The sequence below is a fragment of the Pseudomyxococcus flavus genome (genome assembly GCF_050038885.1).
In the GTDB taxonomy this organism is placed as follows: Bacteria; Myxococcota; Myxococcia; order Myxococcales; family Myxococcaceae; genus Myxococcus; species Myxococcus flavus.
On sequence record NZ_CP143624.1, the window covers coordinates 9,247,168 to 9,304,838 of the forward strand.

The 57,671-nt window shown below is 68.9% G+C and carries 43 protein-coding genes and 2 pseudogenes (2 of these 45 only partly in view); 38 read left to right on the plus strand and 7 right to left on the minus strand.

What is annotated here, in order from left to right; translation table 11 throughout:
• Together VZL07_RS38145 and VZL07_RS38150 are read left to right on the plus strand one after the other, a co-directional pair.
• A protein-coding gene (locus VZL07_RS38145) for a hypothetical protein (protein WP_426752896.1) crosses the window boundary here: on the plus strand, positions 1-343 show its 3' portion. Its footprint begins 38 nt before the window's first position; only the last 343 of its 381 coding nucleotides appear in the window; the start codon falls outside the window, past its left edge; it ends in the stop codon at positions 341-343.
• 8 nt (positions 344-351) lie between these two features.
• Entirely contained in the window at positions 352-639 is a 288-nt protein-coding gene (locus VZL07_RS38150) for a hypothetical protein (RefSeq protein WP_426752897.1), read from the plus strand.
• On the opposite strand, the gene VZL07_RS38155 is transcribed toward VZL07_RS38150, so the two are convergent.
• Together VZL07_RS38155 and VZL07_RS38160 are read right to left on the minus strand one after the other, a co-directional pair.
• Complete coding sequence (locus VZL07_RS38155) at positions 614-1,459, minus strand: hypothetical protein (RefSeq protein ID WP_426752899.1); 846 nt, start codon at positions 1,457-1,459, stop codon at positions 614-616. The two genes, VZL07_RS38150 and VZL07_RS38155, sit on opposite strands and share 26 nt — an antisense overlap.
• A 276-nt stretch (positions 1,460-1,735) precedes the next feature.
• Positions 1,736-3,091 carry an IS1182 family transposase gene (locus VZL07_RS38160; protein ID WP_426752680.1) on the minus strand — a complete coding sequence of 452 codons (1,356 nt, stop codon included), beginning with the start codon at positions 3,089-3,091 and terminating at the stop codon, positions 1,736-1,738.
• A gap of 81 nt (positions 3,092-3,172) precedes the next feature.
• Here VZL07_RS38160 and VZL07_RS38165 point away from each other — a divergent pair.
• The 7 genes and pseudogenes from VZL07_RS38165 to VZL07_RS38195 all read left to right on the plus strand — a co-directional run.
• A pseudogene (locus VZL07_RS38165) lies at positions 3,173-3,499 on the plus strand (protein kinase); the annotation flags it as partial.
• 511 nt (positions 3,500-4,010) lie between these two features.
• On the plus strand, positions 4,011-5,321 hold the full coding sequence (gene ltrA, locus VZL07_RS38170; protein ID WP_426752900.1) for a group II intron reverse transcriptase/maturase: 1,311 nt from the start codon (positions 4,011-4,013) through the stop codon (positions 5,319-5,321).
• Positions 5,322-5,538: 217 nt separating this feature from the next.
• Positions 5,539-6,060, plus strand: a complete 522-nt coding sequence (locus VZL07_RS38175; protein WP_426752901.1) for a transposase — start codon at positions 5,539-5,541, stop codon at positions 6,058-6,060.
• Positions 6,061-6,076: 16 nt separating this feature from the next.
• Positions 6,077-7,042 (plus strand): annotated as a pseudogene (locus VZL07_RS38180) (transposase); the annotation flags it as partial.
• A gap of 749 nt (positions 7,043-7,791) precedes the next feature.
• Positions 7,792-9,297: an IS21 family transposase gene (gene istA / locus VZL07_RS38185; protein WP_426750762.1), complete on the plus strand. Its 1,506-nt coding sequence runs from the start codon at positions 7,792-7,794 to the stop codon at positions 9,295-9,297.
• Entirely contained in the window at positions 9,294-10,055 is a 762-nt protein-coding gene (istB, locus tag VZL07_RS38190; RefSeq protein WP_426750761.1) for an IS21-like element helper ATPase IstB, read from the plus strand. Before istA ends, istB begins: the two co-directional genes overlap by 4 nt.
• A 213-nt stretch (positions 10,056-10,268) precedes the next feature.
• Positions 10,269-10,826 carry a hypothetical protein gene (locus VZL07_RS38195; protein ID WP_426752902.1) on the plus strand — a complete coding sequence of 186 codons (558 nt, stop codon included), beginning with the start codon at positions 10,269-10,271 and terminating at the stop codon, positions 10,824-10,826.
• Positions 10,827-11,030: 204 nt separating this feature from the next.
• Here the strand turns inward: VZL07_RS38195 and tnpC are convergent, their stop codons facing one another.
• Genes tnpC through VZL07_RS38210 form a run of 3 tightly spaced genes read right to left on the minus strand, consistent with a single transcriptional unit; the run spans position 11,031 to position 13,337 of the window.
• Complete coding sequence (gene tnpC / locus VZL07_RS38200) at positions 11,031-12,542, minus strand: IS66 family transposase (RefSeq protein ID WP_426749779.1); 1,512 nt, start codon at positions 12,540-12,542, stop codon at positions 11,031-11,033.
• A 16-nt stretch (positions 12,543-12,558) separates the two neighbouring features.
• Complete coding sequence (tnpB, locus tag VZL07_RS38205; protein ID WP_426749778.1) at positions 12,559-12,939, minus strand: IS66 family insertion sequence element accessory protein TnpB; 381 nt, start codon at positions 12,937-12,939, stop codon at positions 12,559-12,561.
• Complete coding sequence (locus VZL07_RS38210; RefSeq protein ID WP_426749777.1) at positions 12,933-13,337, minus strand: transposase; 405 nt, start codon at positions 13,335-13,337, stop codon at positions 12,933-12,935. The genes tnpB and VZL07_RS38210 overlap by 7 nt, the downstream gene beginning before the upstream one ends.
• Positions 13,338-13,744: 407 nt before the next feature.
• On the opposite strand from VZL07_RS38210, the gene VZL07_RS38215 reads away from it, so the two are divergent.
• The 7 genes from VZL07_RS38215 to VZL07_RS38245 all read left to right on the plus strand — a co-directional run bounded on the left by VZL07_RS38215 (position 13,745) and on the right by VZL07_RS38245 (position 19,656).
• The gene (locus VZL07_RS38215) at positions 13,745-14,923 is read left to right on the plus strand and encodes an IS256 family transposase (protein ID WP_426752904.1); all 1,179 of its coding nucleotides are present in this window, start codon (positions 13,745-13,747) and stop codon (positions 14,921-14,923) included.
• 307 nt (positions 14,924-15,230) lie between these two features.
• Complete coding sequence (locus VZL07_RS38220) at positions 15,231-16,259, plus strand: DUF2169 family type VI secretion system accessory protein (protein ID WP_426752906.1); 1,029 nt, start codon at positions 15,231-15,233, stop codon at positions 16,257-16,259.
• 52 nt (positions 16,260-16,311) lie between these two features.
• Positions 16,312-17,337, plus strand: a complete 1,026-nt coding sequence (locus tag VZL07_RS38225) for a hypothetical protein (protein WP_426752907.1) — start codon at positions 16,312-16,314, stop codon at positions 17,335-17,337.
• Positions 17,338-17,351: 14 nt separating this feature from the next.
• Complete coding sequence (locus VZL07_RS38230) at positions 17,352-17,732, plus strand: DUF4150 domain-containing protein (protein ID WP_426752908.1); 381 nt, start codon at positions 17,352-17,354, stop codon at positions 17,730-17,732.
• Positions 17,733-17,742: 10 nt separating this feature from the next.
• Positions 17,743-18,528 (plus strand): AHH domain-containing protein, encoded by a 786-nt coding sequence (locus VZL07_RS38235; protein WP_426752909.1) that lies wholly within the window; start codon positions 17,743-17,745, stop codon positions 18,526-18,528.
• 9 nt (positions 18,529-18,537) lie between these two features.
• The gene (locus VZL07_RS38240; protein WP_426752911.1) at positions 18,538-19,125 is read left to right on the plus strand and encodes an imm11 family protein; all 588 of its coding nucleotides are present in this window, start codon (positions 18,538-18,540) and stop codon (positions 19,123-19,125) included.
• Between the two features lie 75 nt (positions 19,126-19,200).
• Positions 19,201-19,656, plus strand: coding sequence for a DUF6484 domain-containing protein (locus tag VZL07_RS38245; RefSeq protein ID WP_426752912.1), 456 nt, complete (start codon positions 19,201-19,203; stop codon positions 19,654-19,656).
• A 75-nt stretch (positions 19,657-19,731) separates the two neighbouring features.
• Here VZL07_RS38245 and VZL07_RS38250 read toward each other — a convergent pair whose 3' ends face one another.
• Positions 19,732-21,087, minus strand: a complete 1,356-nt coding sequence (locus VZL07_RS38250; protein ID WP_426752680.1) for an IS1182 family transposase — start codon at positions 21,085-21,087, stop codon at positions 19,732-19,734.
• Positions 21,088-21,167: 80 nt separating this feature from the next.
• Between VZL07_RS38250 and VZL07_RS38255 the strand changes: the two genes are divergently transcribed.
• The 22 genes from VZL07_RS38255 to VZL07_RS38360 all read left to right on the plus strand — a co-directional run bounded on the left by VZL07_RS38255 (position 21,168) and on the right by VZL07_RS38360 (position 57,237).
• Positions 21,168-22,481, plus strand: coding sequence for a TIGR02270 family protein (locus VZL07_RS38255; RefSeq protein WP_426752913.1), 1,314 nt, complete (start codon positions 21,168-21,170; stop codon positions 22,479-22,481).
• Positions 22,482-22,906: 425 nt separating this feature from the next.
• Positions 22,907-27,784 (plus strand): eCIS core domain-containing protein, encoded by a 4,878-nt coding sequence (locus VZL07_RS38260; protein ID WP_426752914.1) that lies wholly within the window; start codon positions 22,907-22,909, stop codon positions 27,782-27,784.
• A gap of 3 nt (positions 27,785-27,787) precedes the next feature.
• Entirely contained in the window at positions 27,788-28,537 is a 750-nt protein-coding gene (locus VZL07_RS38265; RefSeq protein WP_426752915.1) for a hypothetical protein, read from the plus strand.
• Positions 28,534-29,571 (plus strand): pentapeptide repeat-containing protein, encoded by a 1,038-nt coding sequence (locus tag VZL07_RS38270; protein WP_426752917.1) that lies wholly within the window; start codon positions 28,534-28,536, stop codon positions 29,569-29,571. The genes VZL07_RS38265 and VZL07_RS38270 overlap by 4 nt, the downstream gene beginning before the upstream one ends.
• Before the next feature lie 152 nt (positions 29,572-29,723).
• Positions 29,724-30,317: a DUF4255 domain-containing protein gene (locus VZL07_RS38275; protein WP_426752918.1), complete on the plus strand. Its 594-nt coding sequence runs from the start codon at positions 29,724-29,726 to the stop codon at positions 30,315-30,317.
• A complete protein-coding gene (locus tag VZL07_RS38280; protein WP_426752919.1) occupies positions 30,314-31,045 on the plus strand; it encodes a hypothetical protein in 732 nt (243 codons plus the stop codon). The genes VZL07_RS38275 and VZL07_RS38280 overlap by 4 nt, the downstream gene beginning before the upstream one ends.
• A 55-nt stretch (positions 31,046-31,100) precedes the next feature.
• Positions 31,101-33,473, plus strand: coding sequence for a phage tail sheath family protein (locus tag VZL07_RS38285; RefSeq protein ID WP_426752920.1), 2,373 nt, complete (start codon positions 31,101-31,103; stop codon positions 33,471-33,473).
• A gap of 18 nt (positions 33,474-33,491) precedes the next feature.
• Positions 33,492-33,947, plus strand: a complete 456-nt coding sequence (locus VZL07_RS38290) for a phage tail protein (protein ID WP_426752921.1) — start codon at positions 33,492-33,494, stop codon at positions 33,945-33,947.
• A 28-nt stretch (positions 33,948-33,975) separates the two neighbouring features.
• A complete protein-coding gene (locus VZL07_RS38295) occupies positions 33,976-35,544 on the plus strand; it encodes a phage tail sheath protein (RefSeq protein WP_426752922.1) in 1,569 nt (522 codons plus the stop codon).
• Positions 35,541-36,020 (plus strand): phage tail protein, encoded by a 480-nt coding sequence (locus VZL07_RS38300; protein WP_426752923.1) that lies wholly within the window; start codon positions 35,541-35,543, stop codon positions 36,018-36,020. The genes VZL07_RS38295 and VZL07_RS38300 overlap by 4 nt, the downstream gene beginning before the upstream one ends.
• A gap of 6 nt (positions 36,021-36,026) precedes the next feature.
• Positions 36,027-37,481: a hypothetical protein gene (locus VZL07_RS38305; protein WP_426752924.1), complete on the plus strand. Its 1,455-nt coding sequence runs from the start codon at positions 36,027-36,029 to the stop codon at positions 37,479-37,481.
• Positions 37,482-37,676: 195 nt separating this feature from the next.
• The gene (locus tag VZL07_RS38310) at positions 37,677-38,753 is read left to right on the plus strand and encodes a phage late control D family protein (RefSeq protein ID WP_426752925.1); all 1,077 of its coding nucleotides are present in this window, start codon (positions 37,677-37,679) and stop codon (positions 38,751-38,753) included.
• Complete coding sequence (locus VZL07_RS38315; protein WP_426752926.1) at positions 38,750-39,448, plus strand: phage baseplate assembly protein V; 699 nt, start codon at positions 38,750-38,752, stop codon at positions 39,446-39,448. The genes VZL07_RS38310 and VZL07_RS38315 overlap by 4 nt, the downstream gene beginning before the upstream one ends.
• Positions 39,442-40,986: a hypothetical protein gene (locus VZL07_RS38320; protein WP_426752927.1), complete on the plus strand. Its 1,545-nt coding sequence runs from the start codon at positions 39,442-39,444 to the stop codon at positions 40,984-40,986. The genes VZL07_RS38315 and VZL07_RS38320 overlap by 7 nt, the downstream gene beginning before the upstream one ends.
• 7 nt (positions 40,987-40,993) lie before the next feature.
• Positions 40,994-41,395 carry a GPW/gp25 family protein gene (locus VZL07_RS38325; protein ID WP_426752928.1) on the plus strand — a complete coding sequence of 134 codons (402 nt, stop codon included), beginning with the start codon at positions 40,994-40,996 and terminating at the stop codon, positions 41,393-41,395.
• Positions 41,396-43,738, plus strand: coding sequence for a putative baseplate assembly protein (locus VZL07_RS38330; RefSeq protein ID WP_426752929.1), 2,343 nt, complete (start codon positions 41,396-41,398; stop codon positions 43,736-43,738).
• The gene (locus VZL07_RS38335) at positions 43,738-46,158 is read left to right on the plus strand and encodes a phage tail protein (protein WP_426752930.1); all 2,421 of its coding nucleotides are present in this window, start codon (positions 43,738-43,740) and stop codon (positions 46,156-46,158) included. The genes VZL07_RS38330 and VZL07_RS38335 overlap by 1 nt, the downstream gene beginning before the upstream one ends.
• Positions 46,159-46,163: 5 nt before the next feature.
• Positions 46,164-47,084 carry a hypothetical protein gene (locus VZL07_RS38340; protein ID WP_426752931.1) on the plus strand — a complete coding sequence of 307 codons (921 nt, stop codon included), beginning with the start codon at positions 46,164-46,166 and terminating at the stop codon, positions 47,082-47,084.
• A 27-nt stretch (positions 47,085-47,111) separates the two neighbouring features.
• The gene (locus tag VZL07_RS38345; RefSeq protein ID WP_426752932.1) at positions 47,112-48,965 is read left to right on the plus strand and encodes a hypothetical protein; all 1,854 of its coding nucleotides are present in this window, start codon (positions 47,112-47,114) and stop codon (positions 48,963-48,965) included.
• A 3-nt stretch (positions 48,966-48,968) separates the two neighbouring features.
• Positions 48,969-53,489 (plus strand): hypothetical protein, encoded by a 4,521-nt coding sequence (locus tag VZL07_RS38350; protein ID WP_426752933.1) that lies wholly within the window; start codon positions 48,969-48,971, stop codon positions 53,487-53,489.
• The gene (locus tag VZL07_RS38355; protein ID WP_426752934.1) at positions 53,486-55,267 is read left to right on the plus strand and encodes a hypothetical protein; all 1,782 of its coding nucleotides are present in this window, start codon (positions 53,486-53,488) and stop codon (positions 55,265-55,267) included. Before VZL07_RS38350 ends, VZL07_RS38355 begins: the two co-directional genes overlap by 4 nt.
• On the plus strand, positions 55,264-57,237 hold the full coding sequence (locus VZL07_RS38360; protein ID WP_426752935.1) for an ATP-binding protein: 1,974 nt from the start codon (positions 55,264-55,266) through the stop codon (positions 57,235-57,237). Before VZL07_RS38355 ends, VZL07_RS38360 begins: the two co-directional genes overlap by 4 nt.
• Positions 57,238-57,286: 49 nt before the next feature.
• Here VZL07_RS38360 and VZL07_RS38365 read toward each other — a convergent pair whose 3' ends face one another.
• Positions 57,287-57,671, minus strand: the 3' portion of a protein-coding gene (locus VZL07_RS38365) for a RibD family protein (RefSeq protein WP_426752936.1). It continues 323 nt past the right edge of the window; only the last 385 of its 708 coding nucleotides appear in the window; its start codon lies off the right edge, out of view; it ends in the stop codon at positions 57,287-57,289.

A 57,671-nucleotide genomic window follows, 5' to 3' on the forward strand; every position in this document is an offset into this window, starting at 1 on the left:
AGTGGTGGCCCTCGTCTACGTGCTGCGCCGCTTCGGCGGCGAGTGGCTGCCGGTGCTGCGCACGGCGAGGGCTGGCGCCGCGCTGGCGGTGGGGGTGTCCGTGGCGGGCGCGGTAGCAAATGCGCTGCTGGCTGGAGAGCCGCTTTCGTGGGTGCTGCTGCTGAAGGCGCTCGGCATTGGCCTCGGGGCGGCAGGTGGGCTCTCCGTGCTGAAGGCCCTTCTCTTTGGTGACGAGGCGGTGGAGCGGGCCGAGGAGGCCGGTGCCGTGGCGGCTGGGGAGATTACGGGCAAGGCCATGGCGGTGGCCGCGTTGGAGCAGTTGCGCCGGGACGGCAAGCTGTGAATCCGCTGGTGTTGGTGCTGACCCTGCTCCTCTCGGGGGCGGTGCGCGCGGAGGGCGAAGTCCTGGACGTGGCCTATGCCACCGTCACGCTTCAGGATGGGCGCACGGTGGCCGTCTCCGAGGGCTGCTGGCTGTCCACGTCGCGGTGCATGGACACAGCTCAGGAAGTGCGGCGCCTTCAGTCGGAGAACGAGGCGCTGCGCCAGCACTCGGGCGACGTGCCATTGGTGAAGGTGCTGGTGGCATTGGCTCTCGGGGTGGGGCTGGGATTCACGACCGCTCGGTTGGTGAGGTAGGCCGTTCCGTCGCCTGCAAACCCTGCGCGGCTACTTGGGTGAATTCGTCAAGAAGGTTGATTCCTAATGTCTGGCGAAGTCCTTGTTTTGTAGATCGAATCTTGGCGAGAACTTCTGCTGCGTGTGACTCCACGTCGCCGCACATCGCGGGGAGCATTGATTGTAAGTCGGGAGACTTGCTGTCCTTGGCCATGGCAATGCGAAGGGCCATGGGAATGCTAGGCCCCACGGCGAGAGTTAGCTCCGCGATTGCTTTTTGGGTGGGGAGGTCAAGCCATAAGGCAACTTCGGATACTGCCTTGTCGAATTCTTCGTAGGGCCGAAGAGGTCTGAAATTGTAAGGATCGTCTCTCTCTTGAAATTCAGATTCTCTCGGAAGGTAGAGCGTGTAATAGCGTTCTAGGACAAGGAGCGCCTTGTTGAGTTCCGCGTATGCCTTGTGGCGCGCACCGAGATTTTCGAAGACCAAGCGGTCGTGCCGTGCTTCTTTGCGGCGACGCATTGCCGAAAGCTCTGAGGCCAGGAACCCTGTTGTTGCCGAGATTCCACCTCCCAGGAGCCCTGCGACAAGCTTGGTATCGGTCCCCGTGAGAATGGATGCTGCCCAGCCTCCAGCGACTCCCACGACGAATGCGACTGCGACGAAAATGCGGTTGGTCACACGGCGAACTCTAGCAGCGCCGCAGTTCACGGCCCAGCCCTCATCGATGCCGAGCAGATGGGCGGAGGTGGCCCGTGCTGGCACTTCGGTCAAGACTTTTAAAGTCGTGAATATGTGGACTTTAAGGGTTCGATGGGCGGAAGATTCTCGGGAGCCCATTCATGCCTCCCGAGGACCGCATGCCCTCCACGACGGACAGTGACCGACGCCCCGCGCAGTCCCTCGTTCTCCCTCCACTTGCGACTCCAAAATCTCCCCAGCCGCTCTTCACAGTGGGCGGCGTCCGGTACGAGGCTGTGCGCGAGTTGATGCGGATGCCCACGGGCGAGGCGCTGCTTCTGGCACACCGTTACGCACTAGGAGTGTGTCGCGGTAATGGGGTTGGGAGCGAGGCGGGGTGAGAGACGCCGGTGGGCCGCAGGGTGCGGCAGGCCGCTACGCTGCTGCCGTCGCTCGGAAGAGCTTGAGGAGGTTGTGGGTGGCGCAGATGAGGGCCCACTCCTCCCGGGCGGCCTTCAGGCCTCGGCGCAGCAGGGCGCGGATGCCGCGTGCCTCTTTGATTTGGCCGAAGACGGGTTCCACAATCGCCTTGCGCATTCGGTACACCTCCTTGCCTCGCTTCGTCGCCAGCTTCCGGACCATCCGCTCCTTGGGGGTGAGCCCCGCGGGCGGACGGCCCCTGACTTTCGGTGGCGCTTCTCCATGCTTCTGGCGGCCGGTGGCGAGGTACGGCTCGACGCCCACCGACTCCAGCCAGCGGACATTCTTCGCCGAGAAGTAGCCCGCGTCCGCGCTCAGCTTGCCTGGCACTTCTTCGAGGTGGGCGGCCACCCGGTCCACCAGTGCCGGCAGGTGCTCGGCGTCCGGAGGCTGGTTGGTGAGGGCCTGGGCGACAATCACCTGGTGCGCCGCGTCCACCGCCGCCTGCGCGTTGTAGGCCTGCTCGAAGCTTGCGCCCTTCTTCATGATTCGGCTGTCGGCGTCGGTGAAGTTGCGCTGCGCCTTCGGCGTCGGCTTGCCCTCGGCCGTGTGGGGCACGGTGTGGCCGGGCAAGTCCTGGGCGGGCGGGGGCGCGTCGTCGTCATCATCCTTGCCCTTGTCTGCTTCGGCGGCCGCCTTGGCTTCGGCCTCCAGCGCCTGCCGGGCCTGACGAATGCGCTGCAGCCGCTCCCGCGTGCGCCGCAACTCCTCGGGAAGCTCGTCGCCTCGCTTGCCCTTGCCGTGGCGGGCGTCCTCTTCCGCGTCGACGGCCTCCGCCTGGGCCAGCAGGTGCCGCACCTGCTCGCGCAGCTTCCCTTCCTCCTGCTTCATCCGCTCGTAGCTCATCGCCTTGTGCTTGCTGGCGTTCGCCTTCAGCTTCGTGCCGTCCAGCGCCACGTGCCCCAGCTTCACCAGCCCCGCCCTCGCGCACAGCTTCAGCATCTGCACGAAGAGACTCTCGAAGTGCGCCCCGTGCCGACGTCGAAACTCCGAAATCCGCGAGTGGTCTGGGGACTGGTTCGCCGCCAGCACGCGGAAGGCCACGTCCTCCTGCGTCTTCCTCTCAATCTTCCGAGAGGACGTCACCCCGGTGCAGTACGCGTACAGCAGCAGCGCCACCATCATCTTCGGCTCGTACGGCGGGTAGCCTCGCAGCTGCTTCTCGTACGACTCGTAGATGGGCCCCAAGTCCAACTCCTCCACCACCTCCAGCACGAAACGCGCGAGGTGGTGCTCCGGCAGCCAGTCCAGCAGCGACGGCGGCAGCAGGAAGTCCTGCTGCACATTCCAGGGGCGGTACTTCTTGCTCATGCGGGGCATTGAGCCCCTTCAGACTCCGCCGGGCAAGCCCCTCGCGATTACCGCGACAGGCTCCTAGAGGAGGAGTCTCCTGGACGATGTCTTGTGCGTCGTCTGTCGAGTCCCTCGACCCACGAGGAACGAAAGCGGCTCTCCGATGAGATTCAACTGGCCTTCCGGCTCAATCACCCCAGCATCGCCCAAGTTTTCCACCTGAAGATTCACCAGAACACGCCTCACGTTGTCATGGAGCACGTGGACGGGCCCTCGCTGGACACGTTGGTGAGCGCGGGCGTAGCGCGGCGGAAGCCCGTGTCCGAGGCTTTGGCCCTCTACATCGGCGCCGAGATTGCGGATGCCCTTCACTACGCCCACACGTTGCGAGGTGAGGATGGCCCCTGTGTCAGGGAAGTTGTGTGATGCCTGGAGGAACTCATGGACCCGTAGGGTGAGAGTCCCGAAGCGGCAACAGGTCGAAGCCGCATAGCTGGGGTGGCGCCGACAGGGGAGACCCCTCCGGTGAAGCCCACCGACAAAGCCCCGTTTCAGCGGGGTGAGCGAGTGCGCGGGCCGTAACGATGCGTGAACGCCTGGTCGAGGCCCCGTCAATTGATACCTCCGGGTGCCGAGCCGTCACAACTACGGCGAAGGCAGCAGGACGTTCCTGCAGAACGACCGAGGGGACGTACCACCCGGCGGGGTAGAGGGTGACGGCACGTGCACAAGGACATGAGTGGAAACAGGGAAGGGCTCCTCGTCCCGCGGAGAAAACCCGCGGAAGCAAGGTAGCCGCGGCGAGCCGACGAGGCGAAGCCCGGCGAAGGCGAGAGCCCGGCGGATGGGGCCGTAGTAGCGCAGAAGCGGGGTAACGCCCGTGGAGCGAAGGGCCCCTACCGGAGGCATTCCGAGTGAGGAGCGAGGCGGGAGCGGGATGACAAAGCCCACCATCAGTCCGCAGGAACTCCGCGCGAGGATAGGCCATCGGGCGAAATCCGCCCCAACGCACCGCTTCTGGGGATTGTACGTCCACGTCCTCAAACCCGAGGTACTCGAAGCCGCCTATCTGGAAGCCCGGCGCAACGGCGGGGCTCCCGGACAAGACGGCATCACCTTCGAGCACATCGAGGAGCACGGACGAGCAGGGTTCCTCGGTGCAGTCGCCGAGGAGCTTCGCACTGGCACCTACCGCCCCAGACCGTACCGACGAAGAGAGATTCCGAAGGAGGGCGGCAAGGTGCGCGTCATCTCGATTCCGTCGATTCGAGACCGCGTCGTCCAGGGCGCCCTCCGGCTGGTACTGGAGCCCATCTTCGAGGCTGACTTCTCGGGCAGCTCCTTCGGGGCGAGGCCGGGACGGTCGGCGCATGAGGCCATCGACACCGTGCGGCAGGGATTGCGACGGCGCAGGCACCACGTCGTCGACGTGGACTTGAAGTCCTACTTCGACAGCATCCGGCACGCGCCGTTGCTGGAGAGGGTGGGGCGAAGAGTCCAGGACGGCGAGGTGCTGGCGCTGGTGAAGCAATTTCTCAAGAGCACGGGGGACAGGGGAATCCCGCAGGGCTCCCCCCTGTCCCCGTTGCTGGCCAACATCGCGCTGAACGACCTCGACCATGCCCTGGACCGAGGACGAGGCTTCCTCACCTATGCGCGGTACTTGGACGACATGGTGGTGCTCGCCCCCGTCTCCGAGAAGGGACGGAGGTGGGCAGCACGGGCGCTGGAGCGCATCCGTCGGGAGGCGGAGGCACTCGGCGTGTCGCTCAACGAGGAGAAGACGCGGACGGTGACAATGACCGACCGCAACGCCTCCTTCGCGTTCCTGGGCTTCGACTTCCGATGGAAGCGGAGTCCCAAGACCGGGACGTGGTACCCGAACACGAGCCCTCGACGGAAGAAAGTCACCGAAGTCCTGCGCCGCGTGCGCCACGTCCTGCGGGACAGCCGAGCACTCGCGGTGCAGTCAGCCGTGGCGGAGGTGAATGCCATCGTGCGCGGCTGGGTGAACTACTTCCGGTGGGGCAACTCGTACCAGGCGCTCGACAGGGTGAAGCACCACGTCGAGCTCAAGGTGAGGCGGTTCGCGGCGAAGAGAGCGAAGCGAGGGGGATTCGGTTGGAAGCGGTGGAGTAAGGACGTCGTGTACGGAAGCTGGGGTCTCTTCGATGACTACCGGGTGAGGTACTACGCCGTCCTGAAAGCAGGCTTCCCACCGAGCGGAACCATAACCCCGTTGAGATGACGCCTTCGCGGTGAGCCGGATGCGGGAAACCCGCCTGTCCGGTTCGACGTGGCGGGGACCGGAGACGGAGTGATGGCTTGCTCTACACGGGCACGAAGCTGGAAACGGCGGAAACAGCCAAGAGCAGTCTGCACACCACCGCGCCGGCCCCCGACCCGACCGCCTCGGCTGACCGGCCGAGCTGACCACCCCCGGGGGCGAGTACAGGCAGGTTGCTGTGTCGTACACGGATGCATTCAAGGCGGAGATGGTGAAGCGGATGGTGGGGCCAGGCGCGGTGAGTGCTGCGGCGCTCGCCCGCCAGGTGGGAGTCTCGCAGCCGACGCTGTCGCAGTGGTTGCGCGAGGCGCGTAGGGTAGCGGCGATGACGCCACCGCCCGAGGAGAAGAAGCCCGCTGGCCCGAAGAAGTGGACGCCCGAGGAGAAGCTGCGCGTGCTGGTGGTGGCCCAGGGGCTTGAGGGTGAGGAGTTGGGGGCGTTGCTGCGCCGCGAGGGGCTGCACGAGGCGCAGTTGAAGGAGTGGCGGCAGGTGGCTGCCGGGGCCCTGTCGGGCGAGTTCTCCGGGCCACTGACGGCCAGCCAGCGTCGCCGGCTGGCCTCGTCGGAGAAGCGCGTGAAGGAGCTCGAGCGGGAGCTGCGCCGCAAGGAGAAGGCGCTGGCCGAGACGGCAGCGTTGCTGGTGCTCGAAAAAAAACTACACCGGCAAATATGGCCTGCGTCCCGGGTGTTGCCCCTTTGAGAGGAGGAGGACCGCCATGGCGCGTACGACTGCCCGTCCGGTTGCCACCCGCGAGGAGAGGCTCGACAGCGAGCGGCGGCGATGTGAGGCGTGCGGCGCGAGGACGCGGGCGGACTGGCGCTCGCGACGCTGCGTGACGACGCTCACCGGCTGCGTGGGGTTGTCGGTGCAGGTGAGGGTGTGCCACCGGGACGGCTGTCTGCTGGAGGGCGTGCCGCTGAGGGCCGAAGGCGAGGGGCGCTGGGTGCTGCCCGAGCACGAGTTCGGCCTGGACGTGCTGGCCTTCATCGGAGCGCAGCGCTACCGGGCGCACCGCAGCGTGCCGGAAATCCACGCCCTGCTGCGTCAGCAGGGCGTCGCCATTTCCGAGCGCACCTGCACCAACCTGCTCGACCGGTACGACGAGCTCGTCAGCCTCAAGTTGCTCGACTCCGGGCGGCTGCAAGAGGCGCTCAAACGTCAAGGGCGGGCGGTCCTCGCCATTGATGGGCTTGCCCCGGACGTGGGGCACGAGGTGCTCTGGGTGGTGCGCGAGTGCCTCTCGGGGCAGGTGCTACTGGCGCGGCCCCTGCTGTCCGGGGGCGAGCAGGAACTGGTACCGCTCCTCGAGGAGGTGAAGCGCGCGCTGGGGCCAGTCCCCATCGTCGGCGTGGTGTCCGATGGGCAGAGGAGCCTCCGCAACGCATTGGCCCACGCACTGCCCCAGGTGCCCCACCAGCTTTGCCACTTCCATTACCTGCGTGAAGCGGCCCGCCCTCTGTACGAGGCGGACCGGCATGCGAAGAAGGAATTGAAGAAGCGAGTGCGCGAGGTGAGAAAAGTCGAACGGGCCGTGGAAGGCCGTCAGGATGCGGGCGCCCGCGCCACGCGCGCCTATGCAGCGGCCGTCAGAAGTGCCCTCACCGACGACCACCGCCCGCCTCTGAAGCCTTCCGGCCTGCTGCTGCGCCGACGCCTGGGCGCCATCGAGAAGAGCCTGGAGTGTTGATGGTCACCAGGAAGCGCAGATTTCTGGTCATGGACGACCAGGAGTTCGTGAGCTTCGCGGCCAGGGGCAGCGCAGGGCGCAGCCGAAAAGTTGAGGGGTGGGAAGCGAGCCGGTTGAGTTCAGGGCTGCGCGCGTCCTGAAAGTCAGAAGGCCCACCAGCGACACCTGGAGGGCCTTCCTGGAGGCGCGCCCTGGTGTGCGAGTGGGGCGAGCCGGTGAGGCAGGGGTAGCGCACTCCGGGGCGCGGCGCCAGAAGTCGGCGCGCGCACGGGAAGGTGTGCATGGAGTCGTTGCGTCTGGTTGTGTGCGGTCGGCCTGAGTGCCGGCGGCTGTTTCAGCTGTGCACTAGGTGCGACCGGGGCCAGCGCTACTGCGCGCGGGCCTGCGGCAGGAGGGCGCGCGCGGAGTCGGTGCGTGGGGCCGGGCAGCGCTATCAGCTCACGCGGGACGGGCGGCATGCCCACGCCGCGCGCCAGGCCGCCTACCGGGAGCGGCGGAGGAAAGTGACGCATCAGGCTCCCCCAGGGGTGGCCCAGGCGGCGACGGTGCCACTCGCGCCGGTCCAAGCCACCACGAAGGTGTCTTCGGAGCCGAGCGCAGCGAGGCCACCTCCCCATGCACTGCCGTCTTCTCCCGCCTGCACGTCCTGCGGGCGCCCCAGCCCCTTCCTGCGTCACACCACCCTGGCGCGCACACGGGTGGGCCCGCGCTGGCGGCGCTGCCCTCTCTGAGGAGGTGCGAGGATGATTGCCCCGGAGGTACGCGCCCGCATCCGCCGGCTGCACTACGCGGAGCACTGGCCGGTGGGCACCATCGCCGCGGAGTTGGGCCTGCACCACGACACCGTGGAGGCAGCCCTCGAGGACGCGCAGGTGGCCCTTGCCGACAGAAGCGCGGCGAAGCCCACCGTGCTGGGCCCGTACACGGACTTCATCGATGCCACGCTCAAGGCCCACCCGCGCCTGAGGGCCACGCGCCTGTTCCACATGGTGAAGGCCCGTGGCTACCCGGGCGGCTACGAGCAGGTGAAGCGCTACGTGCGGCGGGTGCGCCCGGGGCCCCAGGCCGAGGCCTTCCTGCGCCGTTGCACCCTGCCGGGCGAAGAGGCCCAGGTGGACTGGGGCAGCTTCGGCAAGGTGCAGGTGGGGAGGGCCACCCGGACGCTCTCCTGTTTCGTCCTGGTGCTGGGCCACTCGCGCGCCATGTACGCACGCTTCTTCCTGGGCCAAACCATGGAGTGCTTTCTCCAGGGCCACGTCCAGGCCTTTGAAGCGCTCGGGGGCGTCCCCCGCAGCCTCCTCTACGACAACCTGAAGTCCGTCGTGCTCGAGCGGGCTGGAGACGCCATCCGCTTCCACCCACGCGTGCTGGAGGCCGCAGGCCACTACCACTTCGCGCCCAAGCCCTGCGCCCCCTACCGCGGCAACGAGAAGGGCAAGGTGGAGCGCACCATCCGCTACCTGCGCGACTCCTTCTTCGCCGCACGCACCTTCCACGGGCTGGACGACCTCAACCGCCAGCTTCAGCGCTGGGTGGACGAGGTGGCCCACCAGCGCCGGGTGCCCGGCGACGCCTCGGGCCGCACGGTGGCGCAGGCCCTGGAAGAGGAGCGCCCGCGTCTGTTGCCGCTGCCCGCGCACCCGCTACCTACCGACGTCGTGCGCCCCGTCTCCTCCGGCAAGACGCCCTACGTGCGCTTCGACGGCAATGACTACTCCATTCCCGACGGCCTGGTACGCCGTCCCCTCACGCTGGTGGCCTCCTCCACCACGGTGCGTCTGCTCGACGGCGCCGAGGAGGTCGCTTCTCACGTGCGCAGCTGGGACAAGGGCGCCCTCGTCGAGGACGCGCAGCACCTGGCGGCGCTGGCGAAGAAGAAGGCCCACGCCCACGAATTGCGCGGCAGGGACTTGCTGCGCGCCCGCTGCCCGCGCGCCGACCTGCTTCTCCAGGCGCTCGCCGACCGCGGTGACAACCTCGGCAACCACACCGTGAAGCTGCTGGCGCTGGCCGACAGGTACGGCCCCGCCGAAACGGACGCCGCCATTGCCGAGACGCTTGCGCGTGGCGCACTCGGGCCCGTCGCCGTGGCCCATGTCCTCGACCAGAGAAGCCGCCAGAAGGGCGCGCCCCCGCCGCTGCCCCTCGTGCTGCCGGATGACCCGCGCGTGCGCGAGCAGCGCGTCCCCCAGCATTCCCTCAACGCCTACGACGCCCTCCTCGAGGACGAAGCGGAGCAAGCACCATGATGCCCTTGAAAGAACGCCTCACCGCCCTCGGGCTGCGTCACACCAGCGACGCGCTCGACGACCTCATTGCCATGGCCACCAAGCGCAGGTGGGGGCCGACCGAGCTGCTGGAGGCCATCGCCGAGGAGGAAACGAAGGACCGGGCCCGTCGCAGCGTGGAGCGGCGCCTGTCGCGCAGCAAGCTCGGCGCGCTCAGGACGATGGCCGACTTCGACTGGGGCTGGCCCAAGCGCATTGACAGGCCGGCCGTCGAGAGTGCCCTGGCCCTGGACTTCATGGCCCGCCCCGCCAACGTCGTCCTCGTCGCGCCCCAGGGCCTGGGCAAGACGATGATTGCTCAGAATATCGCCTACAACGCCGTGCAGGCCGGCCACTCCGTCCTCTTCACCACTGCCTCCCAACTGCTGCTCGACCTCGGAAGCCAGGACTCCGCCCGGGCCCTCGACAGGCGTCTGAAGCACTACTGCACCCAGGCGGGGCTGCTCGTCATCGACGAGATTGGCTACCTCTCCTACGACGCCAGGAACGCGGACCTCCTCTTCCAGGTGGTGTCACGCAGGTATGAGAAGAAGCCGATTGTCCTGACAACAAACCTCCCATTCTCGGAGTGGACCACCATCTTCCCCAACGCCGCGTGCGCCATCGCGCTCATCGACCGCGTCATCCACCACGCGAGTATCATCAGCATTGAGGGAGACAGCTACCGCCGGCGCGTGGCCGAGGAGTCCCGCGCCGAGCGCAAGGCCAAGAAGAGCTGAACGCCTCATTTACCCGCAGACCACCAGGCCCCGCTCTCCCGCTCCGCCTCCCGGCGGTCGGGGGGGGGCGGGGCCGTGCTGCTTCCGATGACCAGATTTCCGCGCTCCGCGATGACCGCCAACACTGGAGCGGGTGTCAAAAAGGGGGCCTGCGTACCGGAGTTGAGCCGCCTGCATGCGGTGCTGCGTAGCGCACGGCAGGCCACTGCCTCCATGTGGCCCGCTCTCGCGCGGGCGTACCGGTGGGTGGAGCGCACCGCGGCCATTCTCAAGAACGAGCCCGGCTTGGACGCCGCAGGGGTACGGCGTCGGCTGGCCGCCCTGCTGGCCGCCCTGGTGCGCTGGACGCACCGCCGTCACCGGGGCGTGCTGCGCCAGGCCCTCGCCCATTTCCTCCTCGAAACGCGCCGTTACTGGAAGGGCCTCTTCCACTGCTACGACGTGCCGGACCTGCCCCGCACCGACAATGACCTGGAGCACCTCTTCGGCACCTGCCGCTACCATGAGCGGCGTGCCTCGGGCCGGGTGCGCGGGAGTGCGGGCCTCGTCGTGCGCGGCGCGGTGCGGCTGCCGGCCATCGCCTCAGCCCACCTGCTGCCTGCACTTGACGCCACCCACCTGGCACCTGGGGACCTCGACGACTGGCGACGGCTGCGCGCTCAGCTTCAACAGCGGCGCATCCCTCGCATCATGGGCCGGCGCTTCCGCGCCGACCCGGACGCCTACCTCCGAGGCATCGAAGAGGAGCTCAGGCCATATTTGCCGGTGTAGAAAAAAACTTCAGGGGATGGGCTGGGACGAGAAATTCCCGGAAGACGAGGACGACGCAGTGGACGAGAAGCGCGAGAAATGACGCTTGCCCTTGTCGACGAGGCGCTGGAGAAAGGCGTGAGACTGGGTAACTCCTCGCCGTGCCCCGTCCCGGCACCGAGTTGACCTGCCCCGCCCCCCCCGGTCGCACGGCGGGAGAGGGGGTCAGCTCTGGGGCTTCGGCAGCGTCACGGTGCCCGGGTTCTCAATGGCAGCGAGCGCAGCGCGCCGCAGGTAGTGGCCCGGGTCCTCACCGCGCAGCCGCGCCGTCTCGATGAGGGAGTAGAAGAGCGCCGCCACCTCGGTGCCCCGCTTTGACTTGCTGCCGTAGTGGTTCTTCCTGCCTATCACCATGTCACGCAGCTGGCGCTCGACGTGGTTATTGTCCAATGGCACCTGCGGCTGGGTGAGGAAGACCGTCAGCCCCGCCCAGAGGTTGAGCATGTACTCAATCGCCTTGCGAAAGGCACTGCCAGGCAGCGCGCGCTGCGCGTGCGCCCAGTCGCGGATTCGCTGGGTGAGCGGCGCGGACTTCTGCTGACGCACGGCGAGCCGGTGCGCGAGCGCGGCCTGACGCTCCTCGCCCTCCAGGGCGTACCAGCCCGGCAGGTCCGCCTCGACGGCGTACAGCTCGCCGATGAGGTCCAGCACCTCCTTGCAGGCAGGGGCAAACTGCTGGGCTTCGAAGAACTTTCTCCTCACGTGGGCCCAGCAGAAGGCCAGGGTGGCCGGACAGGGCCCATCTGGGCCTGACTTGGTCGCCGTCTGGTACGCCGCATATCCATCCACCAGCACGACGCCCTCGTAGTCGCCCAGCACGGTGCGCGCCGTCGCCCCGGAGCGGCTGGGGTAGATGCGATGGAAGACGGTGTCAGGCGAGGCCACCGTCCACGCGTACCACTTGGTGCCCGGCCCCTTGTCCAGCAGCAGCCAATGCGTTTCATCCGCGTGGATGAGGGGCGAGGTGAAGACCTCGGCCAGCAGTGCCTCGTAGGACTTCTGCAGGTGCCGGGCGAGCGCCTCGAGCTGGTCCCACAGTGTCTGCGCTTCCACCGTCAGACCCTCGCGTGCGTAGAGCCTTTCCTGGCGAGCCAGCGGCAGGTGGAAGCCGTACTTCATGAGGGCTACGTGGACCGCGAAGTCCACCGAGTAGCGGCCACCCGGAAGCAGTCGCGGTGGGGCCGGCGCCGTCACTGGCGCGCAGCCCTGGCCGCAGCGGTACTTCTGCCGCTTCACCCGCCGCAGCAGGAAGCTTCTCTCGACGACGGTGATTTCCTCGCAGTCCTCCGTCTGGCCTTCCCACGCGTGCAGGCCGCTGCCGCACAGGCCACACACCCGGTCCGCCTCGTCCAGCGGCAGCAGCACCTCTTGCACCTTCAGCTCGAGCTGGGCCTTGGGGCCGTGGCCTTTCTGCGGCTTGGCACGCGGAGGCTTGTGCGGCCTGTCGCCTCGCTTCTCGCTGGAGGCGCCGAAGAGGCGCTGCTGCATGAGGGCCAGCTGCTCCTTGAGCTGCGTCAACTCCAACTGCAGGTGCGCCTGGGCGTCCTCGCCCTTGAGCCGGGCCACTTCCGCGACGAGCGCCTCCAGGCGCTGGTGCAGCCGGGCATTCTCCGCCTCCAGCAGCGCCGCCACCTGCTTGGCCGTCTCCAAGTCTCGCAGTTGCTCGACGCGCGTCATGACTACCTGACAGGTGCTACAAGCCACTGCCTACCGCAAGGACTTTCTCGTCCACCGCCGGAGGCGACAGCCTCCACCTTCCGGCCAGCTCGCAGCCTTCCAAGAAGAGCGACAGCTCGCTCACCGTCAGCTCCACCGCCTGCGCGCCCTCCTCGCACCAGGGCCGAGCGAAGCGTCCCCGGAAGAGTCTCTTGGTGAGGAGTACCAGGCCCGTGCCGTCGAAGTGCAGCACCTTGGCCCGGCGCCGGCTGCGGCCGACGAAGAGGAAGACGTCGCCCTTGAGCAGCTGCCGCCCCAGCTGCTGCTCGACGAGGGCACCCAGTCCATCGAAGCCCTTGCGCATGTCCACCGGGGCCGCGTACGCGAAGACGCGAACGGCGCGCGTGGGCGTCAGCACCCCAGTCTCCCCACCAGTTGGGCAGCGGTCTCCAGCGTCAGCCCCTCGACTCGCCAGCCGCCCGGAGAGACCAGCGCCACCTGCTGCACTCCCGCCACCTCCGCTCTGGCAGGACGCTCGCCCACGCGCACCGGCACCAGCGCCGCGCCCTTCTCGGCGGGCTTCGGGCGGCGGTGTCCCGCGGGGCGCCCCTTGCGCCACTCGTAGAGCGTCGGCCCGGACACGCCCAGCCTCTGCGCCGCGTCCGTCACCGTCCCTCCCGCCGCCACGGTGTGCTCGGCGTAGCGCACCGCGAAGGCGCGCAGCGCCTCGGGAAAGGGCAACGAGCCACTGCGCCGCCCGGCCTTCAACCGCTGTGCTTCCTGACGGAACTGCTCCAACTCCTTCTCCAACTCCATGGACCACCTCCTGGCGTGTGGCCAAGGGAGGTCTCACGAGAGGCCGGAGCCCGTCACGACGGGGCACAGCGAGGTCTTACGGGTCCGGGACGCCAGACGCCTCGGAGGCCAGGGCGGGAGCCGTGAGGGCGAGGGCTGCAATCAGGAGGAAAGAAGGGCGAAGCATGGGAAGGCCTTTCGCGCGGGCCGCACGGCGCCATGCCGCGCGGACAGTCCGCTCTCCTTCCTCAATGGGGACGCTTTCCGGCCGTGGTCCGCCTCCCCTATGCCTCCGCCCGGAAAGCGCACGGTCGTGTCCCTATAAGTGTGTAGATGGTGAGGAGGGACGAGCGGGAAAGAGGGAAGCTCCTCGGTGAAACCAACCGAGCCGGTCTCCTCCTGGCAGAGGAGCCGAGGAGTTCCCCGACGTGGACGTTAGCGAGTTTGAGTCCCCCGCGCACGAAGAGGTGCAGGCCGACCTGCGGGCGCTTTTCCGCGGAGCCATCCGGATGACGCTGGAGGCCCTGCTGGAGGAGGATGTACGGGAGTTGGTGGGGGCCGGCCGGTGGCAGCGGATGGTGGGCCGGGCGGACGTGCGCAACGGCAGCTACCTGCGCACGCTGGTGACGACGGCGGGGGCCGTGGACGTGGCGGTGCCACGCACGAGGCACAGTGGTAGCGCGGGGGACGTGCTGGGCCGCTACAAGCGGCGCAGCGGGGAACTCGACGAGGCGATTACCAGTGCGTACGTGCAGGGCGTCTCCACGAGGAAAATGGGCAAGGTGACACGGGCCCTCATGGGCGAGGACGTCTCGCGTTCGACGGTGAGTCGGGTGACACGGACGCTGGAGGAGAAAGTGGAGGGCTTGCGCACCCAGCCCCTCACGCAGGCCTTCCCCTACCTCTACCTGGATGCCACCTTCCTGGACGCCAGGTGGGCGCGCACGGTGCAGAACGTCTCCGCCCTGGTGGCCTACGGCGTGGGCGAGGATGGGCACCGGCACCTGCTGGCGGTGACGCTGGGAGGTAGCGAGTCGGTGGACTCCTGGCTGGACTTGCTGCGCCAGCTTCTGGAGCGAGGGCTGAAGGGCGTGCGGCTCGTCATCGCCGACGGGCACGCGGGCCTGGCTGCCGCGGCCCGGCAGGCACTGCCCGAGGCGCGGCTGCAGCGCTGCACCGTGCACCTCACCCGGAACGTCCTCGCCAAGGCCCCCTGGCGGCTGCGTGGACGGCTGGGCAAGGAGACATCGGCCGTCTTCGAGGCCACCTCTCTCCAGGACGTCAGGAAGCGGCTGGAGGCCCTCCAGGAGGGGCTGGGGCGGCAGGTACCCGAAGCCATGGAGTGCCTGCGCGAGGGCTTCGCCGCCGCCACCTGCTTCTTCGCCTTCCCCAAGGCCCACTGGAAGCGCCTTCGCAATACCAACGGCCTGGAGCGCCTCCACAGCGAGGTGAAGCGCCGCATCCGCGGCGTCGGCGCCTTCCCGGACCGCGCCAGCACTCTGCGCCTCATCACTGCCGTCGCCCTAGAAGTCACGGGTGTCTGGGATGACCGCCGCTACCTCGACATGTCCCGGCTGAAATCAACCCCTGACACTGCCGCTGCATGATGCCGATAAGGGGCCTCCCTCCCCCGAACCCCCTCCGGACCAATTACACACGATTCGGGACTTGACCGTCGACTCTCGAGCACGAGATCAGGGACAGCCCCTAGCCCGTCAACGTCCCGAAGGCTTGAGCGAGTTTCGGCTACGACACACCAAGCTTCTCCCGATCAAAGTAGGCACTTTCGACCGAGGAGTGGGCACATGCATGAGAGTGTGGGAGGTACTCATCAATCCTAAAGCATGCTTGAGAAGTCCATGAATGGTAGAATCCACGCTTCTAGCGTCGCTGAAGAGCTGTCGGGGAACCTTCATGCTGCAGGTGACCAACACCACGCCATTTGAAGCAGGGATCGACCTGTTCCCGGACGCACAAGGGGTCGACACGCTTTACGTCGTGCTCAAGGCCACCTTCGAGTTCGGTCCTCCCGGGCAGGGCCTCCGCGTGGCCGAGAAGCAGGTCCCTGTCCTGACCGCCGACGTCCATTGGGGAGAGCCGGGCGCATCAAGCCTCCGGTACGCTGGCGAGCGACATCTCTGCAAGTCCTCCACGGATGTGTTGCTCATTGGACAAGCCCATGCGCCGCGGGGCAAGCCCGTGACGGAGTTGAATGTCCAGCTCTCCGTCGCAGGCCTCACAAAGAGCATCCATGTCACGGGAGACCGTATCTGGCGGTCGGGCCTCCTGTCTGCGGGGATCTCCTCCCCCGAGCCCTTCCTGACCATGCCCCTGACGTATGAGCGGGCCTTCGGCGGCATGCATGTCCCGGAGCGGGGAGAAGCGTCCTTCGAGCCCCGCAACCCGGTCGGTCGTGGGTTCCGAGGCCGGCGCGGTGCGCAGGAGCTGAATGGATTGCCGCTGCCGAATCTGGAGGACCCGCGTCATCCAGTCGCGAGGGCCGGAGACCGCGCCGTTCCCGCCTGCTTCGGTCCCATTGCTCCGTCCTGGGCTCCTCGCAAGCTCCACGCGGGTACCTATGACTCACGGTGGCGTCAGTACCGTGCGCCGTTCCTGCCCGAGGACTTCGACGCCCGATTCTTCCACGTGGCCTCGGCGGACCTCATCGCGCCCACCCATCTGAAGGGAGGCGAGCCCGTGAGGCTCGTGCACCTCGTGCCGGAGGGAGAGTGCCGGTTTCCACTCCCCCTCTGTGTGCCTGACATCCAGGCCCATATCGCGGGCCAGGTGGAGACGCCACGTCCCCACCTGGAGACCGTCCTCATCGAGCCCGAGGAGCGCCGCGTTTGCATGCTTTGGCGCGCCACCGCGCCGTGTGACAAGAAGGTCCTACAGGTCCGCCGGGTCACAGTCGGGCTGAAGTCGCTCCAATTGAAGTCATAGGACGGGGGGAACGGAAATGGATGGGCGCGGCGCATGGATTCACGGGGTCGGCATGACCACGCCGCTCGGGCTTCGCGCCGCAGCGACCGCTGCCGCCGTTCGCGGTGGCATCAGCCGGCTCCGCGAGAGCTCGATCATCAACCGCAAGGGAGCCCCCATGATTCTCGCCGCCCTGGCGGATTCGGACCTGCACCCGCTGTCACCGCCGCTCGCGAGCCGGCATGACCTGACCTCGCGACAGGTCCGGATGCTCCGGCTCGCCACGCTGGCGCTCCAGGAAGCCGCCTCGGTGATTCTGGGAGAGCCCCTGCCCCTCCTGCTGGCCGGACCCGAGCCCCACCCGAAGAAGCCCACGCCGGCGCTCGAGAAAGGGTTCCTGGAGTTGCTGTCGCTCCAGACAGGCGTCTCGCTGGACCTGGGGCGCAGCGAGGTGTCTTCAGGAGGGCGGGCCGGGGCGCTCGCGCTGCTGGGACGCGCCATGGAGCTGCTGTCCTCCCGGAAAGCCACCTCCATCCTGGTGGGAGGGGTGGACAGTCATCTGGACACGGGGCTTCTGGGCGTGCTGGACGAGGAGGGCCGGGTTCACGCGGAGGAAGTGCTGGATGGGTTCGTCCCCGGAGAAGGCGCAGGCTTCCTGCTCCTGTCCTCGCGGAACACCCTTCCGCCCTCCACGCGGCTGGCCTTCGTGTCCACACCCGGGCTCGGGGTGGAACAGGGCCACCGCTACAGCACCGAGCCCTACCTCGGGAATGGACTGGCCGATGCGATTCGTGCCGCGGTCAGGCGCGCTTCCGCCCCCCCGATCCGGACGGTCCTCGCGAGCTTCAATGGCGAGAGCTTCGGAGCGAAGGAGTGGGGCGTGGCCTTCATCCGGAACCGGGACGCCTTCCAGGAGGAACCGCGCATGGAACATCCGGCGGATTGCTTCGGAGACCTGGGCGCCGCATGTGGTCCGGTGCTCATCGGACTCGCGGCCCTGGGACTTAAGAAGGGCTACCTGCCCGGGCCGTGTCTGGCCTGGTGTTCTTCAGAGGGAGCGGCACGCGCGGCCGCGCTCGTGAGCAGCGAACCCGTTTAAAGGAGGATGTTCCGATGCCGAGCACGGTGTTTGTCAACTTCCGCGGCGTGGTCCATCAGGGCAGCGGTGGCATGAATATGGTGTTCCCCGACGTCTGCAAGACGCCCTCCCCCGCTGGGCCGGTGCCAATTCCCTATCCCAACATCGGCAAGTCCAGCGACACCGCGAAGGGCCCCAAATCGGTCGTGGTGGAGGGGAAGATGCCCATGGTGAAAGGCTCGAAATACAGCGTCACCGCGGGTGACGAGGCGGGCTCGGCGGGCGGGGTCGTCAGTGGCTCCACGAAGGGCGAGGCCGAGTTCATGCTGTACTCGTTCGACGTGAAGTTCGAGGGAAAGAACGTCTGCCGTATGGGCGACCCCCTGTTCCACAACAAGAAGAACATCATGGGTTGAGGAGCACGCCATGCCCAACCAATTCGATGGAGCCACGGGTCCCGCGGGCGGCCAGGTGAAACAGGCCGAAGAGGCGCAGCGGAAGAAGTGCAAGTGGTCCAATTGCGAGGGACACGAGAAGGACCTCAACCCCGAGTACCGTCAGGGAAATGTCGCGCGCCAGGGGCAGAAGCTGAGGGACAATCTCCTCGCGAAGAATCTGGAGCCCTGGAATGGGGGCGGGCACGGAGAGACCAATATCCGGAAGATGTACCTGGACCAGCGCAAGGATGGAGTCATCACTCCCAAGGCGGACACCTACCCATACCGCATCGAGGCGCACCACATCCTCCCCGTCGAAACGGTGGAGAGCACATCGACACTGAAGGACAATGCCGTGCTCGCGGGCTGGGATATCAATGACCTCTCCAACGGCATGATGCTACCGAAGGACGAGATGGACGTGGCGCTCCACCGCTTGCAGCAGCACAACGGGAGTCACCCTGGCTCTTATACGAAGCCCATCAATGAGCGGCTTCAGAGCATCGAGGAGTTCTATGAGAATGCCTGCCAGGACAAGGAAGACGTGGCGATGCAGCTCGCGCTCGGGCAGGCGCTCCAGATGTTGTCCAATACCGTCAGGGACAAGATCGTGAATATCCGGCAGCATGCCAGCGGGAAGGATTACATGGGGCTGCACCTCGACGCCCTGGTCGTCTTCCGCTCAGCCGTGCAGACCCTGGAAGACCGCCGGCAGCGATACATGGAGCAGCAGCGACAGCAGATTTTCGACAACACCCAGCGCAAGACCTCGTGAGGAATCCTGATGTACTACGTCATCCGCTACGGGCCCGCTGAAGACAATTCCGCGGACCTGTACATGGACCCCATCCCGGGGAAGAAGGTGTCTTTCACCCGTGGAGAGCGGCTGGGAACGCTCCCCCTGCTGACCTTCCGCAAGCGCGCGGGAGACCGGGGCGCGTTTCTGGACTATTTGGGGTCGTCGCCCCCCTGCATGGTCGTTTCCGACCGGTTCGTGGAGGCCCTGCGGTCCGTGGGAGTCGACAACGTCGACTTCTACCCGGCCCAGCTCGTTGATGAAGCCACTGGCAAAGCGACCCCGGGCTATCAGGCCGCCAACGTGGTGGGGCTCATCGCCTGTGTTGACGCGGCGAAGTCCGTCTATACATTGATGCCAGGCCTCCCCGAGGGGGGGGCCATCCCCAAGAATGGCATCTTCGAATTCAAGTCCATGCACCTCGATTACACCAAGGTGCATGGCGCGAAGATATTCCGACTCTTCGAGACCACGTCCACCATCATCGTCCACGAGTCTGTCAGGGATGCCATCGAGAAGGCCGGACTGCGGGGCATCCGACTGATTCCTGCAGAGGGATTGGACGCATTCTACTGACAGCAGGAGGAATCCATGCGGACCAGGGCTGGAGGCGAGGAAGCAACCGACGAGCCCACGCAGGAGCAGCCTTCCATGCGACGTGGACCCCGGTTCGGATGGATTGCAGGCACGGACGCGCAGGGGGGCCTGTGTGTGGACTTCCCAGGCAATCCGTCAGGGCCGCTCGCCACCCGCTCACTCGTGTCGCTTGATGCGAGGGAGCTGGAGGAGGCCATCTCACAACGACGGGGCGCCTTCCTCCTCTTCGAGGAGGATGACCTCTCGCGGCCAGTGCTCGTGGGGCTGAGTCAGGCGGTGTCCCCGTCGCCGCTGCTGGAGGCACTCTTCGGAGGCGGCGAGCCGGGCCTGGATGCACAGGTGGATGGCAGGCGGGTCGTCCTGGAAGGCGAGGAGGAAGTGGTGCTTCGGTGTGGGGAGGCCAGCATCACCCTGCGACGCAACGGCAAGGTCCTCATCCGCGGTCTGCAGGTGGAGACCCATGCGGCGGGCACCAATCGAATCAAGGGCGCTTCGGTGAAGGTCAACTAGGAGTGTGTCGCGGTAATGGGGTTGGGAGCGAGGCGGGGTGAGAGACGCCGGTGGGCCGCAGGGTGCGGCAGGCCGCTACGCTGCTGCCGTCGCTCGGAAGAGCTTGAGGAGGTTGTGGGTGGCGCAGATGAGGGCCCACTCCTCCCGGGCGGCCTTCAGGCCTCGGCGCAGCAGGGCGCGGATGCCGCGTGCCTCTTTGATTTGGCCGAAGACGGGTTCCACAATCGCCTTGCGCATTCGGTACACCTCCTTGCCTCGCTTCGTCGCCAGCTTCCGGACCATCCGCTCCTTGGGGGTGAGCCCCGCGGGCGGACGGCCCCTGACTTTCGGTGGCGCTTCTCCATGCTTCTGGCGGCCGGTGGCGAGGTACGGCTCGACGCCCACCGACTCCAGCCAGCGGACATTCTTCGCCGAGAAGTAGCCCGCGTCCGCGCTCAGCTTGCCTGGCACTTCTTCGAGGTGGGCGGCCACCCGGTCCACCAGTGCCGGCAGGTGCTCGGCGTCCGGAGGCTGGTTGGTGAGGGCCTGGGCGACAATCACCTGGTGCGCCGCGTCCACCGCCGCCTGCGCGTTGTAGGCCTGCTCGAAGCTTGCGCCCTTCTTCATGATTCGGCTGTCGGCGTCGGTGAAGTTGCGCTGCGCCTTCGGCGTCGGCTTGCCCTCGGCCGTGTGGGGCACGGTGTGGCCGGGCAAGTCCTGGGCGGGCGGGGGCGCGTCGTCGTCATCATCCTTGCCCTTGTCTGCTTCGGCGGCCGCCTTGGCTTCGGCCTCCAGCGCCTGCCGGGCCTGACGAATGCGCTGCAGCCGCTCCCGCGTGCGCCGCAACTCCTCGGGAAGCTCGTCGCCTCGCTTGCCCTTGCCGTGGCGGGCGTCCTCTTCCGCGTCGACGGCCTCCGCCTGGGCCAGCAGGTGCCGCACCTGCTCGCGCAGCTTCCCTTCCTCCTGCTTCATCCGCTCGTAGCTCATCGCCTTGTGCTTGCTGGCGTTCGCCTTCAGCTTCGTGCCGTCCAGCGCCACGTGCCCCAGCTTCACCAGCCCCGCCCTCGCGCACAGCTTCAGCATCTGCACGAAGAGACTCTCGAAGTGCGCCCCGTGCCGACGTCGAAACTCCGAAATCCGCGAGTGGTCTGGGGACTGGTTCGCCGCCAGCACGCGGAAGGCCACGTCCTCCTGCGTCTTCCTCTCAATCTTCCGAGAGGACGTCACCCCGGTGCAGTACGCGTACAGCAGCAGCGCCACCATCATCTTCGGCTCGTACGGCGGGTAGCCTCGCAGCTGCTTCTCGTACGACTCGTAGATGGGCCCCAAGTCCAACTCCTCCACCACCTCCAGCACGAAACGCGCGAGGTGGTGCTCCGGCAGCCAGTCCAGCAGCGACGGCGGCAGCAGGAAGTCCTGCTGCACATTCCAGGGGCGGTACTTCTTGCTCATGCGGGGCATTGAGCCCCTTCAGACTCCGCCGGGCAAGCCCCTCGCGATTACCGCGACAGGCTCCTAGGGATGCGCTGGCCATGATCCTCTGGGACGTCATCGAAGAGCACCTGGACGAAGCCGCCTTCCTCTGGCTCCAGTGGGAGCGCGCGCTCGTCTCACCACGGTATGTGCTCAACGAGGTGATGAATGGCCCGGAAGAGCGGCTGCTGGCACATCTACAGGGGCTGCACGAATGTGGGGCACCCGCCGTGGAGCGCCTGCTGCTGCCCGCCCTGGAGGAGGAGCCCGGGAGGATTTGCGCCGCCGCCTTGACGCTCCTGGCAGACGGGGCGCGCGAGCAGGTGGATATGCTCCTGGGGCGCCTGGATGCGGATGGCACGGTGTATCAGGCGTGCATCCAGCGCGTGCTGGAGCTGGCAGGAAGCGAAGCACTCACATCCTGTCTGCGCGCGCTGCTGGAGGAGGGCAAGGCTCCCGCGCTCGCTCTCGCGTATGTGATGGGAGCACTGAGTGTCCGCACCCGGGACATTCCAGGGCTCGCGCTCGGGTCCTTCCTGTCCAGCGAGGAGCCGTTGCTTCGGGCCAGTGCCCTGAGGGCCGCCGGGCGCTGGGGCCGGTCCCTGCCGGCGGCGCTGCTCCGGAGCGCCCTGGATGCGCCTTCCTCTGACGTCAGGGAGGCGGCGCTCGAGGTGGGGCTGCTGCAGGGAGAGCGGGCCGCGTGGGACGTGTGCTGGCACTTCGTCTCATCGCGGCTCCCGGGATGCCGGCTCGCCTTGCGCCTGCTCGCGATGGGAGGTGCGCAGCAGGACGTGGAGAGGCTGGCTCGGCTACTCGAAATCCCGGAGCTTCGAGAAGACGTCCTCCGCGCACTGGCGGCCAGTGGACGGCCGGAAGCCGTGGAAGCGTGTCTGCCGTTGCTGCGCGAAAAGAAGGTGGCCCACCTGGCTGGTGAGGTCTTTTCCGCTACCACCGGCGTGGTGTTGGAGGGTGCGCTCGTGCGTGAACCCTCCGAGGAGGGCGAGGAGGAGGAAGCGCCCATCCTCCCCCCTGTCTCGGAGGAGTGCGCAATCCTGTGGGCCGAACGGGAGCTGCCTCAGCCGGAGCCCGACGCAGTGGAGGCGGCGTGGAAGGATGTGAGGAAGCGGTTGGCGTCGGGGAAGCGCTACCTGGGAGGTCAACCGCTGGCGGCTGAGCATTTCTTGAGCACGCTCAAGCTGGCCCCCATGCGACGCAGGGGGGACCTGGCATTGGAGGTCGCCATCCGGAGCAAGGGGCAGTGGCGCGTGGATACGCGAGGCTTCACCTTGCTCCAATGCAAGCAGTTGGAGGGCATGTCACCCACGAGCCTGTCTCACCTCATGCGTCACTTCGGTGAGCTGGCCACACGCTGAGCCGTGCATCGGGCCACGGCCGGTCTCTCACACAAGGCTCCAGTTCACGACAGTGCCACCCATTGACACTGACAGTGAACACATGAACTCCTCTGGTGTGAATCACCAGGGGGCGTGCATCCGTGAGCCGAGCGACTTCAAAGTCGGTACGTCGGAATGAGTCGACCCGGCCTTCGGATTCGTCCAGGCATCTCGAAAGCACACCGTCGGAGCGGTCCGCGCCTGGCGTACCCGCATTCCTGCGCGGGAGGCCCAGCGAGAGTGGCCCTGGCGCACGCGCCCGCCCCTCCGCCTCTGCCGCATCGGGCGTCCCGCGCTACATGCGCGGCGGACTGACGTCGTCCCTCGGACCTCCCGTCCAGGCGCAGTGCGCGGCGTGCGAGTCCGGTGGCGGTCCCTGCGCGGCTTGCGGCGACAAGAATGCCGTGCAGCCCAAGGAAGCCGGCGGCACGGTTGAGTCGCGGCCCTCGGCCATTCGACGCGAGGCCCATGCCGGTGTGAAGGATGCCAACGCTCCCCTTCCCCACTTCGCACTGCTCCAACAGGCATTCGGCCGCCATGACCTGTCGAACATCAAGGCCCGTGTGGGCGGCGAGGCTGCGCTCGCAAGCGACCGGATGGGGGCCCATGCCTTCACCATGGGCAATCGCATCGCCTTCCGCGCACCGCCAGACCTGAGGCTGGCGGCGCACGAAGCTGCCCACGCAGTCCAGCAGCAAGCGGGCGTACAGCTCCATGACGGCGTGGGTCACCCAGGGGATCCCTACGAACGCCAGGCGGATGAAGCCGCTGATGCCGTCGTCCGAGGCGAGACCGCCGAGCCCATCCTCAACCGCACCGTGGGCCCCTCCGGTCCACCCGTCGCGGAAACGTCACCGAGCGAAGCCCCCGTCCAGCGCTTCCTGGCCGTCAATGCCCACCGCCTCTTCGAGCCTCCGACTGCACCGTCTCGAATGCCCAGGGCTCGAGGCGGAGGAGGCTCCTCAGCCGGCGGCGCGCGCACGTCCGCTGAAGCCCGCTCTTCCCAGGACGAGAACTCCACCGAAAGCAGCTCGGGAGCCGCTGGAAGCGCGCTCGGCGCCGCCGCAGGTCCCGCGACCGACGCACTGAGCTCCGGCACCTCGGAGCCCACGAGCGATACGCCTGCTCCTCCCGCAGCTAGCGATACCGCACAGCAGTGCACTGGAGGCAGCGACAACGCCACCTGCTACACGGCCGACATCGAAGAGCCGGAGACGGAGCCCGAGCAGGAGCCTCCTGAGCCCGAGCCCACGGAGTCGCAAGAGGCCGCATCCAGCGTCAGCCCGGATGCGGAGGAGCAGGACATCTGCCCCATCGAGGAGGCCATCTCCCAGCAGGCCCCCTCCCCCGATGAAGCCGCGGCACCCGCGCAGTCGACGCTGGAGAGCAATGCTTCCACGCCGGAAGCCGCTGCATCCTCCTCGGAAGCGGCCTCCACGAGCGACACCAGTGCCACGCAGGCCCCGGAGGCCACTGGAGCTCACGGCGCGGCCACCGAGGAAGATGCCGCGAATGAGGCCGCTAGTGCGCCGCTGGATGAAGCCATCGCCACGACTGAGGTCCAGCGGTGGGATGCCGTGGCCACCCATGGCAACGCGTCCGCCGCGCTCGCCAGCGCCGGGGCAGGCACCATCGCGCTCCGCGGCGGCGCTCAGTTCGTACCGACGCCGGGTGCGACCGCGCAGGACGACGCTCGCCGGGTCGCCGCGAACGCACGAGCGGGCACGTTCTTCCGTCATGCGGCCGACCGCATCGAGGACGCGGTCCTCCTCACCCTGGATGATGTTCCAGCGCGCATCGGTGCGCTCGCCGAGACGTACAAGAGCGCCATCTCCTCCTCCATGGAGGAACAGAAGGCGGCCATCAGCGCCAGCGTCGAACAGGCACGCATCGCCGCCACGGCCCAGGCCGACGGTGCCCGCCAGCACGTCCTGTCCGAGCATGAGGCCACCGTCGCCACCATCCACTCGGAGACCGATAGCGCGCTCGCCTCGCTCCAGACCGCCTACGACTCCAGCCTGATGCTCGTTGACGAGCAGGAGTCCAGCACGCTGGACAGCGTCAACTCCCTCTACGCCCAGGCCCGCATTGCCCACGAAGCACTCGGCCCGACCGTGGGCGACGAGTGCATCCAGCTCGGCGAGGAGTACGCGGAGAAATACGAAGACTGCAAGATCAACAAGAAGGACAGCTTCTTCGCGGGCTACCTCACCGACCGCCGCGCCGAGGCCCAGATGAAGGCCGCGCGCGAGACGGCCAAGGGCTATCGCAAGAGCCTGGTGGACACGGCCACGAAGCAGGCCGGCGAAGTGATGAAGGGGCGCCAGCGGGACCGCTGCGGCGTCATCGCCGCGGCCCGCCGCGCCCGCGAAACGCTCGACACCCAGTACGAGCAGCTCGTGTCCGCGCTGGAGAGCAGCCGTACGCAGGCGCTGTCCCAGGCGGAGACCACCCGCGACTCGATGCTCGCCTCCGTCGACTCGGCATTCATCACCGAGCTGGACCGGCTGGACCGCCACGAGCACGACCAGCGACAGTCCGTCAACGACACGGGCTACCTGCAACAGGTCCTCATCGAGCTGGCGGCCTTCGCCTCGGCGGCGTCCATCCAGAATGCCGTGACGGGCGCCATCGACACCGTGGTGCAAGCGCTCACGAGCGTGCGCGACCTGTTCGCCACGCAATCCGCTCCAGAGGGCAAACACCTGGAGCGCATCCTCGGGCAAGCCATGGGCGGGCTCGAAGGCGGACTGGATGGCCTGGTCACCCAGGTGGAGCACGGAGCCGCCGGCGCCTTGGAGCGCGTGGACGGCGTGGGGAATCAGGGGCTGGAGGCCATGCTGCGCCTGGGCCAATCCTCCGAGGAAGCGACAGCGGCCCTGGTCGATTCCTTCACGGCCTCCATGGGCGCATTGGCGGCGGGAGCGACGACGAGCTTCGGCCAGCAGCGCGACGCGTTCACCACGCAAACCCAGCAGGTGGCCTCGGACGGAGCCACCGGCCTGGAGACCGTGGCCACCGGCTTCGAAACGACCTGCGCGACGATTCTCACCCATGTCGAGAGCGCGCTGGTGGACTCCGCCGACGCGCTGGAGCAGAGCCTCCGCGACTCCAAGGCGCAGCTCGACTGCGACATTCCCACCCAGGCCCAGGAGGCGGCCTCGAAGGAGCAGCCCGCCTGGAAGGGCGTGCTGGCGGTGGTGCTCATCATCGCCATCGTCATCGTGGTGGCGCTGGTCGTCGGCCCGGCGGTCATTGGCGCGGTGGGCGCGGCGGCGAGCGCACTGGGCGCCGGGACAGCAGCGGCCGCGACCATCGGCACCATCGTGGGCGGTGCCATTGTCGGCGCGGCGACGTCGGCCACCATCCAGGTCCTCAACAACTGGGCGTCGGGTCAGCGCCTCCTGGAGGGCGTGGACAGGGCAGCCCTGATGGGCGCGATCGGCGGCGTGTTCGGCGCGGGCGCGGGCGCCATCATCCAGCACACCGTCAAGAGCGTGGCCATCCAGTTCGTGGCCAACGTGGCCGCCGATGCGGTGCTGGAAGTCGGCACCCAGCTCGTCACGGGCGAGTTCTCCTGGCATGCGCTGGGAATGTCCGTGCTGATGTCCGTCGTCACCGGCGGCTTCGGCGAAGTCCCTCGCATCAAGCGCGTCCAGCAACGGTGGATGGCTCGCGGCGCGGGCATCGTGCCCGGATCAGGGGCCCGTACCTTCCGCGACTCCATCGCTCCCCGCCCCCCAGCGGAGAGCGAGGCCTCGACGACCGTAAGCCCCCGCCCCGAGGCCGAGGCCGACGTCGCGACGACGCCACGTCCCGAAGCTGAGGCCGACGTCACGACGCCTCGCCCCGAGGCTGAGGCCGACAGCGCGACGACGCCACGGTCCGAGGCCGAGGCCAGCACGACGCCACGTACCACGGCGGAAACAGACGTTGCCACCGTCTCCACGCCCCCACGGCCCGAGGCAGAAGTAGCGAGCACCGCGACTCCGCGCCCCGAAGCCCAGTCGGAACCCAGCACAACGCTTCCCCCAAAGACCGAGACAGAGCCCGCCCTCAGTCCCGAATCTCCTGTGGGGACGAATCCGCGCGCCAACGCAGATGCGGAGCTGGACGGCCGGGCAGCCGCGTCCAGCTCCACCGGCACGAAGCCCAAGGACGAGCCCGGCAATTTTGAAGACATTGAGATCAATCCGGACGGGCGCGCACGTCAGACGGTGGGCTGGTCTGGCGACATCAACGCTCCGTCCGCGAGCGCGCCTCACCTCGAATTCATCAAAAACGGCATCGACTTCATGGAGAGCGTCTCCAAGGGAATGCGGAGCCGACTGGACGAACTGGTCCACAAAGTCTATCCGGGCGACGCCGCCGCGTTGGCAGAGTTCAACACTCGAATGCAGGAGATCTCCAACGATCCGCTCATGCAGAGAAACCTCGGAGACCTCCGGAAGGACTACCTGGCGAACAAGGCAGAAATCGAGCGCATCGAGGCCCTACAGGCAGACCTCACTCACGAATACAACCGGTACAAAAACGCCCGAGACTGGCTGCTGACGTCAATGGAGAGTCGCTCCCTCAAGAACGAAGCGAAGGCCGCGGAGGTCATGAGCGAGTTGCGCAATGCGCTCCTGGGAGAAGCGACCCCACATGCAGCGGCGATTGCAGATGCACCAGCCATTACACAGGAGGGCTTGGACGCCATCCATGCCTACGGCCGAACAGAGGCACAGGTTCGCGCAGACATCAATGAGCACTACCGGATGACGGGCAATGCGCCGCCAGAAGGATTCTTCTTGACCAAGGGGCCGAGGCCTGAGGACAACCGTGCGGAGTACTACCATGCCGCGCGCTTCATCAACGTCGGAGACCAACCTTCATCGACGAAGATGCATCACGAGCTCTCCCACCGCATCGAGCACATCGATCCCGAGATTTCTTCGGCATCCAAGTCCTTCGTCGAAGCCCGCGCCCGGCGTTTCGTCCAACCGGGACAGCCCATTGAAACGAAATCGCTGCGGGACCTCACCGGCATCGAATCCTACGAATCCTACGAATTTGCCTACGAAGGTGGGTTCATCGACCCGTACGTTGGGAAGGTCTACAACAGCCCGGCGACCGAGGTCGTCACGATGGGTCTTGAGCGCTTCAATAGTCCAACGAAGATGGCGCAACTCTATCGTCAGGACCCAGAGCATTTCTTCTACGTGCTAGGTGTGGTCCAGCGGATGAGGGCCCGAGCCGGCCTCACGATGCCCACCACCTCAAACACGCCTGGAAATTGAGCGATGTTCCGCTACCGATTGATGACCCCGCCCTCATCGCCGTTCGCGCGCTTCAAGAAGGAAATCGTCGTCTGGCTCGAGGCCGAGTACCGAGATCAGAGTGCTCGCCTGCAGTTCGAAGGCCCAACGCCACTCGTGGCAGAGGTCCGAAGAGCGCTCGGAAAGGCTCCGGGGTACCGAGGGCGCGAAGTAGACGTCGATCACACACTCACGCCGCTCGACCTGTTCGAGGCGATGAAGAGCAATGTCATGCGACCGTTCGACCCGAAGTTGGTCGAGGGTGAAATCGTGCTCACGCGCCCAAGTCCTCCGACGATGACAACTGAGGAGCTCACGCGGAGCTTCGCAAACTGGTTCGCAATCTGGCTCGTTTCGGCCCTGCCAGGGCCCGTCAAGGTCCGGAGCTACGAATGGGAGCACCTCGTCAGGGCGCTGCAAGGCATGCTCTTCGACTGGTCGTTCTGGCGCCCCAAGCACGAGTCCCGGGAGCAGGCCGCCGGCGCCTTGGCGCCTCTCCTTGGCAAGGCCCTGGCCCATGAGACGACTCGACTGAGAGACGAATATGAGAGCCGCCCTGTCGCGCAGCGGCTCGTTCCCCCCTCGCTGACGCCGGAGGAGGCGCACGAGGTCGCCAGTGTCTTCGTCGAAGCGTTCGACACCGCGGCCCCCGGCACTGATGGCGCGGCGGCCCTCATCGTCCAGCTGCATGAGAAGCTCCATGCGCTCGGCCTCATGAGTCGGAGGCAGGCATGACCTCCAGCGCGCGCGATACCCTTCAGGCTCTTCAGCAGCGAAAAGCCCGCGCGCGAGACCTTCATCTGCACGGTGCCGACCTCGCGGGTGCCCAGCTTGATGACCTGCGCGGAGACAATCTCGAGCTGGGCCAGGCCAACCTGCGTGGCGCCAACCTCCGCGGCGCTCGGCTCAACGCCTGTTCGTTGGAACGGGCGGTGCTCGAAGAAGCCGTGTTGGAGGGCGCAACGCTGCGGCAGTGCCGACTCGACGGCGCCCACCTGACACGCGCCCGCCTCTCCGAGGCCCGTATCGAGGACAGCTTCGCGCGCGGCTCGGACCTTTCCCAAGCGGACCTGCGCAAAGCGCGGCTCTCGGAGACCTCCTTCGCGCGCGCCATCCTCCGTGAGGCCATTCTGGACGGAGCAGAAGGCGTCGGCGTGGAGCTACGTGGCACGGACCTCGCGGGCGCGTCGCTCGTGGACGCACGGCTGGACGAGGCGGACTTCCGCGGCGCCGACCTGACGGGTGCCAACCTCTCGGGCGGAAGCTTCCGCCATGCGGACTTCCACGGAGCCATACTGGAGGGCGTGCAGTGGACCGGGAGCGACCGCACCGGTGCCCGCTTCGACGCGGAAGACAGCGCCCAGCCCCCCTCCCCACCCGGCGGTACGAGCGTCCCTCCCAGTCCCCCAGAGCGCTTCGATGCCACGGCGCTCGCCACCTGGCTTGGAAGTCTGATGGAACACGCGGTGCGCACCGTTCCTGGCAGTACGACGCAAGGCACGTCCAAGCGAGGCCCTGAGACTCCCGCCGAGTTGTTTCAACTCCTGGGCTCGCTACAGCAGGACCTCTCCTCTCGCGGCGTCGAGCTTCCGGACCTGACCTCACGCCTCCAGCCACTCCTCTCTGCCCTGGAGCAGGGAGGCGATGAGCCGCCCGAGGAATGGAAGGCCTGGCTCGAAGCGCTCACCCCAGCGGGAGACGATGCGCGTGAGCCCAGTGCAGAAGAGCTTGTTCGAGCCCTGCTCACCCGGCTTCAGACGCCGCGCTGAGCAACACCCACCGTCTCAACAGGTTTCACTTAATTCACCCACCGTATGAGGTGACTTGACTAAGTGTCCGTGTTTCGACACGATATCAACACTCGAAGGCGAATTGAGTTTCACCTTCAGCATGTCCACGCGGTGCACTTGGGGGGACCAGAGTGGCCGGCTTTTCCGCCATCTATTCGGTAGGCGATTCGCTGGTCTCGTATCTGCGACACGCCTACGAGCTGTCTCACGAGCCCGAAGGCCTGCCCACGTGCCGCTTCGAGCTCGTCCCCAGCGGGAAGATGGCTGGAAGCGAGACAAACGCGCCTCCGGTCGAAGTCCCTGGCGTCACCCTCTTCCTCTACCGCGTCGCCGTCAACGAGCACCTGCGCAACGAGCCGCGTGCTGAAGCGCCTCCGCCGCTCGCGCTCGACCTGCACTACCTGCTCACCGTCTGGTCTGAAAACGTCGACGACGAGCACCGCATCATGGCCTGGGTCATGTTGCAGCTTCACACGCACAACGCGTTGAGCGCCTCGGACCTGTCCCCCGTGGGCGCGTGGGGCCCGGACGAGCTGGTGCAAATCGTCCCCGCCGAAATCCCTCAGGAAGACGTCCTCCGGATGTGGGACGCCTTGCGACGCCCATACCGCCCATCCGTCACGTACGTCGCCCGGGTGGTGTGTATCGACGTGCAGGGCAAGCCCGCCGGCAGGCCCGTGGTGGCGCGGCGCTTCGACTTCACGGACGAGGTGCCCGGGCGATGATTCTCGATCGCACGGAGAGCCGCGCCCTGGCCGCCATCCGCTTCCTGGATGCGGAGACGCAACGCCCGCTCACGGAGCCTGTCACGCTCGCCGGGCAGGGCCTCCGCTTCGCACGCAACGTCCGCGGGCTCCACGTGGTGACGGACGCACCCGGCTTCTCCAGCTATGCCGCGAGCTTCGAGCTTCCGGACCCGCTGCCCGACGCCGCCACCTTCACGCTGGTGGTGAGCGACCCGTCGCGCCGCTACCTGGACCGGAGCTTCACGCTCGAGCTGCCGCGCAACGCAACACCCCCGCCCACGGGCCAGCCTTTGCCGCCCGACTCCGTCTTCCGCCCGGTGGACGTCACGCTCTACCCGTCGCCGCTGATGCGCCCGTCCGCTCGCAGCGCGGTGGTGCGGCTCCGGGTGGTGGACGTCAACGACCTGCCAGTGCCCGGCGCGCTGGTGTCGCTCTCCCTGGCCGAACCGGAAATCACCCGATGGGGCCTGTCGAACGAGCGGGGTGACGCGCTCATCCTCGTGCCCGGCATTCCCATCGCGGACTGGGGCAACCCCGAAGCCCCCATCCACTTCACCTTCAACGTCGCCGCTGCCTGGGCGGCACTGCCGCAGCCTCCCGACCCCGACGCACTCTCCCAGGACTTCCACCCCTTGAGCAGCACCCTCGACGTCGCGGCCGGCGAAGAGGTCACCACCACCATCAAGCTCGATTGGGTCGAGCGCTGAACGCAGACCATGACGGCGCGGTTGCGCGCCACATAACGAGAGAGAGGGGGCTCGCGTGCCTGAATATCTCGCACCCGGTGTCTACGTCGAAGAGACGAGTTTCCGAGCCAGGTCCATCGAGGGCGTCAGCACCAGCACCAGTGGCTTCGCGGGCCCGGCGCGCAAGGGCCCCATCTCCGGCACGCCGTCGCTGGTGACGAGCTTCCCCGAGTTCGTCCGCCTCTTCGGTGGCCTCGCGGACCTGGACCTCGCGGGCACTCCGGAGACGACCAACTACCTGGCGCACTCGGTGCGCGCCTACTTCAACGAGGGCGGCTCCCGCCTCTACGTGGCACGCGTCTTCTCGGGAACGCCGGCCACGGCCACCGCGAGCGCGGGGGTCATCCCCAACGCCGACGCGAACCTGCGCGCGCGCTTCATCGCGCGGTTCCCGGGCCGCTCCGGCAACGGGAGCATCACCGTCCGGGAGGTGCTCGCGCCCGCCACCGTCGGGGCCATGCGGCGCGCCCCCACCGGCAGCATGGTGAGGCTGAATCAGACCGCCGCGTCGGCCGCACGCGTGGTGGGTACGCTGCCTCCGCCCTTCAACGTGCCCAATGGCACCACGCTCACGCTGACGCTCGACGGCACCAACGACGTCACCCTCACGTTCTCCGGGCGCAACGCCGAAGCGGCCGCGGCGGCGGAGCTCGACCCCACGACGACGTTCCTCGAAGCCAACAGCACGCTCACCGTCTCCATCAGTGGACAGCAGCAGACCCTCACCCTGCCCACGGATGTGCCGCTGACACCCGCGGAGGTCGTGGACGCCCTCAACCGACAGCTCCGCGGCGGGTACGCGCGGCTCAGTGGCGCCGATGACGCAGCGCCCGTTGGCCGCCTCATCCTGGGTACGGATGTCCGAGGTACCGAGGCCCTCATCCAGGTCTCCGCGAACCCGCAGCTCAAGCTCGCCGAACAGACGGTCGATAACTCGGGGGACCCACAGAGCAACGTGGGGGACCTGGGCGCAGTGACTCTGGAGGACATCCAGGCGCTCCTGGGCGCCAACGCCACGGCCTCCGTCGATGACAACAAGCTCGTCATCAGCCACCCGCAGCCCGGTTCCAGCCATTCCGTGGAGGTGGCGGCGGTCAGCTCCAGCGCCCTGGGCCTGGACGCGGCCACCACGGAGCCCGGCACGGATGGCACGGCGGGCGTGACCTGGTGGGTGAAGCAGGCAGACGCCACCTGGTCCAACGGGAGTGACACGTTGCCGCTGCCGAGCGATGACGCGTCCCAGTTCCAGCAGCTCCCGGGAGACAGCAGCTTCGTCACGTTGACCGTCATCACCCTGGACGGCGACGGCCAGGAGCGAGTGTACGAGGGGCTCGGCGTGGACCGCGCCCACCCGCGCTACCTGGGCCATGTGCTCACCCCATCGCCAACCACCCTCTCCGAGCAGATGGAGCGGCTGTATGCGTTCGAGGCGGGCAGCGGCGTATCCACCTTCGCCCTCCGCGCGGCCCTGGCCACGGGGTCCTTCGCGCTCACCGGCGGCTCCGACGGGAGCGAGCCCGGAGCGGCCGCGTACGAAGACGCGTTCAGCAGGCTGGGCAGTGTGGAGGACATCTCCATCATCGCCGCGCCGGGTTCCTCGGCCTTCTCCTCGGCGCAGGCGGTGCGGCTGGGGCTCATCAGCGCCGCGGAGCGACGCCGCGCCTACCGCATCGCGGTGCTCGATACGCCGCGCGGGATGGGGCCGCAGGACGCGCAGGCGATTCGCGCGCAGATGGACTCCACCAAGGCGGCGCTCTACTACCCATGGGTGGTCGTGGCCAATCCGCTCGCCGGGCCCGAGTCGGCGGATGTCCCACGCGAAATCGCGCTGCCGCCGTCCGCCTTCCTGTGCGGCATCTACGCCCGGAACGACATCGAACGAGGCGTGTTCAAGGCGCCCGCGAATGAGGTGGTCCGCGGGGCGCTGCGCTTCGAACAGGACATCTCCTTCGCGCAGCAAGAGACGCTCAACCCACAGGGCATCAATTGCCTGCGCTTCTTCCCTGGCCGCGGCTACCGCGTGTGGGGCGCCCGCACCATCAGCTCCGACCCGGAATGGAAGTACGTGAACGTGCGGCGCTACTTCAACTTCCTGGAGCGCTCCGTGGACGAGGGCACGCAGTGGGCCGTGTTCGAGCCCAATGGCGAGCGCCTGTGGGCCAACATCCGCGAGACCATTGGCAGCTTCCTGGAGAACCAATGGCGCACCGGCGCCTTGCTGGGCACGGACCCGAGGCAGGCGTTCTTCGTCCGGTGTGACCGGACCACCATGGACCAGAACGACCTCGATAACGGCCGGCTCGTCTGCCTCATCGGCGTGGCGGTGGTGAAGCCCGCTGAGTTCGTCATCTTCCGCATCGGCCAGAAGACGGCAGATGCCCGGACCTAACGCAAAGGACTCGCCGCCATGCCCACTCGCCCCACGCCCTATGGCGCTTTCAATTTCGAGATCAGCTTCGATGGCACGTCCTTCGGTGGATTCTCCGACGTGTCCGGACTGAGCACCGAGGTCACCGTCTCCGAGTACCGCGACGGCACCGACCCGGAGAACCACGTGCGAAAGGTGCCCGGCACCTTCAAGACGGGCGACGTCACCCTCAAGCGTGGCGTCGTCGACTCGAGGGCCATCTGGACGTGGGTGGAGGACGTGCGCCGCAACGGCCCGCTGGGCCGCAAGGCCGCCGTCACCATCCGCTTGCTCGACGAGGCGCGCAACCCCGTGCAGTCCTGGAAGCTGGTGAACGTCACGCCCCTGAAGTTCACCGGCCCCACGCTGGCCGCCAAGGGTGGCGGAGACGTGGCCATGGAAGAGCTCGTCCTGGCCGCGGAGACGGTGCGGATGGGCTTCCCGGACGTGGACTGAGCGGAGCAACAGGGGGAGCTCCCGGGCCATGCGGCGACTGACCTTCGAAGTCACAGAACGCGTGGCGCCCACCGCGCCCGAGCGGATGGACGTGGCCCTCTTCGTGGGCTTCGTCCGCCGCCGGCCGGGTGCGTCCGTGCCCGCCGCGCTGTCTCGCTACCTGTTCGAGCAGGGTTGGATGACCGCCCCCACGCTCCGCGTGGACCCCAACGACGCGCAGGACCCGCTCACCGACGTCCCCCTGCCCCTGGAGAGCTTCTCCGCCTTCGAGCGCCTCTTCGACTGGAGGGCCCGCACCGGAACCGCTCCCGACGAGGCCACGGCCCTGGGCGCAGCGGTGCAGGCCTTCTTCGTCCAGGGCGGGCGCAAGTGCTACGTGGTGCGCATGGCGGACCCGCTCGCGCCGGGAGCGGAGCGCGCCACGCGGCTCAGCCAGCTGAACCTGCTGCTGCCGGGCAGCCGGTTGCCCGCGCCTCCTGGCATGGAGGACCCCGCCTCCGCCGTGGACCGCACGACGTGGCATGGCGCGGCCCACCTGTTCGGCCTGCAGGATGTGTCCTTCCTCTGCCTTCCAGACCTGCCGGAGCTGGTGGCGGATGCGCCCGAGCCACTCCCCATCCCCCGTCTGCCACCCGCCGGTGCCCCGGGGTTCGTGGAATGTGCCGCGCCCGGTGCCTCCAGCGGGCCCGAGTGGAAGACGCCGGAGCGCGCGGCGCCTCGCTGCGGACTCACCGCCTACCTGGACTGGGCGGCCTTCCTCGCCGTGATGGCCGAGCTTCTCCGTGACAGGCGTCTGCGGGAGACGCATCTGGTCGCCGCGCTACCGCTGCCCTCGCCGAGCCTGGTCTTCGATACGCCGACGGGCAAGCGCGCGGCGACGCAGGACCTGGGTGGGTTCCTCCATGCCAGCGGAGTGCTCACCCCGTTCCAGAGCGCGTTCATCCAGCTGGCCTTTCCGTGGCTGCGGACCGCGGTCTCGGAGGGACTGCCGGAGCGGCTGGCGCCCCCCGACGGGGCGCTCGCGGGAGTGCTGGCGCGCAACGCGCTGCTTCGCGGCACCTTCCGCAGCGCACTGGGCCAGGGACTCGCCGAGGTTCGCGAGGTCTTCCCAGTCCCGACACGCCTGGACCAGGAACCGCGCGAGCCGGGCTCGCCGCTGCGCGCGCTCGGCGAGCGCGTCTCGCTTCTGGGGCCAACGCCCCGTGGGATGCAGGTGCTGTCCGACGTGACGTCCAGCCCCATGGGCAGCCACCGACAGGCGCCGGTGAGCCGGCTCATCTCCTCGGTGCTGCGCGCGGCGAGGCAGCTCGGCGTGGACCTGACGTTCTCCCCTTCCCATGAAAACACCTGGTTGGCGCTGCGATACCGGATGGAGTCCGTGCTCGGCCGCTACTTCGCGGAGGGAGCCCTGCGAGGAGCGACGCCGCGCGAGGCGTTCTCCGTGCGGTGTGACCGGACGACCATGACGCAGGACGACCTCGACAACGGGCGGCTCATCGCGCGGGTGGAGCTGGCCCCCGCGGCGGCAATCGAACGGGTGCAGGTCCTCCTGTCCGCGCTTGAGGGTGGCGTGTCACTCCAGGAGGAAGCCGCATGAGCGGAGACCTCTGGCCACTCCACACCTTCCGCTTCGAGCTCAGCTTCCAGCCCGAGCCACTGTCGGGCAGCGGCTCGGAAGAGGCTCCCGTGGACGGTGCCTTCTCCGAGTGCACGGGATTGGAGGCCACCATGGAGCCGAAGGCCATTCGCGTGGGCGGCCACAACCTGGGAGCCGTGCAGCGCGCCGGGCCGGTGAGCTTTGGCACCGTGGTGCTCAAGCGAGGCCTCTCGTCGGGCGGCCGGCTCGCCCGCTGGTTCACGCGGGTGACGGGTGGCGACTACGGATACCGGTGCACCGTGCGAATCCGCCTCAAGGCCCCGTCGGAGGACGGAGGGACCCAGACGGTGCTCACCTACAAGCTGGAGCGCGCCATGCCGGTGAAGTTCAAGGCGGCCGACTTCAACGCCCGGGCCACGGACGTCGGCATCGAAGAGCTGCACCTCGTGCACGAAGGACTCTCCCTGGAGGACTAGCGCGCCATGCCTGACACCACTCCCGAGAGCGCGAGCTTCATCAACGAGAGCAACGGCGAAGAGGTGCTGGTGCACTTCAACCCGAGCTCGCTCCAGTACACCGTCAACAACAAGCTCCAGAACGTCCAGGGCCAGGAGAACCAGCAGTTCGTGTCGGAGAGCAGCGCGAAGCTCACCATGGAGCTTGTCTTCGACACCACCGGCACGGGCGCCAACGTCTGCGACCACACGATACGGATTGCCCAGTTGATGGGCGCCAAGAGCCAGATTCCCCCGGACGTCACCTTCCGGTGGGGCGCCTTCGAGTTCACCGGCCTGGTGGACACCTATCGGGAGACCATCGACTTCTTCGCCTCCGACGGCATTCCGCTGCGCTCGACCGTCTCGGTGGGAATGACGCGACAGCAGCGCGTCTTCTCCAGGGGGGCCGAAGGCGAGAGCTCGCGGCAAATGGCCGCTGCGCGCAACCAGCCGATCTCTCGCGCTGTCGCGGAGCAGAACAGTGAAGACAATCCGCGCTTCCCCAGCCAGGACGTGATGACCGTCGACCCCTCCGTTCCGCTGGCCCCGCCCTCGGCGTTCGCCTCGGGCGGAGTCGGAGGAGCCTTGGGCGCGGGGGTCGGCTTCGGCGTTGGAGGTGGCATCAGCGCTGGGGCGGGCTTCGGCGTGGGCGGTGGAATCGGGCTGGGAGCGGGGTTCGGGGGTGGGCTCAGCGCGGGGGCCGGGTTCGGCGTCGGTGCTGGGTTCAGCGCGGGTGCCGGGTTCGGCGTCGGTGGCGGGTTCAGCGCGGGTGCTGGGTTCGGCGTCGGTGGTGGGTTCAGCGCGGGTGCTGGGTTCGGCGTTGGGGGTGGAATTGGGGCGGGAGCGGGGCTTGGTGGTGGGCTCAGCGCGGGAGCGGGGCTCGGCGTTGGCGGTGGGATTGGCGCGAGTGGCGTGTTCGCCGCGGGCGGTGGCTTCTCTGCCGGAGGCGGCTTCTCCGCGGGGGGTGGATTCCTGGCCGGCGGAGCGTTTGCGGCCGGTGCGGGCGTTTCAGCCGGTGCCTCGTTCGGAGGCAGCGCCTCGTTCAACGCGGGCGCCATGGCGGGAGCTTCCGCCTCGTTCGGCGCGAGTGCGTCCGCATCGAGCCCGATCTTCTCCGCAGGGGCCTCCTTCACCGCTGGAGCCAACTTCCCCGCGACCACAGGGGCGTCCGCCTCCGGCTGGACCGCGAATGCCTGGTATGGCGCACAGTCCTCCGCGGGCCTCTCGGCCACAGCAGGCGCGTTCGCGGGACTGCGTGCCGGCCCTCCACGCAGCTCTGTCCGCATGGAGACCGTGCGTTCCACCGGCCACGTGGACACCTACACCTACGAAACCACCGGAGAGGGCCGCTTCGAGCTCGGAGGGCGCGCCCAGGTCACCACGCCCCGCTTCAGCGCCACCGCATCCCCCCGGGGCCGCCTCCGCTTCGAGGGAGATTGAGTCATGTCCATCGTCTTCGATGAGGTCCAAGGGTCCGTCGTCTCGGGACGCCCGCCAGACGCGGGCCAGCGCCCGACGACGGAGCCCGCGCTCACGCCGCCTCCCGCGGATCCCACATCAATCGCCCGCTCCCTCCGGCTCATCACGCAACGCAAGGCCCGCCTTCTCGCCGACTGAGTCCGCTCACTGCTCCCCATGCCTGACGCCACGACACAGACAGAGCACCACCGCCCCACGGTGCGCATCTTCGGCAGGGCCGACGCGCGGGTCACCGGTCTGGTCAGCAGCATGCGGCTGGATGAGACCGAAGGCGGCCTATGCTCGCTCGAGCTGCGCTTCGAGGCCCTCGCACGCTATGCCGACGCCGAGGCCGAGCTGGTCTTCGAGGACGAGCAACTGGTCCGGCTGGGTGCCCCCATCGGCATCTACACCGGCCCCGAGAGCGCCCCTCAGGAGATCTTCCGCGGCGTCATCACCGGAATCGAGGCCGTGTTCGTGCACGACTCCGCGCCGGAGTTCGTCGTGCTCGCCGAGGACGCGCTCCAGAAAGCGAGGCTCGCGCGGCGCACGCAGGTCCACGACGCTGTCACGCTGGCCGAGCTGGCGGAGAACCTCGCGCGGGACCTGGGCCTGACTCCCGTCATCACAGGCCTTCGGGAGCCCCTGGGCCTCCAGGTCCAGTGGAACGAAAGCGACCTGGCCTTCATCCGGCGACTGCTGGCCTCTCGGGATGCGGACCTGCAGGTGACGGGTGACGAGCTCCACGTCTCGCCACGGAGCGAGGTGCGCCGGGGCACCCTGGAGCTGAACCTCTACTCCGAGCTGCGCCGGGTGCGCGTCACGGCGGACCTGGCGCATCAGGCCACCGAGGTCACCTGCGCCGGGTGGAACGCCATCCAGGGAGCCGCGGTCTCCGGCCGGAGCGCCGGCTCGCGTCCCGGGCCTGGCGCGGGCCGCACTGGCGCGGAGCTGCTCCAGCAGACGCTGGGCCCTCGGAGAGAGCACCTCGGCTCGCTCCCCGTCTCCACCAGCGAGGAAGCCACCGCCATCGCCAGGGCCGCCTTCGACGCGCGCGCCCGGCGCTTCGTCTGCATCGACGCCACCGCGGAGGGCACGCCCGCGCTGCGCGTAGGGACTCACGTGAGGCTCAGCGGCCTGAGCGCTCGCTTCGACAACACCTACTACGTGGTCCGTGCCAGCCACCGCTACGACACCCTCCACGGCTACGAGACGGACTTCGAGGCCGAGTGCGCCTTCCTGGGAGAGCCATGACCGACACCGCACACGCCCGGGAGCGAAGCCTGCTGGGTGCCCTGCACAGCACCTATCTGGCGAAGGTCGTCTCCGTGGAGGACCCCGACCACCTGGCGCGCGTTCAAGTCCGCCTGCTCACCGCGCCCGAGGGCCTGGCCGATGCGGACGTGGCCTTGTGGGCGCGAGTCGCCGTGCCGTTCTCCGGCAGTGGCTGGGGCGCGCTCTTCCTCCCGGACAAGGATGACGAGGTGGCCGTGGTCTTCGCTGGCGGTGACCCGCGCCAGCCGCTCGTCGTGGGGGGCCTGTGGAACGGGAGCGCCCGTCCGCCGGAGACGCCAGGTGGAAACCGCGTGGACCGCTACGTCATCAAGGCCCGGAACGGCAGCCGCATCGCCATCGTCGAAGCGAGCGAGGGCACCGCGCAAATCTCCCTGGAAGTCCCCGGCGGCGTGAGCGCCACGCTGAACCAGGCCAGAGAGGGCGAGCTCACGCTGGAAGCAGCGGGCAACACCGTCACGCTCAACTCGCAGGGCGTCACCGTCCGTGCCGCGACCAAGGTGAGCGTCACCGCCAGCGAGGTGGAGGTGAGCGCCGGTCAGGTCACGGTCAACGCGGCGATGTCGTCCTTCACGGGCGTCGTGAAGTGCGACGTGCTGCAAGCCAACGCGGTGAAAGGCGTGTCGTACTCGCCAGGGGCGGGCAACGTATGGTGAGCCATCCCGTCAAGCTGCGCGGCCTCGTCTTCGACGGCGCTACCGGAGCCCCGCTGGCGGCCCAGCGCGGCGCCCCCGCGTTCCTCGAACGGCAGGACCAGGAGTTCGTTCAAGCCATCTTCGGCGAGCTCAGGACCGAGGAAGGCCGCAAGGCATTGGCAGGCACCGTCATCTCCGACGGGACGCTCCCCTCCGAGGCCCTCAAGCTGCTCCAGCCCGTTCACGGCGTGTTCAACGTGGCCCTGCTGGAGGCCTGCTGCGACGTCTTCGGCGAGCCTCGGGTCGAGGCGACCCGAATCGAAAGCGCGGGGCTCGTCATCCGCCGAGTGGGCGTGGGCAACACGCGCGAGGCCTGGGTGCGGCGGGACGGCAAGGTCGCTGGCTGGGTCACGCTGGAGGGCGAGGAACTGGAGCGTGACCCCGACCCGAGCCGGCGCGAAGGGCCCTCGGGCCCCGGCCCCGCGGACGTCCGACGCGAGCTGCTGCGCCTCATGCGGGCCACCAGCCGGGACCAGGAGACCGTGACGTCGCTCTTCATCGCGCCGCCCGACGCATGCGCCGCCGCGAAGCGCACCGTACTGTACGGACTGCTCCAGGTGGCGAGCGGTGAAGCACCGGAGGGCGCGTCCACCACGGCGCCCGCTTTCGACGACGCACAGGTGCGGAGCCTGCTGTCCCCCTACTTCGCCACGGGCAAGGCGGTGGACTGGACGGGGCTCGAAGGCCTGTCGGTCACCTACCAGGACGTCGCGCAGCGCAGACTGCCGCAGGCGACGCACGACAAGCTCTCCCTGTTCATCGACTTCCTGCGCGGGCTGGTCGCGGTGTTCGACGCCTTCCAGGTGCCCGCGCTCATGACGGCGATGAACCGGGTGCAGCTCGACTATGGCAACGGCCAGAAGCAGCCCGCGGGCACGGCGCTCTCCGGACTGGCGGACGTGCTCGTCCAGGGGAAGGCGGGCACGGTGGTGCTGCCGCGGTCGTGGACGCAGCCCAATGCCTCGGATGCCGCCCAGGTCCTTCAGGCGGCGAAGGCCGCCACCGCGCCGCGGATGCGGGACCTCATTCCACCCGAGCGTCGCTTCGAGCGGCGGGGCGCGCGCTACGTGGCCAAGGCCTTCGTCCGGGTGTACCGCGAGGATGGCTGCCCGCCCGCCATCGTCTGGAGCGAGGAGAGCGCCCTCTTCACCATCGCCGCCTGGCACGAGCGCGGGAAGCTGCCGCCCGTCCTCATCCCGCTTCCGTCGCTCAAGGACCTGAGCGCCTTCAAGCCCAACGTCACCTTCCAGGTGCCGCCGGGGCTGAACGAGCTGCTGAACAAGAACTCGCCGAAGGACTTCCTCGAGGGCTCGGCCAGCTCCCCCTCGGGTCAGGGCATCGGGTGGCTGTGCGGGTTCAACATTCCCATCATCACCCTCTGCGCCTTCATCGTCCTCAACCTCTTCCTGTCGCTGCTGAACATCGTCTTCTTCTGGATTGCCCTCATCAAGATCTGCATCCCCATCCCCGCCTCGCTGCGCGAGCGGTTCGAGGACTGACCGCGCCATGAGCCCGAAGCTTCCCGACAGGCGTCCTCCCGTGGGCTTCCCGCTGCGGCTCGTCCCGGACGAGCGCGGTGAGCTGGCGTTTCCTTCGCTGGAGGCCAGCGTGCGTCAGTCCATCGAGGTCATCCTCCGCACGCGCCCCGGCGAGCAGCTCATGCGACAGGGCTTCGGCGCGGGGCTGGAGCGGATGATGGGACAGCCCAACACCGTGTCCACGCGCCGACGCATCCAGGAGCTGGTGCAGCGCGCGCTCACCGAGTGGGAGCCGCGCCTGGAGCTCATCCGCGTGGACGTGGTGGAGCTGGCGGACCTGCCCACCCAGGTCCGCGTGGAAATCGTCTACCGCCTGCGCCGCACGGGTGACGTGCAGCAGCTCGGGCTCGCCATGGACCTCGGAGGCTAGATGCCCATCATTCCTCCCCGACTCGACGACAGGAGCTTCCCGGACCTCGTCGAGGAGCTGCTATCCCGAATCCCGGGCCATACCCCGGAGTGGACCCATGCCCGCGTGGGCGACCCGGGGCGCACCCTGCTGGAGCTCTTCGCCTGGCTGGCGGACTCCATCCTCTACCGCGCCAACCTCATTCCCGAGCGCCAGCGCCTGGCCTTCCTCCGGCTGCTGGGCGCGAGCCTGCGCCCCGCCGAGGCCGCCACCGGCGTGGTGAGCGTGCACTTCGACACCGACGTGCTCCAGCCTTCCGTGACGCTGCGGGCCCTCGCCTCGCTGCGCAAGCCCGTGCCCTTCGAGACGCTGGACGAGCTGACCGTGGTGCACCTCACCGCGGAGGCGTACCGCAAGCGCCCGCTCACGGAGGCGGAGCGTCAGCAGCACGCTTCGATGCTGCCCCGGCTCGCCCAGGTCTATGGCCTGGACCCCAAGGCCCAGCACGGCTTCTACGCGACGACACCCGTCTTCCCGCTCGGCGCCGCCGACCCGCGCGGGCTGGACCTGGTGACGGAGACGGTGGACGGAAGCCTGTGGCTCGCGCTGCTCGCCCCCAAGGCGGAACACGTCACGGCCCTGCGCGAAGACCTGACGAAGGGGAACGGACAGGGGCCGCGCGTCCTCAGCGTGGGCGTCTCGCCCGTCATGGAGGTGCCCGCCCTGTCCGAGCTGCTCGGGACGCGTGGCCGGCTCCCGCACGTCTGGGAGGTGACAGGCACGCCCGCTACGGACGGGGCGCCGGTGTACCACCGGCTCACCGTCGTGGCGGACTCGACGCAGGAGCTGTCCCGCCGGGGCGTCGTACGGCTGCTGTTGCCCTCGGACCTTGGCGCGCCGGTCAACGACGTGAGGGCGGACACGCGCGCCGGCCTGGGCGACCGGCCCCCGCGACTGGACGACCCGAGGGTGGCGGCGCGGCTGGTGACCTGGCTGCGCCTGCGTCCCAGCGGAAGGCCGGAGCGCTTCGCCGTCGGCTGGGTGGACATCAACGCGGTCGAAGTGGACCAGCGCGAGACGACCGGTGGGCGCCTGATTGGCCAGAGCGACGGCAACGCGGAGCAGGAGTTTCGCCTGCCCTCCGGCTCCGTGGAGCGCGCGACCTTCCAGCTCTTCATCGAAGAGCCAGGGGTGGGCTACCGCGAGTGGCGGCTCATCGAAGACCTCGCGCTGGCCCGGCGCGACGAGCCCGTCTACGCCCTCGACACCGAGGCGGGCACCGTTCGCTGTGGGGACGGGGTGCGCGGACGCGTGCCTCCCGCGGGTGCCCAGGTGCTGGTGGCCCGGATGCGCAGCGGCGGCGGCGTCGCGGGAAATCTCCCGCCGGGCAGCCTGAAGGACATCAGCGCCTACCGGCTCGATGGAAGTCCGGCCCCCGGGCTGCGGGTGCACCAGCCGGAGCCCACGCTGGGCGGCCGGGACGCGGAGACGCTGGCGGAGGCCGAGCGCCGCATCCCCGCGCTGCTGCGCCACGTGGACCGGGCCGTGACGGAGGAGGACTACCGACGACTCGCGGCGACCACCCCCGGCGTGCAGTTGGGACGGGTGGAGGTGCTGCCCCGCTTCGAGCCACGGCGACGGCGAGACGGTGTTCCCGGTGTGGTCTCCGTCATGGTGCTGCCCACGGCCACGCGGCTGGAGGCGCCCTACCCGAGAGCGGACCGTCCACTGCTGGAAGCCGTCCACGCGTACCTGGATGCCCGCCGGCCGCTCACCACCGAGCTCTACGTGATTGGCTGTGAGTACGTTCCCCTGGGGCTCGGCGTGGGCATCACCGTGCGCGAGGGCTTTGGCAGGGAGACGGTGGTGCAGGCGGTGCGGCAGGCCGTGCGCCGCTTCATCTTCCCGCTGCCGGCGGGAGGCCCCACCGGCGAGGGCTGGCCGCTCGGCCGCGACGTCCAGGACCGGGAGCTCTACGTGGCGGTGGCGCAGGTCCCCGGCGTGGCCAGCATCGCCGGCGTGAGCCTCTTCGCCTGGGGAACGGTGACGCGCGTGCTGCGCGACCCGCGTCGCGCCGGAGCCACCGCCGACGTGGCGCGCTTCACGGTGGAGCCCCCCGCGGCGTCCGTCCGTCAGGCCGAGGGTCCGGTCAACCCGAGCTGGCTCCAGCTCAAGGGCAGCACGGCGACGACGCCGGTGGAGCTGTCCCTCGCGGACTGGCAGCTCCCGGAGCTGCTCAAGGTCGCCGTGAACGCCGACGGAGAGGTGCCGACGGTGCTTCACGGCATCGGCGATGAGGGCAGCGGAGGCATCGACTCCTCGCAGGCGGGCGTGGCGGTGCCCATGGTCCCCGAGGTCTGCTGATGGACGCCAACCGCCTCCGGTTCTACATGCTGGCGGACGCGTCGGACTGGCTCACGGAGAGCTCGGTCTCCGAGGGCGAGGTGTGCCTCTACGACGCGAAGCGCAGGACGCTCCGGCTGGGGAGCCTGGGGGAACTCCGCACCTTCGATGAGGCGCTCGACCTCGCGGTGCTCGAGCCAAGGCTCGCCCGCGTACCGGGCGCGGTGGACACCTTCGGCACGTGGGCCTGGTGGGACGACGTGGCCGGGCAGGTGCGCGCGGCAGGCGGGGGCGCTGGCACCACGCTGCGCTTCGAGCCCCCGCAGGTCGGCTTGTCCGGCGCGGTGACGGACCTGGCGCCCGGAGCCGGAGGCGTCCTCTACCTCGCGGTGGCCCAGCGCGTGGTGGCGCTCCACCTGCGCAAGGTGTGGCCCGCGGTGGTGTTCCCGGAGGAGGGTATCGCCGCGCGCCGCATCGCCGCGAACCCACGGGGTGGCGCCTACGTGCTGAGCGGCCCGCCCTCCTTCGCGCCCAACGCGCCTCCCGCCGTGCTCGGCCGCGTGGACGGGCAGCCGCTTCCGGAGGTCCTGTCGATTCCCTCGGGCGCCGGTCTGTTCCGTCCCATGGAAGAGAACCCGGACCCGCCTCGGACCCGGGTGCTGGAGACGCTCGCGTGGCCCGGCGAAGTGCCGGTGGCGCTCGCCTGCGACACCGAGGGACGGCTGGCGGTGCTGAGCTGGATCATGGACGCGAACCTCGCGGGGGTGCCTGAGGACGCGGCGCATGCACGGCTGCGCTTCTACACGAGCCGCTTCTCCGCGCCCGTCGCGCTTCCAGGCGTGCTGCGGCCCTTCAGTCTCGCGTTCCTCCCGGATGGCCGCGCCGTGGTGCTGTCGCTGCTCGGTGACGGCAAGGTGGAGGCAGTGGCCTACGCGCTCCCAGCCGGGGCGTCCGAGGCGATTCCGCAGGGGGACTACTTCCCGCTGCCCGGCCACGACGGCGGTCCCTTCCTCCAGGGCGCGCGGCCTCCGCACCACGCCGTCACCCCGGGACTGGCCGACATGGCGCCCGTGCCGCTTCAAGCCCTGTCCCTGCCCCGATGCGCCGAGCGAGGCCGTGCCTCCAACCCGCCGAACCGGCCCTTCGACTCGGGCGACGGGCGCACGGTGTGGCACCGCCTGTACGTCGAGGCGCTGCTGCCCCCTCGCACCGGCGTGCGCGTCTGGCTCGCCGCCACCGACGAGCCCCTGGCACCGCCCGCTGACTCGCCGCACTGGCACGAGCATCGCCTGGGCGTCATCCCCGAAGCCCCCGTCCATCCGGATGTCCCGCATGGGAGCTGGGTGCCGCTGCCGTCGGAGGTGCCCTTCCAACCGGAGATGCTGCCGGCGCCGCCCGCCCCCGGCGAGAGTGGATTGTTCACCGTCCTCATCCAGCGTGCCCACTCGAAGGTGCGAGCGCTCTCTGGGCGGTACCTCTGGGTGCGCGTGGAGCTGTTCGGCGATGGCCGGCGGACCCCCGAGGTGGGTGCGCTGCGCGCGTATGCATCGCGCTTCTCCTACGTGGACAACTACCTGCCGTCCCTCTATCGCGAGGAGCTCTTTGGCGAGGACGCGGACGCCCCCGGCCGGGCGACGCCCGCGGACTTCCTGGAGCGTTTCCTCGGCATCGTCGAGGGGGTGCTGACGCCCATCGAGGACCGCATCGCCCATGCGCACGTCCTCACCGACCCGGAGCACGTGCCGGGTGACTCGCTGGAATGGCTCGCGAGCTGGGTCGGCCTCTCCTTCGACCCCATCGTGGGCGAGCGTCAGCGGCGCGCGATGCTTCGCGCCGCGCCCGCGCTCTCCCGGCGGCGCGGCTGTATCGAGGGACTGCGTCTGGCGCTGGACCTGGTCACGGACGGCGCGGTGAACCGGGGCGCGGTCGTGGTGGTGGAGGACTTCCGGCTCCGGCGCACGCTGGCCACCATCCTCGGTGCGGACCTCGCGGACGAGGAGGACCCGTTGCTGCCGGGCCTGTCCCGGAGCGGGAACTCCTACGTGGGCGACACGCTCTTCCTCGGAGATGAGACGCGCAAGGAGTTCCTGGCCGTCTTCGGGGACGAGACGCTCCAGTCGCCCGCGGAGTCGGCGGCGGTGGAGCAGTTCCTGGAGCGCCTGGCCCACCGGCTCACGGTGCTGGTGCACCAGGGCACGGACACGCAGACCCTGGGCCTCATCCGGAAGGTGGCGGAGCAGGAAGCCCCCGCGCACGTGCAGGTCTCCGTCATCACCGCGAGCCGTCCGCTGCTCGTCGGGATTGCGTCGCTGGTGGGCGTGGACACCTACGTCGGGCCCTCCCCCGCCCCCACCTCGGTGCGGGTAGGCCACAGCGTGCTGGGGCTCGCGGACGTCATCGAGCGTCCGTCGAGCCTGGACCCCAGATTGGAAGGAGGTTGATGACCATGTCGCCCCCGAATGACGCCTTGCTCGACGCGGAGACGCGAGACCGGCTCCACTACGACACCGGCGTGCTCCTGGACGCGGGAGACTTCAGCGCCGAGCAGACCTATCACCGCGGCAGGCTCTCCCGGGCCCTGGCGTACCTCCATGGCATCGGGACGGTGGCCGGGCTGGAGGTGAGCCATTACGAGGGCACCGAGCCGGAGCATGAGGAGCTCCGGGTGTCCGCCGGGCTCGCACTGGACCCCTTCGGTCGGCTGGTCGAGGTGCCCACGGATGCGTGTCTCAAGCTGGACCGCTGGTACTGGCAGGAGCCGCTGGCGCTCGCCGACTTCGGCGTCTTCACACCCGATGAGTATCGGCTGAGCTCCGATGCCGCGGGCTTTCCGCCCACCGGCGTGGTGGCGGACCTGTTCCTGCGTTTCCAGCAGTGCGAGCGAGGCAAGACGCCCGCCTTCGCGACGGGCCCCTTCGACGCCATGGACGCCGTGGTCGCCTCGCGCATCCGCGACGGCTACGAGCTGCGACTGGTGCCGCGCTCCACGGCGCATCCCCCTCCGGAAGTCCCCGAGAGCCCCTTCCCGGACCCCGTGGAAGAGCCCGACCCGGTGCAGCGGCGCAGCAAGCTCCGGCAGGCCATCTTCAGCGCCTGGCGCGGCAGCCGCGCGCAGGAGCTGGCGAGGCTCTGGAACGACACCTTCATCCCGGCCTCGCTGCTGACGGACCCGACCCAGCCCGACCTGAAGATGCGGGACCCCGCGTGGGTCTTCCTCGCCCGCGTCGTCATCGGGGCAACGGAGGTGGAGGACGTGCGTGGCACCGAGGTGCGGCCCACGCGGCAGGGGAATGTCTACGTCGACAACCACCTGAGGCCCTTCAGCCTCTCGACCGCCGCGCTCGCCCGATGGATGGGCATCTTCTAGGCCCGACTCTCTCGAAGGGGGATAACCGTGTTCAACCCAACCAGTGGACCCGCCCGGGAGAAGCTCACCTGGGAGACGGCACAAGCGCTGGAGACCGCCCGGGCAATGGTGCACGACGACCGGCGCGTGCGCTCCTTCTTCTTCGACGGGCGCTTCCTCACCGCGAAGGACCTCACGCGGGAGCAGAACTACTTCCTCACGCGGCAGGCCGACCTCTCGCGGGCCAACGGCACCGGGGTGATGAACGGGCTGACCGTCACGCCCAGCCAGGACCGTACGACGCTCACCGTCCGCCTGGGCCATGGGCTCACCCCCGGCGGCGAGCTGGTGGTCGTTCCGCGTGACTTGACGGACATCCGCCTGGACGACATCCCGGAGATTCAGCGGCTGGACGCGGCCTTCGGGCTCGCCCCCGTTCCGCGTGAGCTGGCGCGGAGCCGCTCGGGGCTGTACGTGCTGGTGCTGCGCCCCGTGGAGTACACGGCGAACCCGATTGCCTCGTACCCCACCTCGCTGGGCGCCGCGCGGACCACCCAGGACGGCGACATCATCGAGGCGGTGGCGCTGACGCTCATCCCCTACCCGGACCCGGTGGGCGGCGGCACCTTCGAGACACGCCGCAGCCGCGCGGCCCATGAGGTCTTCGCCGGAGCGGGGATGCGCAACCTCCCCGTGGACGCGCTGCCACTGGCGATGCTGGCACTGGACCGGGGCACCCTCCGCTGGCTGGACACCTTCCTGGTGCGGCGTGAGGTGGGCGCCGAACAGCGCAGCGTGGTGGGCTTCGGCGTGGCTTCACGGGAGCTGCGTGAGGCACACGCGCTTCAATATCAGCAGCACCTGAAGGAGGTGCTCCAGGCGCGCCGCGCGGCCGGACAGAGCGAGCGGTTTCTCGCGAGCGAGCACTTCTTCTCGCTGCCGGCCGCGGGGCCCCTGCCCACGGCGGTCATCGAGGCGGGCAGCCTCACGGAGTTCTACTTCCCGCCCGAAGTGGACGTCGAGCTGACGGTGGTCGCCGAGGACGAGCTCGGCGCCATCCTCGACGAGTCCCTGCAACTGCCCCCTATCGACCTCACGCAGACCGGCGAGGCGCTGGAGTCGGTGTCCGTCCTGGTGATGGTGCCCGTGGCGCGACATGGCATGGCGCAGCGGCTGGAGGGGCTCCGCGAGGTGCTGCGCGCTGCGCCGCTCAAGCTCCGGGCGGCGGCGGTGGGCCAGGTGGCGCGGCGGCTGCCCGCGCATGCCCTGCTGGACCTCACGCGCCGCTGGCAGGCCCAACCCGCGCCCGAGCCGCCCGTGACGGATCTGGTGGACGCGGCGTGGAGCGAGCTGCTCTCCGGCTCGCGGACGCTCTGGTACGCCTGCCGGCGCAACCTGCCGCACCACCACTCCGCGGCGGGACAGCCGTTGCCCGAGCCGGAGGACCACGACGGCGAGCAGCACTTCGAGGAGCTCGTGAAGAAGCTCCGGCAGGCGGAGCTCTATGACGAGTTCTCCGCCCTGCCCCAGCGCGGCACCGCCATGGCCATTGGCCAGCTCGTCCCACGGCTCAACACGCTCGCCCACGGGACCACGCGGTGGCAGTTCGCAGGCCTGGCCTCCGCCACGCTGCGGTTGGCGCGCCTCCAGCACAAGGAGTACATGGCCGCGCTCAATCGCTTCCCGGCCACCGTGCAGCAGGGCCTGGCGAGGCTCGAGGCGGAACCCAGCCTCCTGGACGTGCCGCTGGCCACCCTGGCCGCGTCCTACCGGATGCCCGACATCGGGGCCTACGTGATGACGCTCGCCGCCGCTCCCTACGCCACGTTCGTGACGGAGCTGAAGAAGCTGCTGGATGAAGGCGTGTCGCTCGACGAGGCGTTCCTGACGCTGCGGAGCTGAGAGATGATTACCAAGCCGATTGCGGATCCGCTGGCCAACGAGCATGTGCTCCGCGTGGAGCCGCGCATGGCGCCCTTCGGCGTGGACGCCGACTGGCGCAGGAGGGCCCACTTCTTCACGGGACGCGCCGTGTCGGCGGACGCGCTCGCGATGGAGCAGGAGCATCGCGCGGGGAGGCTCGCGCTCCTGGGCCAGCACCTCACGCCGGGCATCGTCGCAGGCCTGGAGATTCATCTGGAGCGGGTGGACTCGCAGACCTTCATCCATGTCCGACCCGGCAGCGGCATCGCCGTGACAGGCGAGGACGTCATCGTCCGCCGCCAGCTCCGCGCCTCACTGGGAGCGATTCCCCTCTTCCCTGGACACCGGGACCCGTCCACGTTCTCCCTGGAGGCGCTCGTCAACGAGGAGCCCCCGGTGGACCCGCTGCCCTTTCCCAAGGCCGCGGTGCTGGTGCTGGTCCCCACCACGTCCGTGCTGACGCCACCGGCCTCGCAGACCGACGCCTGCGAGGTGGCCCCGGAGTCCTACGCCTTCGAGGACGCGGTGCGCACCGAGGGCGCGGCGCTGGTGCTCTGGGGGTGGCCCGAAGGCTGGGACATGCCGCAGGACTACTCCCTGCGCTGGCGCAGCAGGCTGGTGTACAGCCTCTTCGAGCGGGAGCGCCGGCGCCCGCGCGGAACGCTCGCCCCCTGGGAGCACGCGGGCGTTCCGCTGGGGCTGCTGGGCTTCAAGGAGGGTCCGGACGGTCCCGAGGTGTCGTTCGTCGACCGGCATGCGGTGGCGCGCGCGGGTGGACTGCCACGCGCGCGCACGCCGCTGGTGAAGTCCCGCGGCTCACCCGTGCTGTGGCAGGCGCGCATCCTCCAGTTCAATGACCACCTGGCGGAAGTTCCTCCCGAGCGGCTCGCCCAGGACAAGGCCATCCTCTACTTCCGCCGCCTGCCGCCCGTGGGCGTGTTGCCCCCGGACGCCGTGGACTACCGTGCCTGGACGCGGCGCTTCTTCCCCGACCAGTTCGAGCTGGAGGCGGTGCCCATTCCACTGGAGCAGCTCGACACGGTGGCGATGGCCAGCGCGGCCCTGGAGCCCCTGGATATCACCCGCGAGGAGCGCGTTCGCATCCTCGTCCCCGTGCCCGGCGCCGTCTACGAGCCGGGGCTGCTACATGACGCTCCGCTGGACCCCGCCTTCCTCGCCGCCATCGAGGAAGGACTTCAGCGCCTGGGCGGATGGCTGAAGCGGCGCCTCGTCGTTCGAGCGCGGATGAGCACCCTCAAGGACACGCTGTACGGCGCCACCGGCGACCACTATCCGCTGGTCGACCCGGAGGCCGACCCGGACGAGGACCGCTACATTCCCGCCGCCGACCCGACGAATCCCACCGAGGAGGATTACGGGACGTCGGGGGAGACGGTGCCCTCCGCCGAGGCCTATCTCCAGAACCACTTCGAGCCTTCCTGGGGACTGGCCGTCGATGCGCGCTCCGACCTGCTGCCTCGGCCCCAGACAGACCCGACGCCCCGGATGGAGTTCGCCGGGCAGCTCACCTCCGCGCCCGTGGTCATCTCCACCGAGGACCGCGCGCACGTGTTGTTCCGGGGACCGTTCTGGACGCTCGGCTACCGGACCTTCGACGGCCGGGCCTGGAGCAAGGTGACGCCCGTGCTTCAGGGACGAATCAGGTCACGCTCGATGCCCGTCGTGGCGATGTGGCCGCGCGGGCGGCTGGACGTCTACTTCCGGGACGACAAGGGCAACCTGCTCAACACCTACCTGGACACCCGTGTCAGCAATCAGCCCTGGAGCAGCCCGCGGATGCTGGCGAGCAACGTCATGGGAGATCCAGCCGCGGTGTCTCCGAACGAGGGCCGCACGGACGTCTTCTTCCAGGCCCCTCGCGGACAGGTCCTCTCGCTCTGGTGGATGACCGTCACCGCCACGCGCGCCACCGAGGCGAGGCCGTTCGAGACGCCGCTCACGTTCAAGGGCGAGCCCGTTTCGGCGGTGGTGTCACAGCGCCAGCTCATGACCTTTCTCCTGGACCCCCAGCACAACCTCCAGCAGGTCACCATCTCCGTGGACGCCAAACCTGGCGAAGAGGTCTGGACGAACCACGCGATGGGGCGGGACATCCGCTGGTTCAAGGCCTGCGCCTCACCGGATGACGGCACCGTGGACCTGGTCGCGCTCGCCGGCAGCTCCCTGCTGCACCGGCGCTTCGACGGCTCGGTGTGGAGCGACTGGAAGGACCTGGGCAGCGGCCATTCGCTCACCGCCGCGCTGTCCGCGCCGGGCAAGGGCGTGCTGGACGTCCTGTCTCGCGGGAGCAACGGGCGCATCCTGTACGCCCGGTTCGACGGCACCACCTGGACGCCCTGGAAGACGCTCGGCACCGAGGTGGCACGCTCCGCGCCCGCGGCCATCCGCCGGGGCGAGCACCTGGATGTGATTGCCAGGGCACGTGAGAACCTGCTCTGGCATCGACCGGTGCGCTCGCTCCTGCAGACCACCCAGCGAAAACTCGGCCTGCGCGGGTTGATGCGCGACCTGTCCGACCGCATCCAGCGGGTCGACGAAGCCGTGGACGCGGCCTTCCTTCAGGTCCAGTCGGAAATCCATCGCGTCCGCCAGCTCATGCTGGGCAGCACCGCCTCCGCGGTGATGACGGCGTCTCCCGTGTTGACCGACGTCGCCCAGGCCGAGACGCGTGTCGCCACGTTGACCGACGTGGAGAAGTTCATCGGGGTCCTGAACGCGAAGCGCAAGGTGAGCTGGTCCACGGTCCGCTTCCTGGAGCCCACCAACCTCCGGGACCGGCTGCTGAAGGTCTCGCCCGTCATCGGCACGCTTCACTCGGCGATGGCCATCAAGCGAGAGGTGCTTGGCAAGCTCTTCACGCTGCTCTCCGGCATGGAGTTCAACCTCGAAGGCGTGCAGGTCCCCAACGTCAAGGTCCCCCCGTGGCGGAGGTCTCGCGTGCCACCGGTAACCGGCGAGCCAACGCCCACGCCCACCCAGGAGCAGCGCATTGGCGTTCCGTTGAGCGAGCTGCGCGTCCTGACCGCGGAGGATTGGGGCCAGGTGTTCACCGACTACGTGGCGCCCCGGGTGCCCGCGCGAGCGGAAGAGGCCACCTACTTCTCCATGTCCGTGGCCCAGCTCGAAGACGTCCTGGCCGTGCTGCGGAACCTCGAGGACCGTGTCATGCGGTACAAGGAGGCCCTGGACGAAGGCGGGCGGTTGGTGAGCGTGCTCCAGGCGCATGAGACGCGGGGAGGCGAGCGCCTGACGGTGATTGGCACGGAAGTCTCCGAGTCCCGCCAGGACGTCATGGTGGCGCGCGCGCTCCTGGCCGAGGAGCAGGCCCGGCTGGAGCGCATCAACGTGCGGCGAACCCAGGTGCTGCGCGAGCATGTGCGCTTCCTCGTCTACCACCGGCCCCGGGAGCAGGTCCTGGACCGGGCCACGCCCGTCCGCGCGCTGGATACCGGCATCTACGAGTCGGAGCTGCCCGCGGCGCTCGCGGAGACACGCGCCGCGCCTCCGGAGCTCTGGGCCCTCATCCAGCTCCTGCGCGACGCACCGCTGGACTGGTTCGCGCAGGGGCCCGTGCTGTTCCAGCGCCTGGACCGGCTGGACCTCGTCCACCGGACCCTGGAAGGGGCCCGGCAGCGCGCCACCACGCGCGTGCCTCCCGTCCTGCCCCAGATAACCCGCGCGCCCAGCCGCTCGGGTGAAGGCATCAGCCGGGTCTTCACCGCCCAGAGCCAGCGTGTCTCCCAGGCCCGGGTCGTCACCGCCAACCTGGAGCTGGCCAGCCTCGTCCACCGTGGCTGGGCAGAGCTGGTGAAGCTGGCGGTGCCCATCACTTCGTTCGGCGACCTGATGGACACCGCGCATGGGCGGCCGGACGTCGCGCAGGCCGCGGCCCGCGAGCTGGAGAGCATCGCCAAGGTGGCCACGTACCTCTACTTCCTCTTCGGCGAGGTGCCTCCACGCGTCCGGATGGAATGGGCGTCGATGCTCAGTGAGTACGACGCGCCGTGGGACCTGAGGGACCTGGCCCTGCTCCCCCAGTGGAACATGCTGGAGGTCACGGGCCGGCGCCAGCTTCAGGAGCTGGTGGACTGGCTGTTCGCCCAGATGAACCCATCGCGCGGCGAGGCCGTGGCGCTGATGAACGACCTGGTGCGCTCGGCGCTGCTGCTCGCGAGCCATGCCCCGGTGGGAGAAATCGTCGCCGGGCACCTGCCGAAGCCAGCCCCCGCGAGGGTGGGTACGGTGCTGGACCTCCACGTGGATCCTTCACGCATCCGCGTCGGCACCCACGTGCTGCTCGCCTCCGGCGTTCACACGGTTCAGGCCGTGGTGGAGGACCTGGGCACCGGCACGGCCCGCGCGCGTGTCTTCTCCACGAGCGCGGAGCGTGTGAACCTCGCGGAGAAGACGGTGGCGAAGTTCTCCGAGCCCGAGCAGCGCGGCGCCCTGCTCCCGACGCCGCGCCGGACACTGCTCCGGTGACGTCGGAACGACGGGTGCGCAGCGTGAAGCTCGCGGCGCCGAGCCGTGCGCTCGTCCAGAGAGGGGCGGTCCTCCTGGAGGACGCGCTGCGCACCGCATCGCTCCCGGATGCTCCCGGGGGTCGGGTGCTGATCATCCGCCAGCTGGCGCTCGGGACGATTCACGCGGACCGCAGTCCCGCCGCGCTCTCGCTCGTCGTGGAGGAACGCGTGCGCGAGCTGTCGCTGCTCGCAGTGCATGCGACGTCTCCGTCCGCCACCACCGCGCCAGCGGTCTACTTCCGGGATGAACTGGAACCCTTCGTGGTGCTGGCCACCCGGCTTGCCCGCGGGCTGCCCCTGGACGCCTGGTTCTGGCGGCTGGCCGTTCCGGGACTGCAGCCCGGGACGTCACGGGATGACGGGCTCCGCCTCGCGCTCGCCAGCGCCTTGCGGACCCGGACTGGCCATGCCGCCGCGGTCACGCTGGTCGCCGAGCTGCAGGCGCTCGGCGCGGTGGCGCCCCTGCTGGGCGCGCTGCGATGGCAGGATGGACCCGCGCTCGCCCGGGCGTGGTGGGGGCATCTGCCGTCCCGTCCGGAGCCACGACGCCCTCTGGACGACACGGGCTCGACGGAGCAGGTCTCCGAGCCGCTCCGGAGCACGCTCTCGCGCTGGGTACAGACCTGGGGAGCCAGTGACGCCCGTGCGTTGTGGCTGGCCGCGGTGGCCCTCTGCGCGCCCCTGCCCTCCCGGGTGGCCGCGCCCGACCTTCCGTCACGGGCGTGGCGGGTGCTGGGGGCACTCCAGGCTTCCCCAATGGCCCCCCTGACCAGCCCCCGGGAGCCGCTGCGGCAGCTCCCTCTGATGCCGGATGTGCCCTCAACCTCCGCAGGTACGCGTGTGGCTCCAGGCACCGCGCCGCCGTCGCCGCTCTCGCGGGAGGCTCATTCCGGTGCGCTCCCCGCGGACATGGTGATGAAGCCCCTGGAGGCCAGGCCCGCGTCCTCGGAGGATGCGCTGGCGGCTTCCAGACCGCTGCCGACGACACGCTCCGGACTCATGGACGCCGACGGGGCAGTTGAAACACGAGAGGACACGCCCCCGTTCCACCTGACGGATGAGGCACTGCCCACAGTCGCGGGCGGGCTGCTCTTCCTCGTGCCCATGCTGAACGCGCTGGGACTGGTGGAGTTCCTCGAGGGCCACCCGGCCCTTGCCGACCTCGGCATCCCGCAGCGCTTCCTTCGTCACGTCGCAGAGCGCCTGGGCGTCCCCTCGACAGACCCATTGCTCAGCGCGCTCCAGGAGGGCACTGCGGAGCCTTTGCCGGAGCGCAGCCCCTTCACCTTCCCCGACCGCTTTCAGGCAGTCGTTGGCGCGCAAGCACCGTTCCGTCTCGTTCGCGAGCCCACAGGGCGCTGTGTTGCCTTCGATGCACGGCACCGGATACCGCTCGCCGTGACGTCCCATGGCGGGACGCTGCCCCCACCCTTCGCGCAGTGCCTCACGGAGTTCCTCGCGCATCGACTTCCCTGGGATGACGCCACCCTCATGGTGCGCGCGGCCCTGCTCGCGGTGGGCCGCCTCACACGACGGCGGGCCCACATGGGGCTGAGAGCGCTCGTCCTCCGTCCCGGCCGCCTCGTCGCCACCCGCACGCACCTGGACATCGTCTTCGCGGCCTCGCAGGTGGATCTCCGCATCCGTCGCGCGGGACTCGACATCAATCCGGGCTGGGTTCCCTGGCTCGCCCGCGTCATCCAGTACCACTATCAATACGACGAGACCGGAGCATGACGACGTCCTCCCTGCCCCTTCGCACCTCGGTCCTCGCGGCGTTGGCCCTCACACAGGGTGACGCGGCGGATGGAGAAGCCATCGAGCTGCGCTTCCTGCGACAGCACCTGGATGCAACGGGGCAGGACTGGGTCGCTCGCGCACGGGAGAGCCTCGCTCATCCAGGCGCCGAGGATGCAGGGCTCGTCCTCCTCGGCGAAGCGCTCGGGCTCTCCCTGGTGGAGCTCCTGGCCGTGGTGCTGGTCGCCGCCGTCGAGCAGGACCCGATGGTGGGCCGAGTGGTCGCGTACCTTCAGGCGCCCGTGGGGGCCTCACGGCCAACGCTCGGCCTGGTAGCCAGCGCGCTGACACCGGCCGCGCCCGTGGACCAGGAGGCCCTGCAGCTCCTGACCGCTGGAGCCGCGCTGGGCAGCGGGCTGCTGACGCGCCTCCGGGAAGAGCTGCCCCTGTGCGAACAGACGCTGGCCATGCCGCTGCCACACTTCCTGGCGCTGTCCGGCCATGACGTCACCTGGCCCGGGGCGACGCTCGGCTCGGCCCACGCCATGGACGTACTACTGCCGCCCTCCATCATGGACGGCGTGCGCCGGTATGCGCGCTTTCTCGCGGACAAGCCCCGGTCGACACTCGTGCTGCGCGGAACGTCTCTCTCTGAAACGCGCACCGTGGCGGCCGCGGTCGCAAGGTCGCTCGGGCGCACGCCCCTCTTCCTCGGAGCAGAGCAGCAGGCGGGCTTGGGACCCTTCCTGATTCAGCGAGGGTTGCTCCCCATCCATGTCCACGACCTCGCGCCCGGCGAGCGGAAGCTGCTTCCCAGCTTGCCGTACTACGGCGGCCCTGTGCTCGCCATCACTGGTCCAGAGGGCACGCTCGACGCTACGGACCGAGCGGTGTTGCGCTGGTCGATTCCGAGGCCCCCCAGAGAGGAGCGGCGGCTCCTGTGGGAGGCCTCCCTGGGCGCACCGGAGCTCGCGGAGGAGCTGGCCCGACGGCACCGTCAGGGCGCTGGACGGATTGCGCAGCTTGGCCGGCTGGCGCGGCAGAAGGCGGAGCTGGACGGGCGGCAGGCGCCCGAGCTCGATGACGTGCTCGCAGCGGCGTGGGTGGCGGAATCCGAGGGCCTGAGCACGCTCGCGGAGCCGCTGATGGACACCATCCACGACGACGCCATCGTCCTCGTGCCCCAGGTGAAGCGGGAGCTGGAGCTGCTCCTCGCGCGGTGCCGCGCTCGGGACGATCTGGTCCAGGGCCTGGGCCCATCCGCGACGGTGCGCTATCGCGCGGGTGTCCGGGCGCTCTTCATGGGCGCGTCAGGCACGGGCAAGACGCTCGCGGCGGGTTGGCTGGCCACGAAACTCGGACTGCCGCTCTACCGGGTGGACCTGGCATCCGTGACGAGCAAGTACATCGGCGAGACGGAGAAGAACCTCTCGCAGCTCTTCGCTCGGGCCGAGCATGCCGACCTGGTTTTGCTCTTCGATGAGGCGGACTCGCTCTTCGCGAAGCGCACCGACGTGAAGGACTCGAATGACCGCTTCGCCAACGCACAGACGAACTACCTGCTCCAGCGAATCGAGGCCTTCGATGGCGTGGCCATCCTGACCAGCAACAGCAAGAGCCGGTTCGACTCAGCCTTCACGCGCCGCCTCGATGCCATCATCGACTTCACCCTGCCCGGGCCCGCCGAGCGGCGCGCGCTCTGGACCACGCACCTGGGCATGGCGCACGAGCTTCCCGCCAAGGAACTGAGTCGGCTGGCAGCGACGGCAGACCTGGCCGGAGGGCAGATTCGCAACGTGGTGCTGACGGCCGCGCTCATCGCGCGTGAGGCGGGGCGTCCCATCCAAACACCGGACGTCCTCGAAGCACTCGTGCATGAGTACCGGAAGCAGGGCCGTGAGCCCCCCTCCGAGCTCCGCGCCACGCCCCTTGGTGCCGGTGGCGGCACCCGCGACACATCGCGCCGCTAGCGCGGAAATCTGTGCCGCGAGCACCAGCCCCGCGCTTCGCGTCACGCGTCTACTTTGTCGTTCCTGCTCTGCGAACCTTGTACCTCAGCCAGACCAGGCCGTCCTTCCGAGGCTCGGAGGAGACCAGCTTGAGGTGGCGCATGGGCCCCTTCCCCTCTTTGGCGTCGAAGAGCGACGGCGTACCGATGGCCCCATCAGCGATGGGCGCCACCAGGATGCTCAGCTCGTCAATCAGGTCCGCGGCCAGGAAGGAGCCGTTGATCTTCCCGCCGCCCTCCAGGAGCAAGCGCTTGATGCCGAACTCCTTCCGGAGCTTCTCCAGCACCTTCTTCAGGTTCAGGTCCGTCTTGCCGCCGAACAGGTACGACACGCCCTTGGACTGAAGGAAGGCTAGGTAGTCGTCGGAGACCTGCTCCGTGAGCACGGTGATGACG

Coding starts and splice junctions, on each gene's coding strand:
- VZL07_RS38155 (WP_426752899.1), bottom strand. CDS start 1,459: ATGGGCTCCCGAGAATCTTCCGCCCATCGAACCCTTAAAGTCCACATA.
- VZL07_RS38160 (WP_426752680.1), bottom strand. CDS start 3,091: ATGAGCAAGAAGTACCGCCCCTGGAATGTGCAGCAGGACTTCCTGCTG.
- ltrA (WP_426752900.1), top strand. CDS start 4,011: ATGACAAAGCCCACCATCAGTCCGCAGGAACTCCGCGCGAGGATAGGC.
- istA (WP_426750762.1), top strand. CDS start 7,792: ATGATTGCCCCGGAGGTACGCGCCCGCATCCGCCGGCTGCACTACGCG.
- istB (WP_426750761.1), top strand. CDS start 9,294: ATGATGCCCTTGAAAGAACGCCTCACCGCCCTCGGGCTGCGTCACACC.
- VZL07_RS38195 (WP_426752902.1), top strand. CDS start 10,269: ATGTGGCCCGCTCTCGCGCGGGCGTACCGGTGGGTGGAGCGCACCGCG.
- tnpC (WP_426749779.1), bottom strand. CDS start 12,542: ATGACGCGCGTCGAGCAACTGCGAGACTTGGAGACGGCCAAGCAGGTG.
- VZL07_RS38210 (WP_426749777.1), bottom strand. CDS start 13,337: ATGGAGTTGGAGAAGGAGTTGGAGCAGTTCCGTCAGGAAGCACAGCGG.
- VZL07_RS38220 (WP_426752906.1), top strand. CDS start 15,231: ATGCTGCAGGTGACCAACACCACGCCATTTGAAGCAGGGATCGACCTG.
- VZL07_RS38225 (WP_426752907.1), top strand. CDS start 16,312: ATGACCACGCCGCTCGGGCTTCGCGCCGCAGCGACCGCTGCCGCCGTT.
- VZL07_RS38230 (WP_426752908.1), top strand. CDS start 17,352: ATGCCGAGCACGGTGTTTGTCAACTTCCGCGGCGTGGTCCATCAGGGC.
- VZL07_RS38235 (WP_426752909.1), top strand. CDS start 17,743: ATGCCCAACCAATTCGATGGAGCCACGGGTCCCGCGGGCGGCCAGGTG.
- VZL07_RS38240 (WP_426752911.1), top strand. CDS start 18,538: ATGTACTACGTCATCCGCTACGGGCCCGCTGAAGACAATTCCGCGGAC.
- VZL07_RS38245 (WP_426752912.1), top strand. CDS start 19,201: ATGCGACGTGGACCCCGGTTCGGATGGATTGCAGGCACGGACGCGCAG.
- VZL07_RS38250 (WP_426752680.1), bottom strand. CDS start 21,087: ATGAGCAAGAAGTACCGCCCCTGGAATGTGCAGCAGGACTTCCTGCTG.
- VZL07_RS38255 (WP_426752913.1), top strand. CDS start 21,168: ATGATCCTCTGGGACGTCATCGAAGAGCACCTGGACGAAGCCGCCTTC.
- VZL07_RS38265 (WP_426752915.1), top strand. CDS start 27,788: ATGTTCCGCTACCGATTGATGACCCCGCCCTCATCGCCGTTCGCGCGC.
- VZL07_RS38270 (WP_426752917.1), top strand. CDS start 28,534: ATGACCTCCAGCGCGCGCGATACCCTTCAGGCTCTTCAGCAGCGAAAA.
- VZL07_RS38280 (WP_426752919.1), top strand. CDS start 30,314: ATGATTCTCGATCGCACGGAGAGCCGCGCCCTGGCCGCCATCCGCTTC.
- VZL07_RS38290 (WP_426752921.1), top strand. CDS start 33,492: ATGCCCACTCGCCCCACGCCCTATGGCGCTTTCAATTTCGAGATCAGC.
- VZL07_RS38295 (WP_426752922.1), top strand. CDS start 33,976: ATGCGGCGACTGACCTTCGAAGTCACAGAACGCGTGGCGCCCACCGCG.
- VZL07_RS38300 (WP_426752923.1), top strand. CDS start 35,541: ATGAGCGGAGACCTCTGGCCACTCCACACCTTCCGCTTCGAGCTCAGC.
- VZL07_RS38305 (WP_426752924.1), top strand. CDS start 36,027: ATGCCTGACACCACTCCCGAGAGCGCGAGCTTCATCAACGAGAGCAAC.
- VZL07_RS38310 (WP_426752925.1), top strand. CDS start 37,677: ATGCCTGACGCCACGACACAGACAGAGCACCACCGCCCCACGGTGCGC.
- VZL07_RS38315 (WP_426752926.1), top strand. CDS start 38,750: ATGACCGACACCGCACACGCCCGGGAGCGAAGCCTGCTGGGTGCCCTG.
- VZL07_RS38320 (WP_426752927.1), top strand. CDS start 39,442: ATGGTGAGCCATCCCGTCAAGCTGCGCGGCCTCGTCTTCGACGGCGCT.
- VZL07_RS38325 (WP_426752928.1), top strand. CDS start 40,994: ATGAGCCCGAAGCTTCCCGACAGGCGTCCTCCCGTGGGCTTCCCGCTG.
- VZL07_RS38330 (WP_426752929.1), top strand. CDS start 41,396: ATGCCCATCATTCCTCCCCGACTCGACGACAGGAGCTTCCCGGACCTC.
- VZL07_RS38335 (WP_426752930.1), top strand. CDS start 43,738: ATGGACGCCAACCGCCTCCGGTTCTACATGCTGGCGGACGCGTCGGAC.
- VZL07_RS38340 (WP_426752931.1), top strand. CDS start 46,164: ATGTCGCCCCCGAATGACGCCTTGCTCGACGCGGAGACGCGAGACCGG.
- VZL07_RS38350 (WP_426752933.1), top strand. CDS start 48,969: ATGATTACCAAGCCGATTGCGGATCCGCTGGCCAACGAGCATGTGCTC.
- VZL07_RS38360 (WP_426752935.1), top strand. CDS start 55,264: ATGACGACGTCCTCCCTGCCCCTTCGCACCTCGGTCCTCGCGGCGTTG.